The sequence below is a fragment of the Trabulsiella odontotermitis genome, assembly GCF_001188485.1.
In the GTDB taxonomy this organism is placed as follows: Bacteria; Pseudomonadota; Gammaproteobacteria; order Enterobacterales; family Enterobacteriaceae; genus Trabulsiella; species Trabulsiella odontotermitis_A.
The window spans coordinates 1-57,233 of sequence record NZ_JNGH01000122.1 but is presented as its reverse complement, the minus strand read 5'-3'; the positions used below and the strand labels follow the sequence as shown (position 1 = coordinate 57,233).

The window sequence follows — 57,233 nt, the reverse complement described above, 5'->3', positions numbered from 1 at the left end:
TAAAAGATGCCAGCAAACTGGCTTCGGTCTTCCAGACGCTGCGCGCATATTAAGGAGCAACAATGAGTACGTTACTGAACCCCTACTTTGGCGAATTTGGCGGCATGTACGTGCCACAGATCCTGATGCCTGCCCTGCGCCAGCTTGAAGAAGCGTTTGTCAGCGCGCAGAAAGATCCGGCATTTCAGGCTGAATTTACCGATCTGCTGAAAAACTATGCCGGTCGCCCAACCGCGCTGACCAAATGCCGCAACCTGACGGCGGGCACCAACACCACGCTGTATCTCAAGCGTGAAGATTTGCTCCACGGCGGCGCGCACAAAACCAACCAGGTGCTGGGACAGGCGCTGCTGGCGAAACGAATGGGAAAAACCGAGATCATCGCCGAAACCGGCGCCGGGCAGCACGGCGTGGCGTCAGCGCTGGCCAGCGCCCTGCTCGGCCTGAAGTGCCGCATTTATATGGGTGCCAAGGACGTTGAGCGCCAGTCGCCTAACGTTTTCCGTATGCGTCTGATGGGTGCAGAAGTGATCCCGGTACACAGCGGGTCTGCAACACTGAAAGATGCCTGTAACGAGGCGCTGCGCGACTGGTCCGGCAGTTACGAAACCGCGCACTATATGCTCGGTACCGCGGCTGGCCCGCACCCGTTCCCGACCATCGTGCGTGAATTCCAGCGCATGATTGGCGAAGAAACCAAAGTGCAGGTGAAAGAGAAAGAAGGCCGTCTGCCGGATGCGGTGATCGCCTGCGTGGGTGGCGGTTCAAACGCCATCGGTATGTTCGCTGATTTTATTAACGAACCGTCTGTCGGGCTGATTGGCGTGGAGCCTGCCGGTCACGGTATCGAAACCGGCGAGCATGGCGCACCGCTGAAGCATGGCCGCGTGGGCATCTATTTCGGCATGAAATCGCCGATGATGCAGACCGACGAAGGCCAGATTGAAGAATCGTATTCCATTTCCGCCGGGCTCGATTTCCCGTCCGTCGGGCCGCAACACGCGTACCTTAATAGCATCGGTCGTGCGGAGTACGTCTCCATCACCGATAACGAGGCGCTGGAGGCGTTCAAAGCCCTGAGCCGCCATGAAGGGATCATTCCGGCGCTCGAGTCTTCACACGCGCTGGCGCACGCGCTGAAAATGATGCGCGACAATCCGGAAAAAGAGCAATTGCTGGTGGTCAACCTGTCCGGCCGCGGTGATAAAGACATCTTTACCGTACACGATATTCTGAAAGCGCGAGGGGAAATCTGATGGAACGCTATGAGACTTTGTTTGCACAACTGAAGGCCCGCAAGGAAGGCGCGTTTGTTCCCTTCGTGACGCTTGGCGATCCAGGCCCGGAGCAGTCGCTGAAAATTATTGATACGCTGATTGAAGCCGGGGCCGACGCGCTGGAGCTGGGTATTCCGTTCTCCGATCCGCTGGCTGACGGCCCGACCATTCAGAGCGCTACCCTGCGCGCATTTGCCGCTGGTGTCACACCGACGCAGTGCTTTGAGCTGCTGGCGGCGATTCGCCAGAAATATCCGACGATCCCGATTGGCCTGCTGATGTATGCCAACCTGGTGTTTAACCGTGGTATTGATGCCTTTTATGCCGAGTGCGCCCGCGTGGGCGTCGATTCCGTGCTGGTGGCAGACGTACCGGTGGAAGAGTCTGCTGAGTTCCGCCAGGCGGCGATGCGCCATAACATTGCGCCGATTTTCATCTGCCCGCCGAACGCCGACGATAATTTACTGCGTCAGATAGCCTCTTACGGTCGCGGCTATACCTATCTGCTGTCGCGTGCGGGGGTGACCGGTGCCGAGAACCGGGCGGCGCTTCCGCTGCACCATCTGGTAGAGAAACTGACCGAGTACCATGCGGCACCGCCGTTGCAGGGGTTCGGGATTTCGTCGCCGGATCAGGTCAGCGCGGCCATTGGCGCCGGTGCGGCGGGCGCGATTTCCGGTTCGGCAATCGTAAAAATCATTGAGAAAAACGTCGACAATCACCCGGCGATGCTGGATGAACTGAAAACGTTTGTCAGCAGTATGAAGGCCGCCACCGCGCAGGCGTGATGGCAGAGGGTCGGGCGTGTGAGCACCCGCAATAAAGTTGGGGTTGATATCTTAGATGAGAAATATTATCTTTCTCATTACTGAATAGTTGAGCGAATCACTCAGGTATTCAGTACGACATTGCTCACATTGCTTCCAGTATGACTTGCCCGCACATCGTGCGGGCTTTTTTTTGGTCTCAGTAGCTTTCGAGGTCGATGTAATCTTTTTCGTAATAACTGAGGCTCGCCAGTTCATCGTGTCGCGTGTTCAGGGCAACAATGAATTCGCCTCTGTCTTTGGCAGGGATATTTTTGCAAATCAGGTTATGCAGCAACTCAAGCTTTGCCAGACAATCGCAGGAAGCAATTCTGCTCAATAATTTCATTTCAACCATAGTGATTAATCAAACCCTTTTATTATGTTACTCCGGCTCATCGCCGCCTGGTGTTTCCTTCTGTCAGGAGAGGCTAACGTAGCGCAACACGCAGGGGATCAGTAGTGATTTGATTTTATATCCCGTGAATTTTTCCTGAGTCTGATTGCCGGAGAAAAACAGATAACGTATTGATTCGAAACCGCCTCACCCATTTAAGATAAAATAAGAAAAAGGGGGTTGCGGTCGGGGTGACATCGCGTCACTGATTGAGGTTAACCGGGTGTTGTGTCATTAACATGAACGCAATGACGCAGGCAGCAAAAAGTAACAGAATTGTTCGTGATACATACAAACAACAACTGGCCACAAAGGGCCAGTTGTTCAGATGTTTTTTGCAGGCGTGGATTAGAAACGATAACCCGCAGAGAACATAAATACCCACGGATCCAGACGCGTGCTGACGGTCTGATTCACGCCACCGGCTTTAAATTTCACGTCGGTATCGATATCCATGTACCAGACAGACATGTTCAACAGCCAGTCGCGGTTGATGAGGTAATCAAGCCCCACCTGCCCCGCAGCGCCCCAGGAATCATCGAGGCTCAGATCGCTCAGCCCGGCATCCTTACCCGTGTCGTTGAATTTTTCATCAAAGAACATGGTGTAGTTGATACCCGCGCCAACGTACGGACGCCATTGGCTTTTGGCATCGCCAAAATACCACTGCGCCATTAAGGTTGGCGGCAAATGATGCACCGTTGCGATATTGCCGGTCGGGCCGGTGCCCACTTTATGACGGAACGGCGTTGCAGCCAGCAGCTCAATACCGATGTTTTCCGTTGCCATATACGTAAAGGTTAAACCTAGCTGGGTATTGTTGTTAACGTTGAACCCGCCAAGCGCGCCGAGAACGTTATCCGAACCTTCGGTTGGTCGTACCGTTGCACTACCTGCGCGAATAAAGAATTCCCCTTCCTCATGCGCCCATGCCCCGCCAGTTGAAAGCGTGCCTAAAACCAATGCCGCCACAGCTAATTTCTTCATATCCATACCCTCATTATGGTTTTACCTGCGCGGCAAATATACCCATAATTGGGTAAACACGATCCAACACAGATCACATTAAATGCTTAAATTTAACATTCATTGATCCAGATTAATTTTTTGAAACACTCTTTGAGAGTTGAGATCCTATCTATATCAATTTTAAGATTTTATTGCTTACGCCGATTTTATTTTTTGGTTGACCGCTTGCGGCGACAATCGCCGCGGCATACTTTAGCCAGGACAATCTTTCATATGCGTTTTTTTCAGGTGAGTTATGAGCGAGTTGAATCCGTGCATGACATGCGGTGCCTGTTGTGCGTATTTTCGTGTCTCTTTTTACTGGGCTGAAGCCGACGATGCGGGTGGATGCGTTCCTGCGTCGCAGACCGAGCCCCTTACCCCTTTTCTGCGCTGCATGCGCGGCACCAACAACCGGCAGAGCCGTTGTACCGCGCTGGTGGGCGACATTGGCGATGGCGTTAGCTGTTCGATTTATGAAAACCGGCCATCGCCCTGCCGTGAATTTGCCATGTCCGGTGAGAATGGTGTCGAGAACGACGCCTGTAACCGTGCCCGCGCACATTACGGCTTACCGCCTCTTTACAAAGATATGCCTTTCCATACAGGTCTTGATGCTGCCACGCTGGCCTCTTCTGAGTTACAATCACCGCCTAATTAACACCTGCAATACTCAAGGAGAGTGCATGTCTATCACGGCGAAGTCCGTTTACCGTGACACGGGTAATTTTTTTCGTAATCAGTTCGTTACGATTTTGCTGATTGCATTGTTGTGTGCATTAATCACGGTAGTGCTTGGCCATGCGTTTTCACCCAGCGACGAGCAGCTGGCGGTTCTGCGCGAAGGCGACAACCTTGAGGGCAGCGTCGGCCTGTTCGAGCTGGTGCAAAACATGACGCCAGAGCAGCAGCAAATCCTGCTGCGCGCGTCGGCGGCCTCGACCTTTTCCGGGCTGGTGGGCAATGCGATCCTGGCGGGCGGCGTTATGCTTCTCATCCAGCTTATCACCGCCGGGCATCGCGTCAGCGCCCTTCGCGCCATCGGTGCCAGCGCACCGGTGCTACCGAAACTGTTTCTGCTGATTTTAATCACCACCTTTCTTGTCCAGATGGGCGTGATGCTGGTGGTCGTGCCGGGCGTGCTGATGGCTATCGTACTGGCTTTCGCGCCAGTGATGATGGTGCAGGACAAACAGGGTATCTTCTCGTCGATGCGCAACAGTCTGCGTCTGGCGTGGGGGAATATGCGCCTGGTGGCCCCGGCGGTGATCGCCTGGCTGCTGGCCAAAACGCTGCTGCTGCTTTTTGCCGCAGATTTTGCCGTGCTGACGCCGTACGTCGGCGCCGTGGTGGTGAATACGTTAAGCAACCTGATTTCCGCCGTGTTGCTTGTCTATTTGTTCCGCCTGTATATGCTGATCCGCAACTAAACTTATGGCTGGTCCGGGTTGCCGGGCCATGTCTGAATCACGGAACCAATGAATGAAGCAGTTTCTGGATTTTTTACCGTTAGTCGTATTTTTTGCGTTCTATAAAATCTACGACATCTATGCTGCCACCACAGCGCTGATCATCGCCACTGCCGTGGTGCTGATCTACAGCTGGGTGCGCTTTCGTAAAATCGAAAAAATGGCACTGGTCACATTTGTGCTGGTCGCCGTGTTTGGCGGTCTGACGCTGTTCTTCCATAACGACGAATTTATTAAATGGAAAGTGACGGTGATTTACGCCCTGTTCGCGGGCGCACTGCTCATCAGTCAGTGGGTGATGAAAAAACCGCTGATCCAGCGCATGCTGGGCAAAGAAATCAACCTGCCGGAAACCGTCTGGTCACGGCTGAACATCGCCTGGGCGGTGTTCTTTATTCTTTGTGGGCTGGCGAATATCTACATCGCCTTCTGGCTGCCGCAAAATATCTGGGTGAACTTCAAAGTCTTCGGTCTGACGGCGCTGACGCTGGTGTTTACGCTGTTAAGCGGTGTCTATATCTACCGCCACATGCCGCAGGATGAACAATAATGAGTGAAATCGTTAACGCCCCGCAGGGCGAACTGGTTCTGCGCACCCTGGCGATGCCGTCGGATACCAACGCCAATGGTGATATTTTCGGCGGCTGGTTGATGTCGCAGATGGACATCGGCGGCGCGATCATGGCGAAAGAGATTGCACATGGCCGCGTGGTGACCGTCAGAGTCGACGGCATGACCTTTTTGCGTCCGGTCGCGGTGGGTGATGTGGTGTGCTGTTATGCCCGTTGCGTTAAACGCGGCAATACGTCAATCAACATCAACATTGAAGTGTGGGTGAAGAAGGTCTCGTCCGAACCGATTGGTCAGCGCTATAAAGCCACGGAAGCGTTATTCATCTATGTTGCGGTCGACAACGACGGAAAACCTCGCCCGCTGCCAACCCTGTAAGCCTTCTCCGGCCGCGCTCTGCGGCCGGTTTCTCTTCAGATAAAGCCCAGCAACGAAAAGAAGAAATAGCCGACGACAATACAAATCACCGGCATGATGTACAGGGGGAAGATCTGCAGAAATAGCGTGTGATGTGGCACTACAATGCGGGATTCGATCTGCTCGCGCGATAATCCTTCCGGCCCTTTTGCTTTTTCGAGAATCAGCTGATCTTCAACCCCTTCGCGCAGAAATTTCGCCTGCCGGCTCATACGCGCACCGGACGCCTGCAACGCCAGCCCGACAAACACCAGCGCAAAAATCACCCAGAACAGAATATTCAGGCTGTTCTTAAAATCCGGCACTGGAGAGTTGTACCAGAACACGTTAAGAAACGGGGTGTTAACACGGATCATATCAATCATGACATGGGCGAAATCCAGCATCACGGCGTCAATACCGGTCTGTTTTTCGCTGTGATCGTACATAAATTTTAAAACGGAAATGAGCGTGGAAACCACTGCCGGGATGAAAATCACCCATCCCGCGATGCGTTTGAGTACAGCGATACGTCCAGCTTGTTGATACGTCATGAGTTCCCCTTGTAAAAAATCCTGCTCCAGTCTGGCAAATCGAATCGCCCTCATGTTACAGCTGTTAAGTCTACCTGTAGCTGCAATTTTTCGCCCGATCTTTCCGGGGAAATACGTTACCATGAGGGCAATTTAATCTTCCCGATGACTCTACAGGAGAAGTGGTTATGCCGACCCCGCGTCAAATTCTTGCCGCTATTTTCGATATGGATGGACTGCTGATTGATTCTGAACCCTTATGGGATCGTGCTGAGCTGGAGGTGATGGCAAGTCTGGGTGTGGATATCACGCGTCGCGGCGAGTTGCCGGACACGCTGGGTCTGCGCATCGATATGGTTGTCGATTTATGGTATGCCCATCAGCCGTGGGTAGGCCCTGACCGTGCGGAAGTCACCGACCGCATCATCAACCGCGCCATTTCGCTGGTAGAAGAAGAACGCCCGCTGCTACCAGGCGTGCGTGAAGCCGTAGCGCTGTGTAAAGCGCAGGGGCTGAAAGTGGGTCTTGCGTCCGCGTCGCCGCTGCATATGCTGGAAAAAGTGCTCACCATGTTTGACCTGCGCGACCAGTTTGACGCGCTGGCCTCGGCGGAAGCGCTGCCCTACAGCAAGCCGCACCCACAGGTTTACATCGACTGCGCGGCAAAGCTGGGGGTGGATCCGTTGTACTGCGTGGCGCTGGAAGATTCTGTGAACGGCATGATTGCCAGCAAAGCAGCGCGGATGCGCTCCATTGTCGTGCCGGATAGCGAGCATTTTCAGGACCCTCGCTATGTTCTCGCTGACGTCAAACTGAGCAGCCTGGAGCAGCTGACACCACAGCATCTGGGCGGTTAAACGCCTGCCGGGCAGTGCCTTGCTGCCCGCCTCTCCTTTCTCACGTGGATTGTGACAAAGAGTTACAACGTCACCACTTCCGGATACTGTATAAAAACCCTATACTGGATGAATCGACAGTTTCACCGGGTTTGACCATGACGGCGGAAGGCCACCTGCTATTTTCCATTGCCAGTGCGGTATTTGCCAAAAATGCCGAACTGACGCCTGTGCTGGCGCAGGGTGACTGGTGGCATATCATTCCGTCGGCGGTGCTGACCTGTCTGTTACCGGACATCGACCACCCCAGGTCCTTTCTCGGCCAGCGCCTGCGCTGGATCTCAAAACCCGTCGCCCGTGCCTTTGGCCACCGCGGCTTTACCCACAGTCTGCTGGCAGTGTTTGCCGCGTTAACCCTGTTCTATCTGAAAGTGCCTGAAAGCTGGATTGTGCCTGCGGATGCGCTGCAGGGCATGGTGCTCGGTTACCTGAGCCATATCGTCCCCCCCCTGCCGATACTGGTGCCGCAAAAAGGCAATCAGCTTGAACGCGTGCTCTGTATGGCGCTCTTCGCCTGGGCGGTCTGGATGCCACAGTCGTTGCCGGAGAATAGCGCGGTGCGCTGGTCATCCGGGGTGATTAACTCCCTGCAAATCACCTTTGAGCGATTTATAAACCACCAGAGCGGACAATAAATAGTCAAAAATTTCACTTTTGACATATTCCATTCCATTTGGATATAAGCGCCATATGTCACTTCTGTTACTCTTGCGTTAACTAAGTTGGCAATCCTAAGCCAACCAGAAATGTTACTCAGGAGAACGGGATGAACTTTCCATTAGTCGCGAACATTATCGTGTTCGTGGTTTTGCTGTTTGCGCTGGCGCAAACCCGCCACAAACAGTGGAGTCTGGCAAAAAAAGTCTTGGTCGGTCTGGTGATCGGCGTGGTCTTTGGTCTGGCGCTGCAGCTGATCTACGGTGCCGACAGTGCGGTACTGAAAGACTCTATCCAGTGGTTTAACATCGTCGGCAACGGCTATGTGCAACTGCTGCAAATGATTGTGATGCCACTGGTCTTCGCCTCCATTCTGAGCGCGGTGGCCCGTCTGCATAACGCCTCTCAACTGGGCAAAATCAGTTTTCTGACCATCGGTACGCTGCTGTTTACCACGCTTATCGCCGCGCTGGTCGGTGTGCTGGTGACCAACCTGTTCGGTCTGACCGCTGAAGGTCTGGTGCAGGGCAGCGCGGAAACCGCGCGTCTGAACGCGATTCAGAGCAACTACGTCGGCAAACTGGCCGATCTGACCGTGCCGCAGCTGCTGCTCTCTTTCGTACCGAAAAACCCGTTTGCCGATCTGACCGGTGCCAGCCCGACCTCGATCATCAGTCTGGTGATTTTCGCGGCTTTCCTCGGCGTCGCGGCACTGAAACTGCTGAAAGATGACGAAGCCAAAGGCAAACGCGTCCTGACTGCCATCGACACGCTGCAGAGCTGGGTGATGAAGCTGGTGCGTCTGGTGATGCAACTGACCCCGTACGGCGTACTGGCGCTGATGACCAAGGTCGTCGCAGGCTCTAACCTGCAGGACATCATCAAGCTGGGCAGCTTTGTGGTCGCGTCTTATCTGGGCCTTGGCATCATGTTCGTGATCCATGGCATTCTGCTGGGCGTGAACGGCGTCAGCCCGCTCAAATATTTCCGTAAAGTGTGGCCGGTGCTGACCTTTGCCTTCACCAGCCGCTCCAGCGCCGCGTCTATTCCGCTGAACGTGGAAGCGCAGACCCGTCGTCTGGGCGTGCCGGAATCCATCGCCAGCTTCTCTGCCTCTTTTGGCGCGACCATTGGTCAGAACGGCTGTGCGGGTCTCTACCCGGCCATGCTGGCAGTAATGGTAGCGCCGACGGTGGGTATTAACCCGCTGGATCCGCTGTGGATTGCGACGCTGGTCGGCATTGTCACCGTCAGCTCCGCCGGGGTTGCCGGTGTCNGGGCCGTACCGCGCTGAACGTCAGCGGTTCGATGACCGCAGGCACGCTGACCAGTCAGTGGCTGCGTCAGACGGATAAAGCGATCCTCGACAGTGAAGATGATGCCGAACTGGCTCATCGCTAAAAACAAAAAATCGCCTGCGGGCGATTTTTTTTCATCAGAAATAACCGAAAACGTTTTACGCCTCGCCAATCTCTCCTTCCTGTCGCATCTGCAACGCCCAACGCTGCGCCGCTTCCGGCCCGCTGAATGCCTGCGAACGGCGAAAGCTGTCGCCCATCATCACAAAGGCCACGTATTTCCCCCGCAAAAGCCAGACATCACGGAACCCGTCGACTTTCAGAGCATGATCGGGCGGAGCGGGTTCTACTCGTGGTACGTAGCTGATAATGCGTCGGTTTTGTTGGCGAGTCGGTTTCATAAGAGACGAATTCATAATGCAGAGACGACAAACATAAACCTTTATGATAGCCGATCCTTCCTCGCTTCGTAAGAAGAGGCCGCTCGTTTGTTCTATAGTTAGAAGGGTTTTGGTGCAGCAACGACCAATTTTCAGCAATGAAAACAGGAGACGAGTGCAATGTCACAGAATGACAAGAACCCACATCAACACACTTCACCGGTGCATGATTCCAGTGAATCCCGGCCAGGCCTTGATTCGCTGGCGCCGGAAGACGGATCGCATCGCCCCACCCCGCAACCGAGCGCGCCCGGTGAACAACCCACCACCTCCGGCAGCCTGAAAGCACCGGATACCCGCAACAAGAAACTGGACAGCCTTGAGCCGTTTCGCAAAGGCAGCGAAAACTTTCCGCTGACCACTAATCAGGGCGTACGCATCGCCGACGATCAGAACTCGCTGCGCGCTGGCACCCGCGGCCCGACGCTACTGGAAGACTTTATCCTGCGGGAAAAAATCACCCATTTTGACCACGAACGCATCCCTGAGCGCATCGTGCATGCCCGCGGTTCCGCCGCGCACGGCTACTTCCAGCCTTATAAAAATCTTTCTGACATCACGAAGGCCGATTTCCTTTCCGATCCGGATAAAATCACCCCGGTCTTTGTGCGTTTCTCCACCGTGCAGGGCGGCGCAGGCTCCGCTGATACGGTGCGTGATATTCGCGGTTTTGCCACCAAGTTCTATACCGAAGAGGGTATTTTTGACCTGGTCGGCAACAACACGCCGATTTTCTTTATTCAGGATGCAATGAAGTTTCCTGACTTCGTCCATGCGGTGAAGCCGGAGCCACACTGGCAACTGCCGCAGGGGCAAAGTGCTCACGACACCTTCTGGGATTATGTCTCGCTGCAGCCCGAAACGCTGCATAACGTGATGTGGGCGATGTCTGACCGCGGTATTCCGCGCAGCTACCGCACGATGGAAGGCTTCGGTATCCACACTTTCCGCATGATCAACGCTGCGGGGAAAGCCACCTTTGTCCGTTTCCACTGGAAACCGGTCGCCGGGAAAGCCTCGCTGCTGTGGGATGAGTCGCAAAAACTCACCGGTCGTGATCCGGATTTCCACCGTCGCGAACTGTGGGAATCCATTGAAGCGGGCGATTACCCGGAATACGAACTGGGGCTACAGCTGATCCCGGAAGAGGACGAGTTCAAATTTGACTTCGACTTGCTCGACCCGACCAAGCTGATCCCGGAAGCGCTGGTGCCGGTACAGCTGGTCGGCAAAATGGTGCTCAACCGCAACCCGGACAACTTCTTCTCTGAGAACGAACAGGCGGCGTTCCACCCCGGTCACATCGTTCCCGGGCTGGATTTCACCAACGATCCGCTGCTGCAGGGGCGTCTCTTCTCCTACACCGATACGCAAATCAGCCGTCTCGGTGGGCCGAATTTCCATGAAATCCCCATCAACCGCCCGACCTGCCCGTATCACAATTACCAGCGTGACGGCATGCACCGGATGGATATCGAGACCAATCCCGCGAACTATGAGCCGAACTCGATCAACGATAACTGGCCGCGCGAAACCCCGCCGGGACCAAAACGCGGTGGTTTCGAGACTTTGCAGGAGCGCGTGGATGGCCATAAAATTCGCGAGCGCAGTCCTTCGTTTGGCGAATATTATTCCCACCCGCGCCTGTTCTGGAACAGCCAGACGCCGCAGGAGCAGGAACACATCGTTGGCGCGTTCAGCTTCGAGCTGAGCAAAGTCGGGCGTCCGTATATCCGCGAGCGCGTGGTGGATCAGCTGGCGCATATCGACCTGACGCTGGCGCAGGCGGTAGCGGACAATCTCGGCATCACCCTGACCGACGAGCAGAAGCAGATCATGCCACCACCAGACGTCAGCGGCGTGAATAAAGATCCGACGCTCAGTCTGTACGCCATTCCTGGCGGGAAGATTAAAGGCCGTGTCGTCGCCGTGCTGCTGAACGACCGCGTCGCGTCCGCCGATGTGCTGACGCTGCTGGCCGGGCTGAAAGCCGAAGGCGTTCACGCCAAACTGCTTTACGCCCGAATGGGCGAAGTGACTGCTGATGACGGTTCAATACTGCCGGTTGCGGCCACCTTTGCCGGCGCCCCTTCCCTGACCGTCGATGCGGTGATCGTCCCGGGTGGCGATATCGACAGTATTCGCAACAACGGCGATGCGCAATATTACCTGCTGGAAGCCTACAAGCACCTCAAACCGATTGTGCTGGCAGGCGATGCGCGGCAGTTTAAAGCGATCCTGAACGTCAGTCCGCAGGGTGAAGAAGGGATTGTTGAAGGTGATGCGCTGTCCACGCAGACGGTGGATGACCTGCTGACGCTGCTGGCCGCACATCGCGTGTGGTCGCGCTCAGGCAAAATTCCGTTTATTCCAGCCTGAAAAAAGCCCGGCGCATACAATGCGACCGGGCTTGCCTTTACACGTCCCGGTAGGTGCCGGGGCGATATCCTTTCGCACTGACCGCCTGTTTCAGCGATGGCGATGTCAGCACCTCCAGCTCCGCCAGACGCGGATAGCAGTAGGCGCTGCCCATGATGGTATTGTCGACAAACGCCGGGTGGCACATCACTTCAAGCGAACGCTCACCGCGAGCGATGGAATTGTCCAGCGTTTGCAGGAACAGCGCTTCGCTGATGGCGTCGCCATAGAATTCGCTGGCAAAACCGTCACTACTGCGAATACCGTCGGTGTCGAGCTGATGCAATGCAGCCAGCCCCCGGTCAACGCGCAACGCCACGCCCTTCGCTTTGGCATACGCCGCCACAATCGGGAAAATCTGCGGGATCATATGCACGTGGTGGTGGCTGTCGAGATGCGTCGGCTCGTAACCAAACAGATCGACAAACCGGTGGTACTGACAGTCCAGCTCACGGGCGATTTCTTCAAGCGGTAACGCGTCGGCTTCCGCCATCTCCCAGATCCATTTCCCCAGCAGGCCGTCACGGGTCAGCGACGGCATGGGTGACAGCGGCTGGCCGAGCGTCAAAACAAAGTGCATCCCGACCGCCAGTTCCGGCAGGCTGCGACTCAGCTGTGCGGCATGCTCAATTTCCGCACCATTTACCAGCGCGGTGGTCGAGGTAACAATACCGTGCCTGCAGGCGTCGACGATCCCATAGTTCTGGCCTTTGCTGAGGCCAAAATCATCGGCATTGACGATTAATACAGCGTCCATCTGCACTCCCGTTATTGCTTCAGTTTCTCGATGGTGGACGCAAAGTTCGGCAGCCACTTCTCATGGGCAAGGATCAGTTCGCGCGCCAGGATTTCTGCATCGCGATCGGAATGAATCAGCGGGCTCAGGTTCAATGCCAGCAACACATCATTAAACTCGCCGCTGATCGCCGCCTGGCTTGCCGCCACCTCGAAGCCTTTAATGGTGTAAATCAGGCCCAGCACTTTCTCATCAAAATGGGTGATGCGCGCGTGCGGTTTCGCGCCGTCGCGACCGAGGATCGCCGTCATTTCCACCGCCCAGTCAGCCGGAATATTATCAATATGGCCGTGGTGCGGAATATTAACGTAATGCTCGGTCTGCTTGTCGTTATAAATCGCGTTGATCACTTCACAGGCAGCGTCAGAGTAGTACGCCCCGCCGCGCAGCTCCAGCTCCTTCGGCTTGACGTTAAGATCAGGGTCTTTATACAGCTCGAACAGCTGTTTCTCGACCTTCTTAACGACCTGGGCACGGGCGCCGCCTTTGTAGTATTCGCCCATTTCAATCGCCAGCATCTCTTTCTGCTTGAAGTAATAGAGCAGATACGAACACGGTAGCAGATTCAGGGAACGAATCAGCCCCTCGCTGAACGGTAGGTCAAAAATGTTCTTCACCGAGTTCGCCGTCAGCTTGCCGGAGGCGACGCCGTCCAGCAGTTCGGCAAAACGTGACTGTCCGTTCACCAGCACATCACGCAGGAACACCATGTGATTCAGGCCGAACAGATCAATCGACAGCTCGTCTTTCTCGGTCAGCTTCAGCACGTCGGTGATGAACATCTTCATGCCGACGGGAATGTTGCAGACGCCGATAAAACGTTTGAAGTTGGTATGGCGGTAAACCGCTTCCGTCACCATACCGGCCGGGTTGGTGAAGTTGATCACCCACGCGTCAGGGCAGATTTCCTGTACATCTTTAATGATGTCAAAAATCACCGGAATGGTGCGCAAACCTTTAAATAGGCCTGCCGCGCCGTTGGTTTCCTGCCCAAGATAGCCGTGGCTGAGCGGGATACGCTCATCTTTTTCACGTGCATCAAGTTGGCCGACGCGTAACTGCGTGGTCACGAAATCGGCACCTTGCAGCGCCTGACGGCGATCCAGCGTTTTGAATACCTTCATCGGTACGCCCGCTTTTTCGACCATCCGCTGACAAAGCGCATGAATGATATCAAGTTTTTCCTGTCCGTCCTCAACATCAACCAGCCACAATTCGCTCACCGGCAACTCGTGATAACGCTTCAGGAAACCCTCAAGTAATTCTGGCGTATAGCTGCTGCCACCACCAATCGTAACGACTTTCAATTTCTGACTCATAACTTTCTCCCTAATGATTCCATAAGCTGAGCGTAGCCGACTCTCCACGCTGAGCACGGACAGGTAAATTCAGTAATCTGTTGCGGCGGAAATTGTCCGCAAAGCGTTAATTAATTACGGTAAGCTGCCTGCGGTAATTGCTTGGGGTTAATGACGTCAGTTTCTTGAAGGTCTTAATAAAAAGACTGGGGCTGCTGTAACCTGACTCATAAGCAATATCCGTTACCGAGTAGTTGGTAATCTCAAGTTGCTTTTTGGCGAAGTTAATGCGGATGTCATTAATAATCTGCATCGGCGTTTTGCCATAATAACGCTGGGTTGCCCGGGTTAAATACTCCTGCGATTTTCCCGACAGACTCACCATCATTTCCAGCGCGTTTTCGCCAAACTTAAGTTTATCGTGCATCTCTTCGACGGTGGTTTTTAACCACTGCGGCGTAACGTCCTGAACCGGCTCTTCGCGATAATGCCGTAAACGGTTAATCACATAAAACGAGACCAGTTCAATAAACTCATCAAATTCCGTTTCGCGGAAATTTAACGAGGCGACCACTGATTCGATATAGCTGAGAAAGGTATTTTTAACAGAATACAACTGCGATGCGACCAGCACAGAAGGCAACAGGGGCTGATAATGCGTTTCAAAGAAACGTTTGCTGATCCCGACATTCAGAATGCGCGTGGCACCAAATTCATAAAAACTCTGGTGGTGCGAGCCCATCGGGATAAAAACAAAATCACCGCGCTCCAGCAGGACCCGTTTGCCATTGATCTCCTGATAATAGCGACCGGTTAATACTATGGTGAATTCATAGTAGTCATGCTGATGCAAACCGCCGGCACTCTCCGTCTTGTTGTAGATAACGACGTGAAAATTCTTACCATTGAAAAGCTGCTGTTCTCTGGCGGTGCTGATTTCCATGGTCATCATCTTCGGTTGCCTCATCGTCGTTGATTGCCTGTTATTGTACCTTCTCGTGCAGTTCAATCAATTCAGCCACCAGCTCACGCGCCAGCATTGACGTCATAAGATGATCCTGCGCATGAACCAGCACCAGGCTGACTTTCATTTTGCCTTCGCCTTCGTCGCTTTCGATAAGCTGCGTCTGCACGCGGTGGGCTTCACTGAGCGCCACGCGGGACTGCTCCATCGTCGCTTTCGCGCCGGCAAAATCACCCTGCTTTGCCTGCTTCAGCGCGGTATACGCAAGGCTGCGCGCCTGGCCTGAGTTAATAATCAGCCCCATCACCACCTCTTCGAGGTCATTTTCCGGGGTGTCTGCGTCCATGATGTGATCCAAGTCCAGCATATCTTTTCCCTCTTTGACTGGCGGTGTGGGAGACCTTCCCCCACACCGCGCGACATCAGAATTTCAGTGCTTCAGCGATATCTTCTTCGCTCTCTTCTTCGTTAATCACGGTCTGCGCTTTGTTAGAGATCGTCACGAACGGAAGGTAAACCAGAACCGAGACACCCAGGTTAAACAGCGCCACCAGCAGTGCGGCAATGCTGCCGTTACTGTTGAAGAACGCCCCGAGGCCGGTTGGCATGGTCCACGGTGCCAGGTTGGTGACCGGTGGAATAATGCCCATTGAATAAGCCGCCAGCGTAATCGCTGCCAGAATCGGCTGAATCAGCACGAACGGAATGAACATCACCGGGTTCATGATGATCGGCAGNNTCGTTAATCTGGAAGATGCCTGATGGCAGCGCCAGCTTAGCCACCTGACGATGATCCGCACGGCGGGAGCCAATGAAGATGGCGATAATCAGACCGAGCGTTGCCCCGGAACCCCCCAGCAGGATGTAGGAGTCGAGCATCGGTTTCGCCCAGAAGTGGAACTGTTTACCGGCAGCAATCGCCGCGTCGACAGAGCCATACTGGTTGTACAGCGCGATGTTTTCCAGCGCCCACGGGGTCATGATGCCGTTGTCCAGCGCGGTCAACGCCAGCGAGCCATGCACGCCGAAGAACCACAGCAGCGAGTTGAACACCACGTAAGCCCAGCCCACCACGCTACCCATCGACGCCAGCGGCGTAGAGATGGAATCCATGATGATCTGGTGGAAGTTAGTCTGCCAGTGGGTCAGTGCCCAGGAGATGATCCCGAAAACAGAGAGGATCAGGAAGCCAGGGATTAACGCCGAGAAAGAACGCGACACCGACGACGGCACGCTGTCCGGCAGCGTTATTACCCAGTTGCGGCGGATAACAAAGGTGAACAGCTCCGCAACGACCAGGCCGATAATCATGCCGGAAATAATATTTTGCCCGCCCAGCCAGTTAGCGCCTACCGCATAGGCTTCGCCCACGCTGTACGGCGTTACCGTCATAAAAGCGGCAACGGATAATAACCCTGCGGCTAACGGGTCAACCTTTCGCTCTTCCGCCAACGCCATGCCAATAAAAAAAGGCGCCATCAACGACATAATACCCAGTGTACCGTTGTATACATTGCCGCCGATGGCTTTAAAACTATTTAAAGTTTCAATGGTTGAGGGATCTAAGCGAACACCCAGGGAGAAAAAAAACGAACCTTCGCCAAAACTCAGAAAGACGTTGTTAATAAGAACGAACATTGCCCCTGCGAGGGTTAACGGCATTAACTTAATAAAGCCGTTTTTAATCGCATTAACGTGAGGCTGCTTTCCAATTTTGACTGCAAAAGGAAGGAGTACCTTTTCAAGCGAACCGATGACTCTACTCATAGAAAAATACCCTTAAAAGCCGCAATGAATATTACGGCGCATGTGTGTGAAATTACTCTTTGACGGGAAAAATAATAAAATTATTGCGCTGCGGCTTTTTTAATTGCGGCGACAGCGGCTTTAAGTACACCTAAACCATCTACTTTGCCGTACAGAATTGAATCAATCACCTCAACCGGTTTATTTGGCAGCAGGCGTTGAATTTCGGGCAACATATAAGCAATCTGGGGGCCTAATAATACGACGTCGGCCTGTGGTCCTTTTTCCCCTGCGAGTGTTTCAGGGTATGCATCGATAATGACGGGAACTTCATACTTTTCTGCCTGAGCACGCATTTTAGAGACCAGTAACGATGTCGACATGCCCGCAGAGCAAAACAGATAAATGTGTTTCTTTTCCATAGACGCCTCCTCAACTTATTTTTTATCTTCTTTCTGCTTCCGACAGCCAGGACGGTTTCCATTCCCCTGCCTGTTGGTGATTTTGTAACCTTTTGGTTACTGCTGTTGATGGGTTGAGTATACGTCAACGTACCGGGGGTGGATAATCCCTGTTTAGTAAAAATTGTCTCTGGTTGACCTTGGGTTATGACTACCCTCACACTTCAGTCAAATAATTCGCGGAAAGAATTAAGATTAGGCGATCAAAAAAGCCCGTCCGGGAGGACAGGCTTTCGTAGAGCTCAGGCAAACTACGGATAGCTACTTATTGACCTGCGGATCGGTGTCATACTCAGCACAGGTCTGATAGCCAGAGTTAATCACGCGTCCGGTGTCATCCAGCGCCACAAAATAGGTTTCGGCCTTACCATCACGTTGACCCAGGATGTAGGTCTGGCAAGTCCCGCGCGCATGGATCATGGAGACTTCGGATGATGGTTGACCCGCGATCTGCTGAACCTGTGCACGTGTCATCCCTTTCTTCACATCTTTGACCACGGGCTGTGTGAACTGGTCTTTGGTTCGATCATAGGCAGTACAACCTGCCAGCATCGTGAATACTGCCGCTGCACCTAACATTCCTGCGATTTTCGTGTTCATATTCCGTCCTCTTGTTTATCAGCGTGTTATAAGCCTGGAATAGATCAGACGATTTTTCAACTTAGCATGCTTATTGAAATAACTTTCGGAACATTCTAGTGAAAAAACGATAAGCTGCTGAATCGCGCTCTTTTGCAGCAATCAAAACTGTGATCCTTGTCGTTTTCCTGGCAACGCGTTAGCTTTAACACATCACGCTTATTTATTTATGGAGGTGTTGCATGACGTTACAACACGAGATTATTCGCACACTTGGCGCTAAGCCACAGATTGACCCTGACGCCGAAATCCGCCGCAGCGTGGATTTTCTCAAAGCCTACCTGAAAACGTATCCGTTCCTTCACTCGCTGGTGCTGGGGATCAGCGGCGGTCAGGATTCCACCCTCACTGGCAAGCTCTGCCAGATGGCGATCACGGAACTGCGCGACGAAACGGGGAACAGCGATCTGCAGTTTATCGCCGTGCGCCTGCCCTTTGGCGTTCAGGCCGATGAGCAGGATTGTCAGGATGCGATTGACTTCATTCAGCCAGATCGCGTGCTGACCGTGAACATCAAAGGCGCGGTGCTGGCGAGCGAACAGGCGCTTCGTGAAGCCGGAATTGAGCTGAGCGATTTTGTGCGCGGCAACGAGAAGGCCCGTGAACGTATGAAAGCGCAGTACAGCATTGCGGGTATGACCAAAGGGGTGGTGGTGGGCACCGACCATGCCGCCGAAGCGGTGACGGGCTTTTTCACAAAATATGGCGATGGCGGCACCGATATTAATCCGATTTACCGCCTCAACAAACGCCAGGGAAAACAACTGCTGGCCGCGCTGGGCTGCCCGGAGCATCTCTACAAGAAAGCGCCAACCGCTGACCTTGAAGACGACCGCCCTTCTCTGCCTGACGAAGCGGCACTGGGCGTCACCTACGAGAACATTGACGATTATCTCGAGGGCAAAAACATCGACGACGGCGTCGCGAAAATTATTGAAGGCTGGTACACCCGCACNNTGTGCGGCCCACCCTGCCAGTACGCGCCCTGATCGGCTGTCAGCAGTTTGTCGCCCAGTTGCCACGCACCACTGAGGACAAACACCACGCCGCCGTTAGGCGCAAACGTGGTAAAGGTTCGGTCAGCGACCCGCAGCTGCGCCTGACAGCAGTCCCGCCGGGTCATGATATTGAAATCCATCGACATCTTGCCGTCTGTGATCTGCGCATAGACCGGCTGTTCACCGGCAAAATAGAACGGTTCAAGATGGGTCAGGGTATGCTGAAACGCCGCGCCGCCGTCGAGTCTCACTTCGCCACCTTCCAGTAACGTGATGACCCGATCGACGCCGGGGAAAAGAGAAAAATCGCCGTTACTGGCGATAGAGGCAATGCTGGCACGCCAGCTAAAATCGCGAGTGCCGGGCGGGAAGCAACACAGTTCACGGGTCTCACCGCCGCCGTTTCGCCACAGGCTGACGGGCATTTTGCGAATATCAAAGTATTCCATTGCGACTCCTGAACGACGCAGAGGCGTCGGAAGGCTCAAGAAAAGCAGCCGTTTTATCGTTATTTTTTCTGTCCGAAAATCTACTATCGGCACACCGGAGGTATACCTTAACGTCGCGCTGAAAAAAAGAAAATCGCCGGGCCTGCCCACCGCCCCCGAAGGCGCAGAATGGGCAAGACCGGCGGTCTTGAGTCCGGATGCTGAGTTATTCAGCAGGTACTGGCATTTTACCGTCTGGCGCATGACGTTCTGTCAGACGCTTCTCAAAATTGGCATTAAATTGCTTTTTCTGATCCGGGGTCAGAATGTTGTAGATCTTGTTCTGCGTTTCCATGCGGGAGAGCATCATCGCTTTGTGCTGCTCAGCCATTTTGTCGATCTGCGCCTCGGCTTTGGCTTTATCAAAGCTGTCGCTGGCGATCAGGTTATGCATGTCGCGACGTTCGTCGAGGGACGGACGCTTCATATTCTCGCGCTGGCTTTTCATGATGTCGCGGATCTGCTGTTTCTGCGCATCAGTCAGGTTCAGCCCCTGGAACATCATGTCATGATGCATTCCTGGCTTACCTTTATGGTGCATCATCATTTTGCCGTCCGGCTGTGCGGCCGGTGCGGTGGTGGTATCGGCGGCGTGAGCCAGGTTAGCCGCGCCCAGAGCCAGCGTAGAGGTAACAAACAGAGCAATCATCTTCTTCATAGGTTATTCCTTACTTTCAGTTATTCTGACGGCGCGTTGCCGTGTTGACGTGATTAACTTTACGACCTTTAACGTCAATTAGTCAGAGCCTGCGTAAAAAAATGAAAGTGTAAAAAACAACTTTTCGCCAATTATGAAGGAAATAAGGAAGAATGATGGAGAATGGAAATAAATTATTATATCAACATGATTTTAAAGAAATTATGGAGAAAGCATACCTGCATACTGAATAAAAGAAAAGCAGTTCTCCAGGATAATTCTGTTTTCTTACTCTGGCAAAAGCATCAACCTCCTTTATAATTACGTACATTCGTATTTGTTTGGTTAATGCATGAAGCCCTCCGACCATATTCAGCGGCTGACCGACGCGTTATCCCGCCCGGAAAATATCCGTACCGCCCGGCCGCGCCAGCTGATCTCCTTGCGCCATATTCCTGAACCGATGGTCTGCGTTCTGCATGAGGGGATCGTCGGGATTTTTCGCGAAAGCGATCACCTGCTGGTCGCCCATCTGTATGCCCCGTTTGTATTAGGCTTTGCCTTAACGGAAAGCCCCCAGCAACCGCACATCTACCTGAAAACGCGTAATACCGTGCGCTATGAAATGGTTCCCCGCCAGCAGGCGCTGTCGATGTTCGATCAACAACAGCTGTGGAAGAGCGTGGCCTGGGTGCAGGGTTTTATGGCGACAGAATTATTCCGCCAGCCGGCCAGCTACGTCGGCCAGTCCAGCTATCAGCTGATTCGCCAGACGCTGCTGGCGTTTATGCAGGAAGAGGAGCTCCTGCGCCAAAATATGACCGCGCTGGAATACCTTCAGGAACGCACCCTCTTGTCGCGCAGTGGTATTCAACGGATCCTCAGCGAACTGAAAAAAGGCGATTATATTTCGCTGGAAAACGGCAAATTGCTCGCGGTTCGCCACCTTCCAGAACGCTTTTAAGTTACTGGTACTCGATGGAAAAATTAACCAGCGCGTTCGCGGCACCGCTTTTCACCGGCGTCCGCGTCACCACATAGCTGGCGGTCCACGCCAGTGAAATCACTCCGTCGGCAGGTGAAATGGCAAAATCATGACTCGCCGCCTCGGTGCTTTTCGGTTTCTGCACCCTGCCGTTGGCGTCAACGATTTTCAGCCCCACACCTTCAGCGCCGCCCTCGTCAAGGGCAAAGAGATCCGGATTATTTGCATCCGCCGCGCCGTCCATCGTCACCCGCGCGGTCACCACATCGCCGCAATGTTCCAGCCCGAGTGTAAACGGGACGCTGTTCAGCGCATCACCGACGCTCTGCTTACGATTAAGCGTCACCTCGCCCATCTCGACGCTAAAATCGCGCTGCACCAGTTCGCAGGTGCCCTGACGAATCGACAGCGAGAACTGAATATCCCCCGGCGAACCAATATCGGTTTTCGCTTGTGCCAACAGCGGCAGGCAGCACAGCGCAGTCAAAAACAGACGTTTCATGATTATTCAATCTCCACCCGCATCGTGGCGATGCCCTGATAATTGCCCGACGCCGGGCGTTTGCCGGTGGTACTGATTGGCCAGGCGTGCATGTTGAACACCGCGCTGCGGCTACCGTCGCTGTTCTGAAACCCCAGCGCAATCGGCTCTTCGCTGTTGGTATCGTTCGGCACCAGCACTTTATCGCTCTCATTACCGGCGATTTGCACGCCAATATCGGGGTTACCCATGTCGATCGCCGTGGCGTTGTGAGGATTGACGGTGCCTTCGATGTGCACCCACCCGCGAACACCGTCGGAAATGTTGTGGCAGCGGAGCACCAGCTTTTCATTAACCACCTGCACGTTTTTCGGCGGACTGCCTGCAGGCACTTCAAAATCACGAGCGTCATACTCGCCCAGCGAAATGTTCACCACCGATCCGGCATCCATCTCGCAGCCCTGCTCCACCTCAATGGTGCCGCTGAGCATAATCCGCACCAGCGGCGTCGTGGAATAAACCCCCGCTTTTTTGCTCACATACAGCGCGGCAATTTCGGTTTGCGGGATCGTTGATGTGCCAACAAACGGATGGGCAATATACAGCGAGACGCTGCCGGTGGTGCCGGTCTGTGCGTCGTGAACGCCGCCCTTCGAGGCGCACTCTTTCGACGTTGGATTGTTATTCGAGAGATCCACAAACGGCGCGTTGATATTGCCTTCGTTGGAAACGCTGATCGTGGTGCGAACTTCAAGGCTGTCGTTGACCTTATACCAGTTGGTGGCATGCCCGGCAGGCAGATTCACCTCGGCTTTGTAGTAACCTGGCGGCGGGTTCGACATATCGTCCGGGCACTGGCAGGTGACGGAATAGCTCTGCCCGTTATTCCAACGATAAAAATTGTCAAATTCATGGCCGGAATAGTTCTGCGATGGATCGGTAATTTTCTCGTCGAACGAGGACACAAACTGATGCACAGTATCGGACTGACACGGCCCCCAGTCGCCAGCAGCGTGAGCCGGTGTGCCGCTCAGGACCAGCCATACTCCGCTGATCAGTAATCCCATGATGATTTTCATATTATTCACTCTGACAGGTTGCAGGCAGCGAAATCACCGCGCTGCTCAGTTGCGATTGCGGAAGCTGATAGTCAGCCACGCAGCGTTCATCACTCCCTTTGCCCCAGCTCACGTTGATGCGGCCTTTTTCCGGCAGGCCGCTGATGTACAGCTCGCCGTCTTCTGCCACCATGCCGGTGGTCGGGGTTTTCGCCTGGTCATCCACCAGCGATGCCGTCGCGCCAAACGGCACCGTGCCTTTTCCTGGTCGAGTTAAGGTCAGCAGCGCGCGATAGCCGACGCGAGTATCAAAACCGGCCCGCACTACCGCACCGCGCGTCGGCACCACTTGCTGGAAGGCGTCATTCAGATCCACCTGGTTATTGAGCGTCTCGCTGCGCAGCGACACGTCCGTTTCCCGGTATGGCGTCAGCTGCGGTACCACCGCGTTGCCGAAACGGTCAACGGTTACGCCGCTGTTATTAGTGACGCTGCTGCCCTGCGCGCCCGGCGCGTTAACCAGCGCCATGGTTTCGCCGAGCGGTTGTGACAACGTCACACCTCCGCTGTGCACGATCACCCCGCCACGCAGGCTGTAGTTGAGCTGGCGCGAATCGGTGTCGTAGTTGTAACCGACGTCCACATTGCCGCGTCCGCCCTGGTAGTTCAGCGAGGCACTGCCGCTGTTGCCCTGTCCGTCGCTGCCGTAGCCCTCGGTCACGCTGTAATCGAGATTATGCTCGTCGAGCAGCGTGCCGTTGAGGCTCAGCTGCGACACGCTGCGTTTGTCCTGATCGCGGGTGGTGTGAAAACTGGTCCATGCCGAACCGATGGGCAGGCTGACGTTCAGCGACCACAGGCGATCGGTCGTGTCGTCGTCGGGATTGCGGTNCGTTGACGTACCATGAGCCCCATGTGCCCAGCTGCTGCGTCAGATTGACCTGCAGCTGACTGCGGCGGTGGTAATGGCCGTAATCGCTGTCGGCATCGCTGCGGCTGTCCGTCGCTTCCTGAAAGGTGTAGAACCCGGGCGTGGAATAGCGATAGCCGGAGAGGTTAAAACTGGTGCCGGTAGCGGCAAAACTTTTTGCNGCCCGCCCAGCATGCCGCCATAGGCGGTAAACCCGGCGGGCAGGCCGTAAATCGCCGTCGCTTCCATGAGTTGTGGCGAGGCGCTCTGATAGTTGCCCGCCTGATAACGCCCGGCGGCGAGGCTGTATTTAAGCTGGCCTTCGCGCTGCATAATCGCCACCGCCGCGTACGGCTGAATGAATTTCTGCTCGCTGCCGTCGCTCTCTTTGACGGTGACCGTCAGATCGCCGCTGTTCGAGGTGGGATAGAGATCGTTAATCTCAAACTGCCCCGGCGACACGAAACGGCGGTAAATCACGTAGCCGTTCTGCTCCACCACTACTTCGGCGTTGGTTTTGGCAATGCCGCGGATGACCGGCGCGAAACCGCGCTGGCTGTCCGGCAGCATTTGATCGTCCGAGGCAACCACCACGCCGCGCACCGGCAGGCTGTCGAAAATATCCCCTGAGGTGGAGGTATCCCCCAGCGTCAGCTGCGATTTCAGCGGGATCAGCGCCCGGGTCAGGTACGTTCCCATGTTGTCCCAACGGTTTTCGCCGTCGCCGTGCTGCCAGACGCTGTTATTGCGCAGGCGCCACGGCCCGAGGTTAACACCGCTGCGCAGGTTGAGGTAATCACTGCGCTCGCTGCTGCTCTCGTCACCGTCCGTCGACGCCACCTGATAATGGCTCTGACTGCCGCTGTAGCTGTAATCAAACAGCAGCGCCGGAATGCCGTTATCCCAGCGGTTTTCCGGCACCGTGCCGCGCGCCGTTTGCTGCATCGCCGCCTGAGGGAAACTCAGTGACAGCTTCAGCGCGTTAAAATCAAGCTCGCTTTTTGCACCGGGGATGAGCTCCCGGAACGGTACGCAGGCGTCGTCGGGCAATTTTACGATGTCGGCAAACGCCGCCGTCTGCACGCCCCATTTTTCCAGTTGGGCTTTGGTCAGACAGGGCAACAGCGTCTGCGGCCCATCCTTCGCGGCGGTAAATTCCAGCGTGCGGGTTTCCTGTTTTTGATCGTTAACGTAGATATCGACCTGATATTTCCCTGGCCGCTGCGCATCGCTCTGCTCATAAACGGAGAGATNGAAATTTCGGGTTAAACTTCGCGGCGGCTGCCGGCAACACGCAGAGCGCACTGCTGCCGAACAGCGTAATCATCACCACCACGGTGAGTGAATGTCGCGACGTCTCCATAACGGCAATCCGCAGGCGCGACTCAGCGCACCGGCTGCGTCAGTTGCGCACCGGCTGCGCCAAAATCGTTGATGATGCTGTACTGCACCTGGCTGAATGCTCCGGTGCTGGCCGGTAATTTGACCGACAGATGCCCTTTCGCCGGCACCATGACCGGATCTTTAATCAGCTTGCCGCCAACGTTGAGCTCGTGGAAGGTCATCACATAGGCCGACGGGTTATCAATAGCCAGCTGATTTCCGGTATGGGTAAAGGTCAGCGTCTNGGGATCGCCAGGTAAATCTTTGGGGCGATAGAACAGTTTCAGCCGCGTACGTACCGCAATCTGCAGCAGGTTTTTCCCGGCGCTGTCTTCACTCGCGGCCGGGATGGCTTTGACGTTAATCCAGTACACCGATTCGCGATCAGCAGGCAGCTGATTATTAATATTCACAATACGCAGCGCGTTATTTTTATTCGGCTGCATCTGAAACAGCGGCGGCGTAATAATAAAAGGTGTTTTTTTATTGCCGTTAATATCGTCAATCCATGACTGCACCAGAAAAACATCTTTCTGACTATGATTCTGTACCGTCAGCGAGGCTTCTTTTTGGCCTTCCTGATAAATAATACGGGTGGCATTTAAGGAAATACCGCCGGCAAAACACGTGGGCGCAAAAAGGCACACTGCGGCAAGAGCAGTTGATATACGTAACATATTAACCTCAATGAAAGGCTGGCAGACGAACGTCTGCTAGGGGACCCGATAATTACTCGTAGGTCAGACTAAAATCGACCTGACCATTAGCGCTACCGATGGTCACGGCATCTTTGGTGCTGACGTAGCGGGCATCATAATTGAGTGTGGTGTTTCCCTCGGTCAGGTCTTCAAGCGACGCGCCTTCGTTCAGGGAAATGGCCTGGCCTTTGGCATCAAAAATGCCGATCCCGACGCCGGTTGCACTGCCAGCGCCATTATCCACTGACAGCAGAGAGGTATCGTCGTCATCGCCAATGCCGTTAAACACCACGTTAACTTTGGTTTTCCCGGCAGTCAGATCGCACTCTTCGAGTTTAATCTGGAATGGCGCGGCGGTAGATTTATCACCCGTCGCCGCAAACGTTGAGCTTTTTACCGCCCCCATATCCACTTCCTGATTCTTCGATTCAGACGAAATAACGCAGGGAGAATCGACAATCGAACCATTAAACTGAATCGTCCCGTCGCTGGCATTAGCCGTCTGCAGTGTGGCAATAACGGACAGGGGAAGCAGTGCAGCGCCCAATAATACTTTTTTCATTTTACATTCCTGATATTAATAAAATCCTGTTATCAGCGTTAATACTGATAAACCCGTTCACCGGCAATCGCTAAAAAAAGCAACGAGTGTGCTAAAAAAGAGCCACAATTTTTCTTTTTTTATGATTCACGCTGGTGATGGGATAAACGATATAAAGATTCGTCAGGGTTAACAAATTGATTCTTACCCAAAGCTAAGTCCATTATGAGACCCAGTATTTCCGCAACATTCATTGGGGAAATGTCCGTATCCAGGCTAAGGTTCAGGTATCCTTTACGACTGACCGACTGACGAACAGACATCACCACCATGAATATAAAACCCATTGCCGCCCTGGATCGGCTGCTGACCGCCCTGCACCATCAAGGCGTTGATTACACGCTGGAACACGGGCAGATCTTTACCCTTAGTGCTGGCGAAGACGCTGATGTGTTGTTGATTCGCGAAGGGCTGGTAGCGTTGCAGAGAAGTTCCGACGAGCGGCTGATTTACTGCCTGTCGGCACCCGGCATGCTGGGCTTTAATACGGTACTGGAGAACCGCGCTGATTATTATATTCAGGTGTACGACACGGCAGCGCTGACGGTGGTCCCGCTGCGCCAGGTGAAAGCGATCGTCGAAGAACAACAGTTATGGCGGGAAATGTTTGAGGTCAGCAACGCCATCGCCACTGCCATGCATGGCATTCTGCTGAATACTTCAGGCAAAAGCTCGCTGGCGGTGATCCGCTATTTCCTGCAGGCGCTGGAGCGCGAACCGTCATTAATTCGCCAGCGCATACCGGCGGCTGAATATGTGCGGACACGGTCCGGCCTCTCACGCAGCTATGTGATGAAGTGCCTCGCCCTGTTGCGCAGCAATGGCGAAATTACCATGCATCAGGGCGCGCTGGTCTCCTGCCAGCTTCAGCACGACAGCGATGTGCTGTGATCACGGCTCCCGCACCAGCATCAGTCCGGCCCGCAACCCCAGCGCCACGGTCGGATTAGGAAATAACACAAACTCTCTCTCATGCTCAACCTGGTAACAGGTTTCGCCGTCTTCCGCCAGCAAGGTTCCCTGGGTGAACGGAGTAAAGTTGAGCGTGTCGTCAGACATATACAGCTCAAAGGCTTCGCTGCTGCGGGTGATCTGCTGCGACACGCGATAGCGTACCGGGGCAACGTTCACCTTTTCCTGTCGATCGCCCGCTATCCACGCTGCCAGCGCCTGCTGGGTTTGCGTGAATAATGTCAGATCGTTTTTGCCGAACGGCAGCGCTTTCCCCAGTTCCAGCGTGCAGGAGAGCGCGTTAAACCGTTCACANCCGGGCGTTGCGGAGCCAGTCAAGAAACTCAGGATCCCATGGCGTGGCGCGGTCCGGCAGCACGCCGAAGCGCACGTGGTGCGAACCGCGGATCGCCGTATGCAGATCCAGATGCCAGCGCCCGGTCTCTTTGGCTTCCGCCGACAGCACCAGCGAACGCTCGACCGGCTGATGCGGCGTCAGTTGAAGAATGCCGCACTCCAGCCAGTGCCAGCGGAAAAATGCCGTGTCGCCGTGAAAAGTGCGGGGCAATCTCCCCGCCAGCGTTAACTCGAGAAAATCCTTCATTGTGTCCTCTCAGCGCTGGAACGGATAAACCGATCCCAGNCGGCAAGGTCTGCCTGGGTCAGCCTGTCGCGATAGTAGCGGTCCACCCAGTTGTTGAGGGTGACAAACAGCGTCTCGTTCATCAGCACCGCCGGATTCACCGCTGCCAGCTCAGGCTCGTTGAGCACCACCCGCAGGCGCAGACAGGCCGGGCCGCCGCCATTGGCCATGCTTTCGCGCAGGTCAAAGACCTTCAGTTCGCTGATCGGGTTGTCCTGTGCCAGCAGATCGTTGAGGTAACCCCAGACGCCTTCGTGCGACTGCGACTCTTTCGGTAACACCAGCATCATGCTGCCGTCCGCTTTGCTGAGCAGCTGGCTGTTAAACAGATAAGTGGTAACCGCATCTTCCACCGATACCCGCGATGCAGGCACTTCAATAGGGGTGAAACCCGGCACGCGCGCCGCCAGTTGTGACAGCAGCGCGCCCTGATCGACAAACGCCTGCTGATGACAGAACAGTACCTGACGGTTGCTTACCGCAATCACGTCGTTATGAAAAACGCCTTTGTCGATCACGTCCGGGTTTTGCTGGGCGAAAATCACCTGCNAAACATCTGCACGCCCGTCTGACCGTATGCGCCGCCGAAACGGTTATGGTTGGCAGCCCCTTCGTCACCGAACATCGCCACCTGCGGCAGTGCGCTGTGAATGCCGAAATAGTGCTCATCGGGGAAAATCGCCCGCAGCACCGCTTCGGTAGTGGGCGCTTCGCTGGCGCGGNCACCGCCTGCTTATAGCCCGCGTCCGCCAGCGCTTTCATTTTCAGCAGCCCCTGCTTCGCCGCCAGTTGCGGGTTCGAGACCTGAAAGCGATGCTTCGTGGAGGCTTCATTACCAAATGACAGCCCGGCGTAGTGGTGCGTTAAGCCGACCAGACCGTCAAAATTCACTTCCCAGGCGTTCATAACGAGCCCTCCGCGCCGGTGCCGCCGAACGGTGCGGTGCTGGCGGCGCCGGTCAGCGGTTTGTTCCAGTTGACGATACCCGCGCGCGCTTCCAGCAGCAGTTGGTCAAATTTCTCGCGATCCGGGGAAATCAGCCCGCATGCCAGCCCGTAGCGGGTGGCGTTGGCCTGGGCGATGGCGTCATCAAAGGTGTCATAACGCCAGACGCACAACAGCGGGCCAAACACTTCTTCATCCGCGACGTTGCTCACGCCCGTCAGNCAATGCCCGGCGTCAGCAGCGAAGTATCGGTCTCCAGCAGACGCGGTTCGAGCAGCGTTTTGCCGCCGTTCGCTACGTGCGTCAGCCACGCCTTATGCACGTGCTGCGCGGCCTGCGGGGAAATCAGCCCGCCCATAAACGGCTGCGGTTCGGCATCCCAGCGCCCCGGCGTAATACGACGGCTGACATCCACCAGACGGGCCAGAAACGCGTCGCCACGTTCACCGCGCTTCACCAGCAAACGGCGGGCGCAGGTGCAGCGCTGCCCGGCGGTAATAAAGGCAGACTGAATGGTCAGATGCACCGCGGCGTCGATGTCCGCCGGANATGCACCCCCCCCGCCGGCAGCCCGGCCTGCTCCCACAGTTTGACCACGACTTCACCGCTCTTCGGCGTCAGCTCGCTTGGTTTGAATACCACGGCATTGCCCGCCAGCAGCGCCGGAACGATATGCCCGTTCGGCAGATGACCGGGGAAGTTATACGGGCCAAACACCGCCAGCACGCCGTGCGGACGATGGCGCAGCGTCGCCGCCCCGTCCGCCATGGCGGTTTCTTGCTCGCCAGTACGGCTATGGTATGACTTCACCGAAATGGCGATTTTGTTGATCATCGCCGCCACTTCCGTTGCCGCTTCCCAGCGCGGTTTGCCGGTTTCGCTGGCGATGGTTTCAGTCAGCAGCGTTTTGTTGGCCTCCAGCAGCCCGGCGAATTTTTCTGCGAATGCCTGACGCACGCTAAACGGTTGTTTTGCCCATTGCGGGAAAGCGTTGCGCGCGGCATTCACCGCCTGCGCCACCTGTTCGGCATCAGCATCGCTGCCGTTCCACAGTGATTCGTGCGTCACCGGGTTGGTCTTGTTGCGCGACGGTCCGCGTCCGGTTTCCCAGTCACCGTTAATCCATAAGCTCATTATTTTTTCTCCTCAGGGCACAGGCGGACGAGACGAATTTTGTCGCCTGCGCGGCATTTCAGGGCGTCCAGTTGTTTGCCGGTCAGCACCAGTCGGTCGGTGTGCGGATCGGCGTTGATGAGCATCGCGCGGAACTGCTGATACTGTTCATTCGACACCAGACAGGCAGGCCACTCGCCCGGCGCAGGTTGCCCTTCAACCACCTCCACCAGCCGACTTTTGCGGATCGCCCGGACACGGTCGATATCGCACTCCAGCGTCGGGCCGCCGTCGAAAATGTCGATGTAGTTGCGATAGCGGAATCCCTCTTTTTCCAGTACCGCCCGAGCAGGAGCGGTTTGCGGATGGACATGTCCAATGACCGCGCGCGCCTCTTCGCTCAGGAAATCGGTGTAAATGGGATGTTTGGGCATCAGTTCAGCGATAAACGCTTTCTGCCCGGTGCCGCACAGGTAGTCGGCGCGGGAGAACGCCATCGAAAAGAAACGCTGCCCGAGGCTTTCCCAGAAGGGCGAATAGCCGTTCTCGTCGATCACGCCACGCATTTCGGCGACCACTTTTTCGTTAAAACGCTCGCGGAAGGCGGCCATAAACATAAAGCGGGATTTTGACAGCAGATAGCCGTTGCCCTCTTTGCGCCATTGCGGATCGAGAAACAACGTGCACAGCTCGCTGCTGCCGGTGTGATCGTTACTGAGAAACAGCGTCGGCAGTGCGTTATAGACGTTCAGCTCTTTGGAGGCGTGAACCAGTGTGCCGACGCGATAGTTGTACCAGGGATCGTTCAGCCCGACGGCGACTTCAATGGCGCAAATTCCCGCCACCGCGCCGCTGTCGGTCTCTTCCAGCACAAACACATAGCCCTGTTCGCTCTTCGGCAGTGCGCCTTCCCAGGTTTTCTGTGAACGTTCGATACGCGCGCTGAGCGTATTTTCATCCGCCGGCAGCGAGGTCAATCCGCCGCCCGTTTTCCCTGCCAGCGCCATCAGTCCCGGCAAATCCTCTCGCCCGACCGGACGAATAACCATCATGATGCCACCCCTTTCAGGAAGCGTTCGCAGGCACGTTCAAAACGATCGAGACCACTGTTGACCTCTTCTTCGCTGATGATCAGCGCAGGCGCGAAACGCACCACGTTGGCACCGGCAATCAGGATCATCAGCCCTTCTTCCGCCGCCTGCTGGCTGATGGCTTTTGCTTTACCGGCGTACTGTTCTTTCAGCACGCAGCCAATCAGTAGCCCCATGCCACGCACTTCACTGAACAGACCGAAACGGGCGTTGATCGCCTGCAGCCGCTCGGTAAACCACTGGTGGCGCTGTTTCACGCCGTTCAGGACTTCACGGGTATTAATAATAGAGAAGACTTCACCAGCCACCGCGCTCGCCAGCGGGTTACCGCCGTAGGTGGTGCCGTGGGTGCCGACGGTCATCACGCTGGCGCATTTTTCGGTGGCCAGCACCGCGCCTACCGGGAAGCCGCCACCCAGCGCTTTGGCGGTGGACAGCACATCCGGCGTCACGCCGTAGTGCATGTAGGCATAAAGCTCGCCGGTACGGCCGACGCCGGTCTGGACTTCATCAAAAATCAGCAGCGCGTTGTGCTGGTCGCACAGTTCACGCAGCCCTTTGAGGAACGCCGGATCTGCAGGCACCACGCCACCTTCGCCCTGCATCGGCTCAACAATGACCGCGCAGGTGGTGTCATTAATAAGCTCACGGGCCGACGCCAGGTCGTTGTAAATGGCATGGCTGATGTCCGGCGGCAGCGGGGAAAAATCCTGTGAATAGGACGGCTGACCGCCGGCCGAGACGGTAAACAGCGTGCGACCGTGGAACGCGTTTTTGAACGCCACGATGCCGCTTTTCTGCTTACCGTAATGGTCATGCGCGTATTTACGCGCCAGCTTCAGTGCCGCTTCGTTGGTTTCCGCGCCGGAGTTACAGAAGAACACGCGTTCGGCAAACGTCGCGTCAATCAGCTGTTTTGCCAGCCGCAGCGCAGGCTCGTTGGTGTAGCCGTTGCCGGTGTGCCAGAACTTATTCGCTTGCTCGGTCAGCGCCTTGACCATTGCCGGATGCGCATGGCCAAGGGCGTTAACCGCAATCCCACCGGCAAAATCAATGTACTCTTTACCCTGCTGGTCCCACAGGCGGGAACCCTCTCCGCGTACCGGTATAAAGGCCGCCGGGGCGTAAACCGGCATCATCCATTCATCAAAATTATTACGCGTAATTGACTGAGACATAGTGACCTCTTCCGGTAAATTAAAAGTTTAAATTTTGTTAAATATTATGGTGTGTTTGCGCTGTAAATGTAGATTGCACGGTTCGTGCCAGCCAGCGATAAAAGTGCATAACCGGAAGGGGACAACCAAAAATCAAGGAGTTACAACCCGTCTCTATTCATATAAACTGCATAAAAAGTGAATAAAACGGTAAAGGAATGCATTAGCAGCACTAATAATCGCAACATTATGCATTAGTAAAACTTAATTCGTGATTTGTGATCGTCTGCGAAATTTGACGTCGATAATTGCCCCAAAGTGGGGCGTAATGCTTCAGAAAAGGGCAAGAACGGCATTCTGTCACCACCGCTTAACGGCTTTCGGCAGAAACTCTGTTGGCAATGAAGTCAGACGGTAGAAATTCTGCTACCATCCCAGCACTATTCACCTTGCACAGTGGCAGCGACTATGAAATTTGTCTCTTTTAATATCAACGGCCTGCGCGCCCGCCCTCATCAACTGGAAGCCATCGTCGACAAGCATCAGCCGGACGTGATCGGCCTGCAGGAGACAAAGGTTCACGACGACATGTTCCCTCTCGAAGAGGTGGCGAAGCTCGGCTATAACGTCTTTTATCATGGTCAGAAAGGTCATTACGGCGTCGCGCTGTTGACCAAAGAGACACCCATTTCCGTACGCCGTGGTTTTCCTGGTGATGGTGAAGAGGCGCAGCGCCGCATCATCATGGCGGAAGTGCCGTCGCCGCTGGGTAACGTTACGGTGATTAACGGCTATTTCCCGCAGGGCGAGAGCCGCGACCATCCGATCAAGTTCCCGGCCAAACAGGCGTTCTACCAGAACCTGCAGAACTATCTCGACGGTGAGCTGAAGCGCGAAAACCCGGTGCTTATCATGGGCGATATGAATATCAGCCCGACGGATCTGGATATCGGCATTGGCGATGAGAACCGCAAACGCTGGCTGCGTACCGGCAAATGTTCGTTCCTGCCGGAAGAGCGCGAATGGATGGAACGCCTGCTGGGCTGGGGTCTGGTGGATACCTTCCGCCACGCGCACCCGGAGACCCAGGATCGCTTTTCGTGGTTTGATTACCGCTCGAAAGGGTTTGATGACAACCGCGGTCTGCGCATCGACCTGCTGCTGGCAAGCTCGCCACTGGCGCAGCACTGCGTCGAAACTGGCATCGATTACGAAATTCGTAGTATGGAAAAACCGTCAGACCATGCGCCGGTGTGGGCGACCTTTAAAGGAAAATAAACGCGTTGGATCAGCGGAACATGCAAACGATTGATGTGGTCGCGGCGATCATTGAACGTGACGGAAAAATTCTGCTGGCCCAGCGCCCGCCCCATGCCGATCAGCCTGGGCTGTGGGAATTTGCCGGGGGAAAAGTGGAAGCCGGGGAAACACAGCCGGCGGCGCTGATCCGCGAGTTGCGTGAAGAGCTGGGTATTGAGGCACAGCCGGGGGCATACGTTGCCAGCCATCAGCGGGAAGTCTCCGGGCGACGTATTCATCTGCACGCCTGGCACGTCCCGGCGTTTCGCGGTGAGATAACAGCGCTTGACCACAGCCAGTTGGTGTGGTGCTCGCCGCAGGCGGCGTTTGATTACCCGCTGGCGCCTGCGGACATCCCCTTGCTGGAGGCGTTTATGGTTTTACTCGCCGCCAGACCAGCGGATTCGTGCTGAGGGTTTTCTCATCACGCTGACACTGCAGCATCACCCCTTCCGCTTTGATCACCGCGCCTTCAGAGTAGTTTTGATCCTGATAAATGCAGCACTGTGCGCAGGGCTGCGCACGTTGTCCGCCTGAGCTGAACACCTCGGGCGGCACATTCACTTCCACCTCCGGGCGGTAACGTTCCCCGGCCTGCGCCCCCAGCGCGACAACGGCCAGTAACGCGATCATCACATTTCGTCTCATCGTTTTTCGTCCTGATAACAACTCATCATCAGATTATCGGCACAAATTCTGACTTCCTTAAATTTGACTCACCATCGCATTTAGTTATGACCTGCCGCAAATTATGAATTTTACCGTCGGGCAGAATTTTCCTTGTCAGCCGCCGCATCGCCAGTGGTATAGTCGAAAATCGCTGTCCTGATAATTATAAGTAAAGCAAATACAACACAACGATACGTTTCACAATCATAAGAGGTTTATTCGTCTATGGAACAGATAGCATCTCTGGAGACTTTTCTCTCACACGTTCAACAGCGCGATCCGCAGCAACACGAGTTCGCGCAAGCGGTAAGAGAAGTCATGTCAACAATTTGGCCCTTTCTTGAGCAAAACCCGCGCTATCGCCAGCTGTCGCTGCTTGAGCGACTGATCGAGCCGGAACGCGTGATCCAGTTCCGCGTCGTGTGGGTTGATGACCGCAATCAGGTGCAGGTCAACCGCGCATGGCGTGTGCAGTTCAGTTCCGCTATCGGTCCGTTTAAAGGCGGCATGCGTTTTCACCCGTCGGTGAACCTGTCGATCCTGAAATTCCTTGGCTTTGAGCAAACCTTTAAGAACGCCCTGACCACACTGCCGATGGGCGGGGGTAAAGGCGGTAGCGATTTCGATCCGAAAGGCAAAAGCGAAGGCGAAATTATGCGTTTCTGCCAGGCCCTGATGACCGAGCTGTATCGTCATCTGGGTGCAGATACCGACGTTCCGGCCGGCGACATCGGCGTGGGCGCGCGCGAAGTCGGCTTTATGGCTGGCATGATGAAAAAGCTGTCGAACAACACCGCCTGTGTGTTTACCGGCAAAGGATTGTCGTTCGGCGGCAGCCTGATCCGCCCGGAAGCCACGGGCTACGGCCTGATTTACTTTGTCGACGCGATGCTGAAACGCCACGGGCTCGGACTGGAAGGCATGCGCGTGGCGGTGTCCGGTTCCGGTAACGTCGCCCAGTACGCCATCGAAAAAGCCATGGCCTTTGGCGCCCGCGTGGTGACCGCCTCAGATTCCAGTGGTACCGTGGTCGATGAAGCCGGGTTTACAGCGGAAAAACTGGCGCGCCTGTGCGAAATCAAAACCAGCCGCGACGGCCGCGTTGCCGATTACGCCCGCGAGTTTGGCCTCACCTATCTGGAAGGCAAACAGCCGTGGTCAGTGCCGGTGGATATCGCCCTGCCATGCGCCACCCAGAACGAACTGGACGTGGACGCCGCGCGCCAGCTGATTGCCAACGGCGTGAAAGTGGTGGCGGAAGGGGCAAACATGCCGACGACCATCGCCGCGACCGATCTGTTCCTTGAAGCGGGCGTGCTGTTCGCGCCAGGAAAAGCGGCCAACGCCGGTGGCGTGGCAACGTCCGGCCTGGAAATGGCGCAGAACGCCGCGCGTCTGAGCTGGAAATCTGAGAAAGTCGACGCACGTCTGCACCACATCATGCTGGATATTCACCAGGCCTGCGTGGAGTATGGCGGTGAAGGCAAGCAGACCCACTACGTGCGCGGCGCAAACATCGCGGGCTTTGTCAAAGTGGCCGACGCGATGCTGGCGCAGGGTGTGATTTAAGCGCTTTTCTGCCCGGCAGCGCTACGCTTGCCGGGCTTCTTCGCTGGCCCTTTCTTCTTTTCGCCCCCCGGCGCCACCAGCCCACGAAACTGACTGACACGCGTGTTGCGCGCCATCTGTATCAGCTCATTGAGCGTCCCCACCAGCGGGTGCATGAAATCCTGATAACGACACTGTTTTTCGCTGATTTGCGTCAGCACCGATTCCCAGTGGGCGGTCATGTCCGGGCGCGAAGCCAGCTCCGGCAGCGAGTGGATCAGCGCCCTGCCCGGATCCGTCGAATGGATATAGCGCCCTTTTTTGATTAAAAAGCCGCGTTTGAACAGCAGCTCGATGATCCCAGCGCGGGTGGCTTCGGTACCGAGGCCGTCAGTAGCGCGGAGGATTTTTTTCAGGTCTTTATCCTGCACAAAACGGGCGATACCGGTCATCGCGGAGAGCAGCGTGGCGTCGGTGAAATGGCGCGGCGGCTGAGTCTGACGCTCCACCACTTCCCCTTTTTCGCACAGCAGTTCATCGCCTTTGGCGACCACCGGCAGCGGGGTGCCGTCATTCTCTTCATCACGCTCTTTCGCGCCCAGTAGCGTCCGCCAGCCGGCTTCGGCGAGGAAACGCGCTTTGGCAATGAATTTGCCGTTGGCGATGTCCAGATCGATCTGGCATTTACGGTAGACCGCGTCGGCACAGAACTGCATCAGGTACTGGCGCGCAATCAGTTCGTAGACTTTGGCTTCGTTGTCGCTGAGGTGTACCGACGTGCTGCGCGCGGTGGGGATAATCGCATGGTGGGCATCGACTTTTTTGTCGTCCCAGCAGCGGTTGCGGGTATCGGGATCGACCGCTGGCTGTGGCAGCAAACCGGGCGCATGAACGCCAATCGCGTTCATCACCGCCTGACGACCGGCAAAATGCTCTTCCGGCAGATAGCGGCTGTCGGAACGCGGATAGGTAATCAGCTTGTGGGTTTCGTACAGTTTCTGGCAGATATCAAGCACGTTCTGTGCGCTGAGGGCAAAGCGCTTTGCCGCTTCAATCTGCAGCGCGGAGAGCGAAAACGGCAGCGGCGCCGGTTCGGATTCGCGCTTGTCATTGTATGCGGTAACCATCGCCGGTTGCCCGGTGATGCGCGCCACCACGTGATCCGCCAGCGGACGGTGCAGCAGACGCCCCTCTTCATCCTGATACGGTTCGCAGGCTTCGCTCGGTTGCCAGGTGGCGATAAAACGCTCGTCCTTTGGCGTGACAATATGCGCTTTCACTTCGAAAAAATCTTTGGCGACAAAGTTTNNATCTCTTCGTCGCGCCTGACCACCAGCCCCAGCACCGGCGTCTGGACGCGCCCTACCGACAGCACGCCCTGATAGCCTGCGTTACGCCCGAGCAGCGTATACGCCCGCGTCATGTTGATGCCGTACAGCCAGTCGGCACGGGCACGGGCCAGCGCCGAGACGCACAGCGGAATAAACTCGCTGTTGGCGCGCAGACGCGAAATCGCCCGCTCAACCGCCTGCGGATTAAGGTCGTTAATCAGGCAGCGCTGCACCTGCTGACGTTTTTCCGCCGACAGTTGCAGGTAATCCAGGACTTCATCGACCAGCAGTTGCCCTTCGCGATCCGGGTCTCCGGCGTGAATGATTTCGCTGGCCTCATGAAGTTGACCCTGCCACTTTTCCGGCACAATCGGTAGATCCATCAGGTTCCAGCGCGCATAACGGCTGTCATAGACATCCGGCTGCGCCTGCTCCAGCAGGTGACCAATACACCAGGTGACCACCTGCCCGTTGCCGCACTCAATAAAGCCGTCGCCTTTGCGGTGCGGCTTTGGCAGCACGTCCGCAATGGCGCGACCCAGACTCGGCTTTTCCGCGATGAACAGACGCATCGACTTAACGGATCTCGACCATTGGCCGGCCGCCGCGCGCCGTTACCANGCCTCGGCTTCCGCTTCCGGCAACACCGCCAGCAGCAGACCGCCAGAGGTTTGCGGATCGCACAGCAGCGAACGCCATTCGTCCGGCATTTCGCCCATCAGATGACCGTAGCTGGCAAAGTTGCGCCCGGTGCCGCCCGGCACCGCGCCCTGGGCGATGTAGTCTTCCACACCCGGCAGTTTTGGCACATCGGCGAAGCGGATCTGCGCCTGCACGCCTGCGCCCTGGCACATTTCGCTGAGGTGGCCGAGCAGGCCAAAACCGGTGACATCGGTCATTGCCTTCACGCCGTCGATGTTGGCAAACGCCGCTCCGGCGAGGTTCATCTGACACATCACTTCCGTCGCCAGCCCCTGATGCTCTGGTTTAAGGAGGGATTTTTTCTCGGCGGTGGTCAGCACGCCAATCCCCAGCGGCTTGGTGAGGAACAGTTTGCAGCCCGCCTGCGCAGTGCTGTTTTTCTTCACCCGTTCGGTGGGTACGATGCCGGTGACCGCCAGACCAAAAATCGGCTCCGGCGCGTCGATGGAATGGCCGCCCGCCAGCGCGATGCCCGCCTGCTGACAGGCAAAACGCCCGCCTTCAATCACATCACGGGCGATTTCCGGCGCCAGCTTGTCGATCGGCCAGCCCAGAATGGCGATAGCCATGATCGGCTTACCGCCCATCGCAAAGATATCGCTGATGGCGTTGGTTGCCGCGATGCGGCCAAAATCGAACGGATTATCGACAATCGGCATGAAGAAATCGGTGGTGCTGATCACCGACGTGCCGTTGCCCAGATCATAGACCGCCGCATCGTCGCGGGTCTCGTTACCAACAAGCAGGTTCGGGTCGACAAACTTCGCCTGCTCGCTATGGAGGATGGTTTCCAGCACTTTGGGGGAAATTTTACAACCGCAACCGGCTCCGTGGCTGTATTGCGTTAAACGAATGGCTTGCTCGCTCATGGACATCTCCTGTCATTGCAATCCGGCTATGGTACCGCTCAAACCGTGACGTGATAAGTGCCGCAATCTGATTTCGCGCACTGTTGCTCATTAAGCGTGCAGTAATGGCGGGATAAATGAAGTGTACTGCCCGGTAGCGCTGCGCCTACCGGGCAGTAATAATCAGAAGCGCACCACAAATGGCGCGGTGTCCGGCACCGTTACGGTGGTAGACGCTTTGAGCTGCGGCGTGCCGAGATAGAGGAAGCCGACAATTTTGTCCTGCACACGGCAGTTAAACCCAGCGCGAACCACCGGGCTATCGGTCAACGCGCCGCTGCGCCAGATACCATTGAATCCCTGAGCGACCGCCGCCATCTGCATCGCCATCACCGCGCATCCGGCGGACATCTCCTGTTCCCATTGCGGCACCTTGTGGTGCTCCTGACATTTCGCCACCACGGCAATAATCAGCGGTGCGCGGAACGGCGCATTTCGGGCTTTGTCGATCGCTTTTTCGTCTTCACCGGCCTGAATCGCGCCATCGACTAAAAGCTGGCTGAAACGCTCGCGGCCTTCCCCTTCAATGATGAAGAACTGCCAGGGTTGTAACGTCCCGTGATCCGGCGCGCGCATGNTTTTCCAGTGCCCCCCCCGCCGGTGCAGGCTCGGCCAGGCGAGAGGCGCTGCGACGGTTTACCAGTAGTTCAAGTGCATCCATTTGGCGTGCTCCTGTGGGATAATATTTCACAAAATTAACATGATTAGCGATTTAGTTACAGCGCGGGCGCCGATTCCTGCTGACAACCGGCGGCGGTAACTTTAGGATACCCGTACGTTACGCCTGAAGTAGCGCACTCTTTATCTGTCTGGTCAGGGAGAATACATGCGAACCCTTTGGCGAATAATTGCCGGTTTCTTTAAATGGACATGGCGATTGCTCAATTTCATTCGTGAGCTGGTGCTGAATTTATTTTTCATCCTGCTGGTGCTGGTGGCGGTCGGTATCTGGTCACAGTTCAGTAACACCACCACTGAACATGCCTCACGCGGCGCACTGCTGCTGGATCTCACCGGCGTGGTGGTGGATAAGCCCTCCACCAGCAGCAAGTTCGGGGCTCTCAGCCGTCAGTTACTGGGCTCAAACTCCGATCGCCTGCAGGAAAACTCGCTGTTTGACATCGTCCAGACCATTCGTCAGGCGAAAGATGACCGCAATATCACCGGCATCGTGCTGGATCTGAAAGATTTTGCCGGGGGCGATCAGCCGTCGATGCAGTACATCGGTAAGGCGCTGCGTGAATTCCGCGACAGTGGCAAGCCGGTTTACGCCGTGGGCGACAATTACAGTCAGGGTCAGTACTACCTGGCAAGCTTTGCCAACAAAATTTACCTCTCGCCGCAGGGACTTGTTGATCTGCACGGTTTTGCCACCAACGGTCTTTACTACAAATCGCTGCTCGACAAGCTGAAAGTTTCCACCCATGTATTCCGCGTCGGGACCTATAAATCCGCCGTCGAACCGTTCATCCGCGATGATATGTCGCCTGCTGCCCGTGAAGCGGACAGCCGCTGGATTGGCGAACTGTGGCAGAACTACCTGAATACCATCGCCGCTAACCGTGAAATCACCCCACAACAGGTCTTCCCTGGCGCGCAGGGGCTGTTAGACGGTCTGCGTAAGACCAACGGTGATACGGCGCAGTATGCGCTGGATAACAAACTGGTCGATCAGCTGGCCTCCAGCGCCGAAGTGGAAAAAGTGCTGTCAAAACAGTTTGGCTGGAGTTCGGAAGATAAAAACTACCGCGCGGTCAGCTATTACGACTACTCGCTGAACACCCCGTCTGATAAGGGCGACAGCATTGCGGTCGTCTTTGCGAACGGCGCGATTATGGATGGTCAGGAGACGCCGGGGAACGTTGGCGGTGATACCACTGCCTCGCAAATCCGCGACGCGCGTCTCGATCCTAAAGTGAAAGCGATTGTGCTGCGGGTGAACAGCCCTGGCGGCAGCGTGACGGCGTCGGAAGTCATTCGTTCAGAACTGGCGGCGGCGAAAGCAGCCGGGAAACCGGTAGTGGTGTCAATGGGCGGCATGGCGGCGTCCGGCGGGTACTGGATTTCCACCCCGGCGAATTACATCGTAGCGAACGCCAGCACGCTGACCGGCTCTATCGGCATCTTTGGCGTCATCAATACGGTGGAAAACTCGCTGGATTCGATTGGCGTTCACACCGATGGCGTGGCGACGTCGCCGCTGGCGGACGTGTCGCTGACTAAAGCGTTGCCGCCTGAAGTGCAGCAGATGATGCAGCTCAGCATCGAAAACGGCTATCAACGCTTTATCACGCTGGTGGCGCAGGCGCGTAAGAGTACGCCGGAGCAGATCGATAAAATCGCGCAGGGTCACGTCTGGACCGGTCAGGATGCGAAAGCCAACGGTCTGGTCGACAGCCTCGGTGATTTCGACGATGCGGTGGCGAAAGCGGCGTCGCTGGCCAAACTGAAACAGTGGCACATCGATTATTATCAGGAAGAGCCGGGTCTGTTCAGCCGGTTAATGGACAGCCTGGGCGGTTCAGTTCGCGCCGCGCTGCCGCAGGTGCTGCAGGCCTATTTCCCTGCCCCCGTCGTGGCCGCGGCCAGCACCGTGAAGGCGGAGACCGACAAGCTCGCCGCCTTTAACGATCCGCAAAACCGCTATGCATTTTGCCTTACCTGCGCCAATATTAAGTAACTGGTATCCCCTCCTTATGGAGGGGATTTTCTTTACGTAATAGCCTGATACCATGCAAAAAAAATCAATTTACGTTGCCTATACCGGCGGTACCATCGGTATGCAACGCTCCGAGCAGGGTTACATTCCCGTTTCCGGTCATCTGCAGCGTCAGCTGGCGCTGATGCCAGAATTCCACCGGCCTGAGATGCCGGATTTCACTATTCACGAATACGCTCCGCTGATGGATTCGTCAGACATGACGCCGCAGGACTGGCAGCATATCGCCGAGGACATCAGACAGCATTACGACGAGTACGATGGCTTTGTGATCCTGCATGGCACCGACACCATGGCGTTCACCGCCTCGGCGCTGTCGTTCATGCTGGAGAATCTGGGCAAACCGGTAATTGTGACAGGGTCACAAATTCCCCTTGCCGAGCTGCGCTCCGACGGACAAATCAATCTGTTGAATGCGCTGTATGTGGCGGCGAATTATCCGATCAACGAAGTGACGCTGTTCTTCAACAACTGCCTCTATCGCGGCAACCGCACCACTAAAGCGCATGCGGACGGCTTTAACGCTTTCGCCTCGCCTAACCTGCCAGCGCTGCTGGAAGCCGGTATCCATATCCGTCGTCTGGGCACGCCGCCTGCGCCGCACGGCAACGGACCGCTGATCGTTCATCCGATTACGCCGCAGCCAATTGGCGTGGTGACCATCTATCCGGGCATTTCGGCCGATGTGGTGCGCAACTTCCTTCTCCAGCCGGTCAAAGCGCTGATCCTGCGCTCTTACGGCGTCGGCAATGCGCCGCAAAACAGCGAGTTTCTGCAGGCGCTGGCGCAGGCCAGCCAGCGTGGCATTGTGGTGGTCAACCTGACCCAGTGCATGTCCGGGAAAGTGAATATGGGCGGTTACGCCACCGGCAATGCGCTGGCACAGGCGGGCGTGATCAGCGGCTTTGATATGACCGTTGAGGCGACGCTGACTAAACTTCACTATCTGTTGAGTCAACCTCTGGCGGCACCGGCCATCCGTAGCGCCATGCAGCAGAATCTGCGTGGCGAACTGACGCCGGACGAGTAAGGAAAAATTATGAACCGGGCACTCCTCCTTGTCGATTTACAAAATGATTTCTGCGCCGGTNGCGCGCGGTGATGCGATTGTCGCCAGCCAGGACTGGCATCCGGCAAATCACGGAAGCTTCGCCAGCCAGCATAACGCAGAGCCCTATACTCAGGGCGAGCTGGACAGTTTACCGCAAACCTGGTGGCCTGATCACTGCGTGCAGAACAGCGAAGGCGCCGCGCTGCACCCGCTGCTAAAACAGAAGGCGGTCGACGCCGTGTTTCATAAAGGCGAAAACCCGCAGACCGATAGCTACAGCGCCTTTTTTGATAACGGCCACCGGCATAAAACGGGCCTGGACGTCTGGCTCCGTCATCATGAAATCACGGAGCTTATCGTGATGGGACTGGCGACCGACTACTGCGTGAAATTTACCGTGCTGGACGCACTGCAACTGGGTTACACCGTCAACGTGATCACCGACGGCTGCCGTGGTGTGAACATTCAGCCACAGGACAGCGCCCAGGCCTTTATGACCATGGCGGCAGAAGGCGCCACGCTGTATACGCTGGCGGACTGGCAGGAAACTCACGCCTGATCCCTGCCCGGCGCGTCACAGCCGGGCAACACTTTTCTCACAATTGAAGCTGAGTCGCATTTTCAGCGAAGCGACGATGCTAATCTCAAATGGCTGTTTTTTCGTCAGATTTCTGACGTTTATTTTTTACCGTCAATATGAGAGGAATTGTGATGAGATATTTGCCCATTCTGGCTGCATTACCCCTGCTCTGCGCTTCCCATGCCTTTGCCAATTCGTTGATTTCCGTCGGTTATTTTAACGGCGGCGGTGACGTGACTGCCGGTCCCGGCGGTGATATCGATAAGCTGGATGTCCGACAGATCACCCATCTGAACTATTCGTTCGGCCTGATTTACAACAATGAAAAAGACGAAACCAACGAGGCGCTGAAAGATCCGGGCAAGCTGCATCAGCTCTGGCTGTCGCCGAAAGTGCAGGCTGACCTGCAAAAAATCCCTGAATTACGTAAGCAGAATCCGGATCTGAAAGTCCTGCTGTCAGTGGGCGGTTGGGGGGCGCGCGGATTCTCCGGCGCGGCAGATAACAAAGAGAGCCGGGCCACCTTCATTCGCTCCGTTCAGGAGGTGATGGATCGCTACGGCCTCGACGGCATTGACCTTGACTGGGAATATCCGGTGAACGGCGCCTGGGGACTGGTGGATAAGCAACCTGCGGATCGCGATAACTTCACTGCCCTGCTGAAAGAGCTGCGTCAGGCGCTGGGTGATAAAAAGCTGGTGACTATCGCGGTTGGTGCGAATGCGGAAAGTCCGAAAAGCTGGGTTGACGTGAAGGCCATTGCGCCGGTGCTGAACTATATCAACCTGATGACCTACGACATGGCGTACGGCACGCAATACTTCAACTCGAATCTGTATGACTCCAGCCACTGGCCGACGGTCGCTGCGGCGGACAAATACAGCGCCGATTTTGTAGTGAACAACTATCTGGCCGCTGGCCTCAAACCGGAACAGATGAACCTGGGGATCGGTTTTTATGGCCGCGTACCGAAACGCGCCGTCGAGCCGGGCATCGACTGGACGAAAGCAGACGCCCAGAATAACCCGGTGACCAAACCCTATTTTGGCGAGGCAGAAAAAACGCTGTTCAGTTCGCTCGGTTATCATCTCGATAAAGACACCTACGTGAAGTACAACGACATCGTCAGCAAGCTGCTGAACGATCCGCAGAAGCGCTTTACCGAGCACTGGGACGATCAGGCTAAAGTGCCATGGCTGTCGGTGAAATCCGCCAGCGGTGAACCGCTGTTTGCGCTGTCCTATGAAAACCCACGCTCCGTGGATCTCAAGGCGCAGTACATCAAAGAGAAAGGTCTGGGTGGTGCGATGTTCTGGGAGTATGGCGCGGATGACAACAACCAACTGGCGAAACAGCTGGCGACGTCGCTTGGGATTAAACACTAACTGAAGGGGTGTCGGGTAAGCACGATGCCTGCCCGACACAGCAACACATTACTGCATTTTCAGCGTTGCGATGGACCTGGGCGCGATGCCAAAATCTTCCTTCAACTGCTGCTTGCTCTTCATCACCATCTGACCCTGCGTGTCGATGGTCATGTGCTGCGCTTCGGTGTTATGCCGCGCCTGCCACAGCATCACCAACTGCATGCTGTTCTCTTTTTGCTCCGGCGTCAGCGCCACGCCGTCCGGCCATTTTCCGAGCTCTACCGCCGTCACCAGCCGCTGATAAATCTCCGGCGTCATTGCGCTGATCATGTCATCAACATTCATTACGATTTCCGCTCCTGTGGAATAATTTGCTGAATCGTTTTTTCAGCCCTTCGTTTGGTCACCGTTTTCGTCGTCGGTGAAGCTCAGCGAGGCCGAATTAACACAATAACGTTCGCCAGTGGGTTGCGGGCCATCCGGGAAAACATGACCGAGATGGGCATCACAGTTGCCGCAACGANGAAAAGGCGGGCCCAGCCGCAACCCGAGTCATACTTGCTTTGCGAGGTAAACAGCGGCGCATCGCAGACCAGGCAATGGTAAACGCCGTCGCGTTTGTTATGCAGAAGTTGCCCGGTGAAAGGCGGTTCTGTGCCATGATTCTGTGTCACGTAGAACTGCATTTCAGTCAGGTTTTTTTTCAGTTCTTCCGGGTTTTTTTGATTCGCCATGGGCTCACATCTCACGGTTGGAACAGACAGTATCTGTGATCGATTCTAACAAAACATTAACACTGAGGCGTAGACTTTTGTTCTAAACTTAGACGGGACAAATGCGCAGCCAGGTAATTGTGATGCAACTCACATTTTTATCTCTCTGGCCCTTTAAAATTCCGGGCGCAGCCCCCATGTGGTTGCTAGCCCATAGGAAGAGTGAGGCGAGTCAGTCGTTCAAAGGTTATTCAGAGGATTGATTTGTCGCAATGATTGACACGATTCCGCTTGACGCTGCGTAAGGTTTTTGTAATTTTACAGGCAACCTTTTATTCACTAACAAATAGCTGGTGGAATATATGACTATCAAAGTAGGTATCAACGGTTTTGGCCGTATCGGTCGCATTGTTTTCCGTGCTGCTCAGAAACGTTCTGACATCGAGATCGTAGCAATCAACGACCTGTTAGACGCTGACTACATGGCTTACATGCTGAAATATGACTCCACTCACGGCCGTTTTGACGGTACCGTTGAAGTGAAAGACGGTCATCTGATCGTAAACGGTAAAAAAATCCGTGTTACCGCTGAACGCGATCCGGCTAACCTGAAGTGGAACGAAGTCGGTGTTGACGTTGTTGCTGAAGCAACCGGTATCTTCCTGACCGACGAAACCGCGCGTAAACACATCACTGCTGGCGCGAAAAAAGTCGTTCTGACTGGCCCGTCCAAAGACAACACCCCGATGTTCGTTAAAGGGGCTAACTTTGACAAATATGCTGGCCAGGACATCGTTTCCAACGCATCCTGCACCACCAACTGCCTGGCACCGCTGGCTAAAGTTATCAACGACAACTTCGGCATCATCGAAGGTCTGATGACCACCGTTCACGCTACCACCGCTACCCAGAAAACCGTTGACGGCCCGTCTCACAAAGACTGGCGCGGCGGCCGTGGCGCGGCTCAGAACATCATCCCGTCCTCTACCGGTGCTGCTAAAGCGGTAGGTAAAGTACTGCCGGAACTGAACGGCAAACTGACCGGTATGGCGTTCCGCGTTCCGACGCCGAACGTATCCGTTGTTGACCTGACTGTACGTCTGGAAAAAGCGGCTTCCTACGAAGACATCAAGAAAGCCATCAAAGCTGCTTCTGAAGGCCCGATGAAAGGCGTTCTGGGTTACACCGAAGACGACGTGGTTTCCACCGATTTCAACGGCGAAGTTTGCACTTCCGTGTTCGATGCCAAAGCAGGTATCGCTCTGAACGACAACTTTGTGAAACTGGTTTCCTGGTACGACAACGAAACCGGCTACTCCAACAAAGTTCTGGATCTGATCGCTCACATCTCCAAATAAGTTGAGATGAGAACCTGATCTATAAAGGCGACTTCGGTCGCCTTTTTCTTTTTATGGCTTAACGAAGGATTGCACCATGATTAACAAAATTTTTGCTCTCCCGGTTGTTGAACAGCTTACCCCTGTGCTTTCGCGTCGCCAGCTTGATGAGCTGGAGCTTATCGTTGTTGATCACCCGCAGGTGAAAGCCTCGCTGGCATTGCAAGGCGCGCACCTGCTCTCCTGGAAACCGGCCGGTGAACAGGACGTGCTATGGCTCAGCAACAATACGCCGTTTAAAGATGGCGTCGCACTGCGTGGCGGCGTACCGATTTGCTGGCCGTGGTTTGGTCCGGCAGCGCAGCAGGGTCTGCCTGCGCACGGTTTTGCCCGCAATCTGCCGTGGACGCTGAAAGCCCATAATGAAGACGACAACGGCGTGGTGCTGACGTTTGAACTTCAAAGCAGCGACGCCACCCGCAAATTCTGGCCGAACGACTTCACCCTCTACGCGCGCTTCAAGCTGGGTAAAACCTGCGAGATTGAGCTGGAAGCCCACGGCGATTTCGAAACCACCTCTGCCCTGCACACCTATTTCAACGTTGGTGACATCGCTGCGGTTAAAGTGACCGGGCTTGGCGATCGCTTTATCGACAAAGTTAACAACGCGCAGGAAGACACGCTGGCCGACGGCGTACAGACCTTCCCGGATCGCACCGACCGTGTGTATATGAATGCCGAAGGCTGCAGCGTTATCCACGACAGCGCGCTCCAGCGCCGCATCAACGTCATCCACAGCCACAACAGCGACGTTGTTGGCTGGAACCCGGGGCCAGCGCTCTCCGTCAGCATGGGCGATATGCCGGACGACGGTTACAAAACCTTCGTCTGCGTGGAAACCGCCTGCGCAAGCAAAACCCAGAAAGCTCAGGAAGACAAACCGGCTCGTCTGGCACAAACTATTCGCGTAAATCACTAACCGAACAGCATGGCCGGATAAATTCTCCTTCCGGCCATTTTAAATTAAGCCATTTCTCAAACGCGTTATGTCTTTTTAAAACAGTGTATGAATATTCCTGCAATAACGTAAAACTGCGAGCCTTTTTCCAGTTCGGAAATATAAACCGCCCTCTCCTCAGTTTTCCCCGCCTTCGTGCTTTCTAAAGACGAACATTTATGTATTATTCCCTCGACATGCTGTTATTCGGCATCGCTTATTACAGCTTTATGAGTAGTAATAGTAATTAAACGGGAGCTAACAACTCTCCCTTCTGTCCTGTCCGCAGCAATGTCTTGTCTGTTTTTCACTGCGTTGTGCAGCAACAGATAACGTAGACTTACAAAGGAGTGGGTATGAATTCAATTCGATTATTTGTTGTCTCGCTACTTATCGGTGCAATGTCGCTGACCTCAGCGGCGCGGGCGCAGGCGCCTGCTGACGAGAGCCAGCTCTATAATGCGTGGAGCTATTTACTCGGACGCGCGCTGGTTGTCCGCCAGGAAAATACCGATATGCGCGAACCGGGAATGAATTATAACGTAATTAAATATTATAATTCTGCCAGCAGTACCGCATTCGTTAATCCAAATTTTGATGTCACTTATCTTGAGTCCTGGATCGCTATTGACGATAATTCTGCAGCAATACTCTCTGTGCCGGAAGTGAAAGACCGCTATTACACCATTCAGTTATTAAATGAATGGGGTGACAACATTACCAATATAAATAGTAGAACTTATCCGAATCATCCGTCGGGTAAATTCGCGCTCATTACTGTTAACAGCAAAGTCAAATTACCCGACGGCGTTGTTCCGGTTATTTTACCCTCCAGCAAGGCTAAACTGCTGGGGCGTTTTGAACTCAAAAACTCTCCCGAAGAAGCGAATAAGCTGCAGCAGGCCGTTACGCTGACCATGACCGGGGCTCCTCATATCGCGCCACCGCCAGCGATCCCCGCGTTTACCAACGACAAACTGCCGGGCGTAGCGCTGTTCGACAACGCCGATGAGATTCTGCGAAGCGCAGCGGATTACACGCCCGTCGCGGCAGAAATTCAGCAGAGCGTGCGAGATATCGCGCAGAAAGTGCGTACCAACAGCCAGTTCCGTCAGCAGACGGACGACGCCATTACCCAACACGTGATCCCGGCGTTCATGCTGGAGGCGCATACCGGCATCGCCACCTGGAAAAACAACTGGCTTGGCGGTCACAGAGAAGGTCGCGGCTTTAACGGTCATTATGGCACTGACTACCGTATGCGCACTGCCATCAACCTGCTGGGGATCTGGGCCAACAGCCCCGGAGAAGCCGTCTATTTCCTGACGACCAAAGACAGCAGCGGCCAGTCGCTGAATGGCAAAGGCTTCTATCGCCTCCATTTCCCGGCGAATGCATTGCCGGAAACGATGGCAAAAGCGTTCTGGTCGATCATTCTGGTCAGCGTACCGGACTACCAGGTCGTGCCGAACCCGCTTAAACGCTACAACTTCAACAATTATTCCGGGCTGAAAAAGAACAGCGATGGCTCGCTGGATATCGTCATCGGCCCTCGCCCGCCGAAGCACTTTCCTGAAAGTAACTGGCTGCCTTCGGCAACCGACAGGGACTTTGCATTCACCTTCCGGGTATATGTGCCTGAAAACGACGTCGTGGCTGGCGATCGCTTNNCCCCCCCCCCCCGCCGCTGCCGCGACGGTGGAAAGCATGAACGTCAGCGATGCCTGGCTTAACCTGGCGGTAAAAGATACCTGGGTATGGGCGTGGCCGATGATCAACATTTACCAGCGCCGTCTGGCCTTCAGTCATTTGCCTGAGGCGGGATTGCTTGGCAATACGGTACCGGTCGGCCCACCGAATACACTGTCGATGCTCGATGATTACATCAAGCCTGATGAGCGCCAGGTCGCCTGTCCGAATCAGGATGTGGTGTACGGTTTTGCTTCACTGGCGCTGGATAAATCTCCGGTGGTGGTGCAGATCCCTGATTTTGGCAGCCGGTTCTGGGTCTTCCAGGCTGTTGACCTGCGTACCGACAGCTTTGCCAGCCTCGGCAGACAATATGGTACCGAGCCTGGATTCTATTTGCTGGCAGGCCCGGACTGGCAAGGCACCGTTCCGCCAGGCATCAAAAAAGTCTTTCGCAGCACCAGTAATACCAGCGTGCTGATCCCACGAGTCTTCCAGGCCGANATCAATCTCTCCCCGCTCGCGGACTTTAACGGCAAGCCGCAGCCGCGCGACTGGAGCACACTGAAACAGTACCCCGCCGAGCATAAAACCGAAGGTGAAACCCGTTGGGTAACGCCGGAAAACTTCTGGAAACTGCTGCCAGAGGTGCTCAATGATGCACGCCCGCTGTCCGGTGAAGAGGCGCAGTACGCCAAAGCGAANNGCTGCCCCAGCCGCTGCTGGCGTTTCATTTAGCCGGAAAACCGGTGGGCAATTACTGGAGCGCCAACATTAACGGCGCGAAGTTTGGTCTCGATTTCTTCACCCGTACCGCCACCGCCCGGTCGTTTATTTTCGTAAATAAACCCGAGGAGACGCAGTATTTCGTGCAGGACTTCGACAAAAACGGCACGCTGCTCGACGGAAAAACGCGCTATACCCTGACCTTCCCCGCCGGTCAAACGCCGCCGGTTGCCGGGTTCTGGTCTCTGACGGTCTATAACCCCCAGCATTTCTTTGTGGAAAACACCATCAACCGCTACGCGCTGGGAACGCGCAACAAAGACCTTCGCTATAACGACGACGGCTCGCTGACCCTCTATCTGCAATCTGACGCTCCGGATAAAGACAGGCAAGCCAACTGGCTGCCCACGCCGTCTGAGGGCGCGTTCTCGTTAATGATCCGCGCCTATGGCCCTGAGCAGGACATCCTGCAGCATCGCTGGCAACCACCTGCTGTGGTGCCAAAACCATAACCTATCCGCTCTGGCAATCTTCCTGCCAGAGCGCTATCACTTTTCTGACACTGGGGTGTACACATCATGACCCGTAAACGGACTGCCCTTCGTTGGCTAACGCTTTCTGCTGCTCTGTTTTCGCCGCTGGCGCTTGCCGATAACGCACGTGACTGGCAGGCGCTGCCTACCGATCTCGACATGGTTTTTGCCTATTACAGCAACATTAACGCCTCAACTTCAGTGAATACCGCGTTGCCCTTTGACGGCGTGAATACCGACGCCGACCTGTTCGTCCTGCGCTATGCGCATACGTTCGCCATTGACGGGCGCTTGTCAGCAATCCAGATTATCCAGCCGTACGCCAATATTTCCGCATCGCTGAACGATGCCGACTGGCTGACCGGCTCAAAGGGCGCCAGCAATCTCGGCGACACACAAATTGTCTTCGTGCATAACCTGACCGGCGGCCCGGCGCTGAGCAAAGAAGAATTTCGCCAGTGGACACCGGAGCCGTTTGTCANTGACCGCGCCTACCGGCAGCTATGACAAAAACAGAAACATAAATATTGGCGCTAACCGCTGGGCGTTTCGCCCGGAACTGGCGAGCGGTTATCCCGTCGGCCCTTTCTGGTTCGAGTTGAACACCTGGGCGACGTTCTATACCGATAACAATGTTTACCACGGCGATGACACCCTGTCGCAACGCCCGCAGTATGCCGCAGAGGGGCATATCAGCTATACCTTTTCCCCGGCACTGTGGGCTTCGGTCGATGGCACCTGGGCGGGAGGTGGCGAAACGACCATCAACAGCGATGTGCAGAATAACCAGCAACAAAGTACATCGCTGGGTGCCACGCTTGGCTTTATGCTGACGCCCCATTTTGGTGGCATGGTGTCGTGGTACCGGACCGTTGATCACCGTACCTATACCACACCCGACGTGGATAACTGGACGTTCCGGGTGCAGTACGCCTGGTAGTCTGCACCCTAATAAAGCAAACAGGGCGCAAGCGCCCTGTTTTGATCCCTGTTATGCACACATATCGTGCAACATCAGAAGGAATAGGTGATCCCGGTGGAGATGAGCCCGCTCCAGGATTTATCAACCATCGGGCTGTCGGTGATTTCATCTGACAGGCGCGTATAACGTGCGAGGCCGTAAACGCTCCAGTCGCCGAGGAAATTGTAGTTTGCCGAGAGTTCCAGATACGGGTTCCAGCTGCTGTCCGGATCGTAGCTACGCATGCCGCTCTTACGCGACTCACGTTGCGAAACGCCGTAGTAGTATTCGTTCTGGTTATCGCTCGCCCACTCCACGCCGATACCCGGTGTCAGCGTAAACGCGCCGTTGGTGTAGCGGTACAACCACGCCAGATCCCAGGTGATGCCGTTGCTCTTGTCCAGCGTATCGCCAGACAGCGTGGTGCGCAGGAAGCCGTATTCGGTGTTATGAACGTAGGAAAGACCCGCCATCATGGTGGATTTACGGCGATCCAGCTTACGCATCTGGTTATTGTCGCTATCACCCGGTTTGAAGTATTGCGGGGACCAGTACGCGGTGACGGACAGTTTGTCGTTGGTGTCATTCCACAGGTAGTAACCCCCACCCAGGCCACGGAACCAGAAGTTATCGCCTTCATAGGTAACAACCGGAACCGGGTAGACATCGGCATCATATTGTTTGTAGGGGTGCTCAACGACACCTACCCCGGCGCCCAGCGTGAATTTGCTTTCGGCTTGCGCAGCGGTGGCAGAGGTCGCGATGAGAACGCCCAGCGCTAAAAGTTTTAGTTTAGTCACAATCCATTATCCTGTTGTCTAATTCTAAGCGGCAAAAAAGTGTAACCGTCTGGCCTTCTGACCTCAATTCTTTTACTTTCATTTATATCAATAAACCGCATAAGGTGGCATTTTCAGGTGACACTCTTTTGACAGTTCAATGAACCACAGATGAAAGCTGACCATATCGTGTTAATAACCAGTAACTATTTTCGGATGAGTCATTGATATGTCATTGAAATTAATTTTTGGCACCATGCAAGTTTCGCAAATGCCATCTACGCTTAAATTCAGAAGGTGTAATTGCCGGGCACGTTAAGCTGGGCGTACCAGCAACCTGGCACAAGGGTTGCTGGATCATCAGTGAACGGCGTTGTGCTTACCTCTTCCGGGAGCCTCCATTATTCATACGAACGGCTCTTAACCTGTGCTAAAAAACGAAAGGACGGCATGCCATGAATATATTCGATCACTATCGCCAGCGCTATGAAGCTGCCAAGGACGAAGAGTTCACACTGCAGGAATTTCTTACCATTTGCCGGCAAGATCGCAGTGCCTATGCCAATGCGGCAGAACGGCTATTGATGGCTATCGGTGAGCCCGTCATGGTCGATACTGCTCAGGAACCACGGCTATCCCGTCTCTTTTCGAACCGGGTCATCGCACGCTACCCGGCGTTTGAAGAGTTCTATGGTATGGAAGAAGCCATCGAACAAATTGTTTCTTACCTGAAGCACGCGGCTCAGGGGCTGGAGGAGAAGAAACAGATCCTCTACCTGCTGGGGCCGGTGGGTGGCGGTAAATCCTCGCTGGCCGAGCGATTGAAATCGCTGATGCAGCGTGTGCCTATCTATGTACTGAGCGCCAACGGTGAACGCAGCCCGGTTAACGACCATCCGTTCTGTCTGTTTAACCCGCAGGAAGATGCGCAGATCCTGGATAAAGAGTACGGCATCCCGGGCCGCTACCTCGGCACCATTATGTCGCCGTGGGCGGCGAAACGGCTGCATGAGTTCGGTGGCGACATCACTAAATTCCGCGTGGTGAAAGTCAGACCGTCCATTCTTGAACAGATTGCCATCGCCAAAACAGAACCGGGCGATGAGAACAACCAGGATATCTCGGCGCTGGTCGGTAAAGTCGACATCCGTAAACTGGAGCACTACGCGCAGAACGACCCGGATGCCTACGGCTATTCCGGCGCCCTGTGCCGTGCCAACCAGGGGATAATGGAATTCGTCGAGATGTTTAAAGCGCCGATCAAGGTGCTCCACCCGTTGCTGACCGCCACTCAGGAAGGTAACTACAACGGGACAGAGGGTATCTCGGCCCTGCCGTTTAACGGCATTATTCTCGCGCACTCGAACGAATCCGAGTGGGTGACCTTCCGTAACAACAAAAACAACGAGGCATTCCTTGACCGTGTGTACATCGTCAAGGTGCCTTACTGCCTGCGGATTTCCGAAGAGATCAAAATCTACGAGAAATTGCTTAATCACAGTGAGCTGACCCATGCGCCGTGTGCGCCGGGCACGCTGGAAACCCTGTCGCGCTTCTCGATCCTGTCGCGTCTGAAAGAGCCGGAAAACTCGAGCATCTACTCGAAGATGCGCGTTTACGACGGTGAAAGCCTGAAAGACACCGACCCGAAAGCCAAGTCGTATCAGGAGTATCGCGACTACGCCGGGGTGGATGAAGGCATGAACGGGCTGTCGACACGCTTCGCCTTTAAAATCCTCTCCCGCGTGTTCAACTTCGATCACGCAGAAGTGGCGGCGAACCCGGTTCATCTGTTCTACGTACTGGAGCAGCAGATTGAGCGCGAGCAGTTCCCGCAGGAGCAGGCAGAACGTTATCTCGAGTTCCTGAAAGGCTATCTGATCCCGAAATATGCTGAATTTATTGGTAAAGAGATCCAGACCGCTTATCTGGAATCCTATTCGGAATACGGACAGAACATTTTTGATCGCTATGTCACGTACGCCGACTTCTGGATCCAGGATCAGGAATACCGCGATCCGGATACCGGCCAGCTGTTTGACCGTGAATCCCTGAACGCGGAACTGGAAAAAATTGAGAAGCCTGCCGGGATCAGCAACCCGAAAGACTTCCGTAATGAAATCGTCAACTTTGTACTGCGTGCCAGAGCGAACAACAACGGACGTAATCCGAACTGGACCAGCTACGAGAAGCTGCGCACGGTCATTGAGAAGAAAATGTTCTCGAATACCGAAGAGCTGTTGCCGGTGATTTCGTTCAACGCCAAAACCTCAACCGACGAGCAGAAAAAACACGATGATTTCGTCGACCGGATGATGGAGAAAGGCTATACCCGTAAGCAGGTGCGTCTGCTGTGCGAATGGTATCTCCGCGTACGTAAATCGTCATAACAGTAATGCCGGTGGCGCTTGCGCTGCCCAGGCTTACAAAATTACAACCACTGGTAGGCCGGATAAGCAGAACGCCATCCGGCATTACCTGGCTGCGTAAGGTTGGCAAAAGCAGTACGGGGGGCCTATGACCTGGTTTATTGACCGGCGCCTGAACGGTAAGAACAAAAGCGCGGTGAACCGCCAGCGTTTCCTGCGCCGTTACAAAGCGCAAATCAAGCAGTCGATCTCGGAGGCCATCAACAAGCGGTCAGTGACCGACATCGACAGCGGCGAGTCCGTTTCCATTCCAACGGATGATATCAACGAGCCCATGTTTCATCAGGGTCGCGGCGGGTTGCGCCATCGCGTGCATCCCGGCAACGACCATTTTGTGCAGAACGATCGGATCGAACGCCCCCAGGGCGGCGGCGGTGGTTCCGGTAGCGGGCAAGGCCAGGCCAGCCCTGACGGCGAAGGTCAGGACGAGTTTGTCTTTCAGATTTCTAAAGACGAATACCTGGATTTGCTGTTTGAAGATCTGGCACTGCCGAACCTGAAGAAAAATCAGCAGCAACAGCTGAACGAGTTTAAAACGCATCGGGCCGGGTTTACCGCTAACGGGGTTCCCGCCAACATCAGCGTGGTGCGCTCGTTGCAGAACTCGCTGGCGCGTCGTACCGCAATGACCGCCGGTAAGCGTCGTGAGCTGCGCGAGCTGGAAGCGAGCCTCGATGTGGTCAGCCACAGTGAACCGGCGCAACTGCTTGAGGAGGAGCGACTGCGCAAAGAGATCGCCGAGCTACGGGAGAAAATCGAACGCGTGCCGTTTATCGACACCTTCGACCTGCGTTACAAGAACTATGAGAAACGTCCGGAACCGTCGAGCCAGGCGGTTATGTTTTGTCTGATGGACGTCTCCGGCTCGATGGATCAGGCCACCAAGGATATGGCGAAACGGTTTTATATCCTGCTCTATCTGTTCCTGAGCCGGACCTATAAAAACGTTGACGTTGTTTATATCCGCCACCACACCCAGGCCAAAGAGGTGGACGAGCATGAGTTCTTCTACTCGCAGGAAACCGGCGGGACGATTGTCTCCAGCGCCCTGAAGCTGATGGATGACGTGGTGAAAGAACGCTACGATCCAGCGCAATGGAACATCTATGCGGCACAGGCCTCGGATGGCGACAACTGGGCGGATGACTCCCCGCTGTGTCATGAGATTCTGGCGAAAAAGCTGCTGCCAGTGGTGCGGTATTACAGCTACATCGAAATCACCCGTCGGGCGCATCAGACGCTGTGGCGGGAATATGAACACCTGCAGGCAACATTCGACAACTTTGCCATGCAGCACATCCGCGATCAGGAAGATATCTACCCCGTATTCCGGGAACTGTTTCAGAAGCAAAGTGCTGAAAAATAACGCCCTCATCGCTGCCTTCCCGCAAGGCAGCGATGTTGTTCCCTCTCCCCACCTGCAGTAAAGTATTCTGGTGATGTCCTTATCACACGTCAATGAAAAGGAGAAACCGGTGACAGGGCTTGAAGATCGTAATATCCACCAGCAAATCCTCGATTTACTGCAAAACGAAAACGCGCAGTTTCGCGTGGTGTCGCATGAGGCCGTCGGGAAGTGTGAAGCCGTGTCGGAGATCCGCGGTACCGCGTTGGGCCAGGGAGCAAAGGCACTGGTGTGTAAGGTGAAAGGCAATGGCGTGAATCAACATGTGCTGGCTATTCTGGCAGCGGATCAGCAGGCTGACCTGGCACGGCTGGCGCATCATTTGGGTGGGTTGAAAGCGTCGCTGGCGAGCCCGGTGGAAGTGGATGCCCTGACGGCGTGCGAGTTCGGTGCCATCCCGCCGTTCAGCTTTCATCCTTCGCTGAAGCTGGTGGCCGATCCGCTGCTGTTTTCACGTTTCGGTGAAATCGCGTTTAACGCGGGTCTGCTGGAAAAATCGATTATTCTGAACACGCAGGACTACCTGCGGATCGCCCGCCCGGAACTGGTGGATTTTCGTCGCGACAGCCACTAGCCTTCAAATCGTTCCAGCCACAGAACAGATATGACGAGGGTCATCATGATTGCCAGAAAACTGGCGGTGATGGCCATCGTTTCAACCCACATCGGATCGTTCACAGTACACCTCGACCTGTCTGCCATTTCAGATATCCTTACACAATATAATGTCAATCATGTGACAGCCAAACAGTTTTTGCCCGCGTTGTGACTTCACGTGCATTTGCCCAAAACGCCGCAACGCTGCGAAAAATCACTGTGTGGCAGCCCGTTTGCGCGTAAAGTAAGCAGGCTAATTTTTTGATTGCAGGGATTTTCGCATGTTCGACGCCACGCTATTGATTCTTCTGGGACTGGCCGCGCTGGGATTTATCAGCCACAACACTACCGTTGCCGTCTCCATTCTGGTTCTGATCATTGTTCGGGTAACGCCCCTCAGCACGTTTTTTCCATGGATTGAGAAACAGGGACTCTCCCTTGGGATTATCATTCTGACTATCGGCGTCATGGCGCCCATCGCCAGCGGCTCGCTGCCGCCCTCCACGCTACTGCATTCGTTTGTGAACTGGAAATCGCTGGTGGCGATTGCTATCGGCGTGCTGGTCTCCTGGCTCGGCGGCCGCGGCGTCACGCTGATGAGCGCGCAGCCTCAGCTGGTGGCGGGCCTGCTGGTGGGAACAGTGCTCGGCGTCGCCCTCTTCCGTGGCGTGCCCGTCGGGCCGCT

General features: G+C 55.2%; 51 protein-coding genes and 11 pseudogenes (1 of these 62 running past the window's edge). 31 read left to right on the top strand and 31 right to left on the bottom strand.

Annotated elements, in window-relative coordinates:
* The 3 genes in view from trpCF to trpA are tightly spaced (at most 9 nt apart) and all read left to right on the top strand, a layout consistent with a single transcriptional unit that may run on beyond the window.
* Positions 1-53, top strand: partial view of a bifunctional indole-3-glycerol-phosphate synthase TrpC/phosphoribosylanthranilate isomerase TrpF gene (gene trpCF, locus GM30_RS22320; RefSeq protein WP_049850385.1) — the 3' portion only. It extends 1,306 nt beyond the left edge of the window; 53 of the gene's 1,359 nt are visible here — the last part of the coding sequence; the start codon falls outside the window, past its left edge; it ends in the stop codon at positions 51-53.
* Positions 54-62: 9 nt separating this feature from the next.
* Positions 63-1,256: a tryptophan synthase subunit beta gene (trpB, locus tag GM30_RS22315; RefSeq protein WP_049850383.1), complete on the top strand. Its 1,194-nt coding sequence runs from the start codon at positions 63-65 to the stop codon at positions 1,254-1,256.
* Positions 1,256-2,065: a tryptophan synthase subunit alpha gene (gene trpA / locus GM30_RS22310; protein WP_049850382.1), complete on the top strand. Its 810-nt coding sequence runs from the start codon at positions 1,256-1,258 to the stop codon at positions 2,063-2,065. The genes trpB and trpA overlap by 1 nt, the downstream gene beginning before the upstream one ends.
* A 178-nt stretch (positions 2,066-2,243) precedes the next feature.
* On the opposite strand, the gene GM30_RS26475 is transcribed toward trpA, so the two are convergent.
* Both GM30_RS26475 and ompW read right to left on the bottom strand, forming a co-directional pair.
* On the bottom strand, positions 2,244-2,423 hold the full coding sequence (locus tag GM30_RS26475) for a hypothetical protein (protein ID WP_155484035.1): 180 nt from the start codon (positions 2,421-2,423) through the stop codon (positions 2,244-2,246).
* A gap of 405 nt (positions 2,424-2,828) precedes the next feature.
* Entirely contained in the window at positions 2,829-3,467 is a 639-nt protein-coding gene (gene ompW / locus GM30_RS22300) for an outer membrane protein OmpW (protein ID WP_049850384.1), read from the bottom strand.
* A 277-nt stretch (positions 3,468-3,744) separates the two neighbouring features.
* Between ompW and GM30_RS22295 the strand changes: the two genes are divergently transcribed.
* Genes GM30_RS22295 through yciA form a run of 4 tightly spaced genes read left to right on the top strand, consistent with a single transcriptional unit; the run spans position 3,745 to position 5,905 of the window.
* Positions 3,745-4,149 (top strand): YkgJ family cysteine cluster protein, encoded by a 405-nt coding sequence (locus tag GM30_RS22295; RefSeq protein WP_049850380.1) that lies wholly within the window; start codon positions 3,745-3,747, stop codon positions 4,147-4,149.
* Positions 4,150-4,174: 25 nt separating this feature from the next.
* Positions 4,175-4,918 carry a YciC family protein gene (locus GM30_RS22290; RefSeq protein ID WP_049850379.1) on the top strand — a complete coding sequence of 248 codons (744 nt, stop codon included), beginning with the start codon at positions 4,175-4,177 and terminating at the stop codon, positions 4,916-4,918.
* Positions 4,919-4,970: 52 nt separating this feature from the next.
* The gene (locus GM30_RS22285; protein ID WP_049850378.1) at positions 4,971-5,507 is read left to right on the top strand and encodes a septation protein A; all 537 of its coding nucleotides are present in this window, start codon (positions 4,971-4,973) and stop codon (positions 5,505-5,507) included.
* Positions 5,507-5,905, top strand: coding sequence for an acyl-CoA thioester hydrolase YciA (gene yciA / locus GM30_RS22280; RefSeq protein ID WP_049850377.1), 399 nt, complete (start codon positions 5,507-5,509; stop codon positions 5,903-5,905). The genes GM30_RS22285 and yciA overlap by 1 nt, the downstream gene beginning before the upstream one ends.
* Positions 5,906-5,940: 35 nt before the next feature.
* On the opposite strand, the gene GM30_RS22275 is transcribed toward yciA, so the two are convergent.
* Positions 5,941-6,477, bottom strand: coding sequence for a YniB family protein (locus GM30_RS22275; protein ID WP_049850376.1), 537 nt, complete (start codon positions 6,475-6,477; stop codon positions 5,941-5,943).
* 167 nt (positions 6,478-6,644) lie between these two features.
* On the opposite strand from GM30_RS22275, the gene hxpB reads away from it, so the two are divergent.
* From hxpB to GM30_RS22260, 3 genes and pseudogenes are all read left to right on the top strand, one after another.
* On the top strand, positions 6,645-7,313 hold the full coding sequence (hxpB, locus tag GM30_RS22270; protein WP_049850375.1) for a hexitol phosphatase HxpB: 669 nt from the start codon (positions 6,645-6,647) through the stop codon (positions 7,311-7,313).
* Between the two features lie 137 nt (positions 7,314-7,450).
* A complete protein-coding gene (locus GM30_RS22265) occupies positions 7,451-7,987 on the top strand; it encodes a metal-dependent hydrolase (RefSeq protein ID WP_049850374.1) in 537 nt (178 codons plus the stop codon).
* A 131-nt stretch (positions 7,988-8,118) separates the two neighbouring features.
* A pseudogene (locus tag GM30_RS22260) lies at positions 8,119-9,410 on the top strand (L-cystine transporter).
* A gap of 55 nt (positions 9,411-9,465) precedes the next feature.
* Here the strand turns inward: GM30_RS22260 and cedA are convergent.
* Positions 9,466-9,723, bottom strand: a complete 258-nt coding sequence (gene cedA, locus GM30_RS22255; protein WP_072094217.1) for a cell division activator CedA — start codon at positions 9,721-9,723, stop codon at positions 9,466-9,468.
* 144 nt (positions 9,724-9,867) lie between these two features.
* Here cedA and katE point away from each other — a divergent pair, with 144 nt between their 5' ends.
* Positions 9,868-12,126, top strand: coding sequence for a catalase HPII (katE, locus tag GM30_RS22250; protein WP_049850372.1), 2,259 nt, complete (start codon positions 9,868-9,870; stop codon positions 12,124-12,126).
* 37 nt (positions 12,127-12,163) lie between these two features.
* Here the strand turns inward: katE and chbG are convergent, their stop codons facing one another.
* The 7 genes and pseudogenes from chbG to osmE form a co-directional block, all read right to left on the bottom strand.
* Positions 12,164-12,922: a chitin disaccharide deacetylase gene (gene chbG, locus GM30_RS22245; RefSeq protein WP_049850371.1), complete on the bottom strand. Its 759-nt coding sequence runs from the start codon at positions 12,920-12,922 to the stop codon at positions 12,164-12,166.
* A gap of 11 nt (positions 12,923-12,933) precedes the next feature.
* The gene (locus GM30_RS22240) at positions 12,934-14,280 is read right to left on the bottom strand and encodes a 6-phospho-beta-glucosidase (RefSeq protein ID WP_049850370.1); all 1,347 of its coding nucleotides are present in this window, start codon (positions 14,278-14,280) and stop codon (positions 12,934-12,936) included.
* A gap of 106 nt (positions 14,281-14,386) precedes the next feature.
* Complete coding sequence (gene chbR, locus GM30_RS22235; protein ID WP_049850369.1) at positions 14,387-15,226, bottom strand: transcriptional regulator ChbR; 840 nt, start codon at positions 15,224-15,226, stop codon at positions 14,387-14,389.
* 16 nt (positions 15,227-15,242) lie between these two features.
* The gene (chbA, locus tag GM30_RS22230) at positions 15,243-15,590 is read right to left on the bottom strand and encodes a PTS N,N'-diacetylchitobiose transporter subunit IIA (RefSeq protein WP_049850368.1); all 348 of its coding nucleotides are present in this window, start codon (positions 15,588-15,590) and stop codon (positions 15,243-15,245) included.
* A gap of 55 nt (positions 15,591-15,645) precedes the next feature.
* Positions 15,646-16,990: pseudogene (gene chbC, locus GM30_RS25225) on the bottom strand (PTS N,N'-diacetylchitobiose transporter subunit IIC).
* 80 nt (positions 16,991-17,070) lie between these two features.
* Positions 17,071-17,391, bottom strand: coding sequence for a PTS N,N'-diacetylchitobiose transporter subunit IIB (gene chbB, locus GM30_RS22220; RefSeq protein WP_049850366.1), 321 nt, complete (start codon positions 17,389-17,391; stop codon positions 17,071-17,073).
* A 300-nt stretch (positions 17,392-17,691) separates the two neighbouring features.
* Positions 17,692-18,030 (bottom strand): osmotically-inducible lipoprotein OsmE, encoded by a 339-nt coding sequence (gene osmE, locus GM30_RS22215; protein WP_049850365.1) that lies wholly within the window; start codon positions 18,028-18,030, stop codon positions 17,692-17,694.
* A gap of 221 nt (positions 18,031-18,251) precedes the next feature.
* Between osmE and nadE the strand changes: the two genes are divergently transcribed.
* The gene (gene nadE / locus GM30_RS22210) at positions 18,252-19,058 is read left to right on the top strand and encodes an ammonia-dependent NAD(+) synthetase (protein ID WP_049850364.1); all 807 of its coding nucleotides are present in this window, start codon (positions 18,252-18,254) and stop codon (positions 19,056-19,058) included.
* Here nadE and ves read toward each other — a convergent pair.
* Positions 18,959-19,516 (bottom strand): environmental stress-induced protein Ves, encoded by a 558-nt coding sequence (gene ves, locus GM30_RS22205; RefSeq protein ID WP_049850363.1) that lies wholly within the window; start codon positions 19,514-19,516, stop codon positions 18,959-18,961. The two genes, nadE and ves, sit on opposite strands and share 100 nt — an antisense overlap.
* Before the next feature lie 205 nt (positions 19,517-19,721).
* Positions 19,722-20,213 carry an ATP-independent periplasmic protein-refolding chaperone Spy gene (gene spy, locus GM30_RS22200; protein WP_049850362.1) on the bottom strand — a complete coding sequence of 164 codons (492 nt, stop codon included), beginning with the start codon at positions 20,211-20,213 and terminating at the stop codon, positions 19,722-19,724.
* Between the two features lie 331 nt (positions 20,214-20,544).
* Between spy and GM30_RS22195 the strand changes: the two genes are divergently transcribed.
* Positions 20,545-21,156 (top strand): winged helix-turn-helix transcriptional regulator, encoded by a 612-nt coding sequence (locus GM30_RS22195; protein WP_049850361.1) that lies wholly within the window; start codon positions 20,545-20,547, stop codon positions 21,154-21,156.
* 1 nt (position 21,157) lies between these two features.
* On the opposite strand, the gene lpfE is transcribed toward GM30_RS22195, so the two are convergent.
* The 5 genes and pseudogenes from lpfE to GM30_RS22170 all read right to left on the bottom strand — a co-directional run bounded on the left by lpfE (position 21,158) and on the right by GM30_RS22170 (position 26,269).
* Entirely contained in the window at positions 21,158-21,679 is a 522-nt protein-coding gene (gene lpfE / locus GM30_RS22190; RefSeq protein WP_049850360.1) for a long polar fimbrial protein LpfE, read from the bottom strand.
* A 2-nt stretch (positions 21,680-21,681) separates the two neighbouring features.
* The gene (locus tag GM30_RS22185) at positions 21,682-22,725 is read right to left on the bottom strand and encodes a fimbrial protein (RefSeq protein WP_158674500.1); all 1,044 of its coding nucleotides are present in this window, start codon (positions 22,723-22,725) and stop codon (positions 21,682-21,684) included.
* 13 nt (positions 22,726-22,738) lie between these two features.
* Positions 22,739-24,895: pseudogene (locus tag GM30_RS22180) on the bottom strand (fimbria/pilus outer membrane usher protein); the annotation flags it as partial.
* A 116-nt stretch (positions 24,896-25,011) separates the two neighbouring features.
* Positions 25,012-25,686 carry a fimbria/pilus periplasmic chaperone gene (locus GM30_RS22175; protein WP_049850358.1) on the bottom strand — a complete coding sequence of 225 codons (675 nt, stop codon included), beginning with the start codon at positions 25,684-25,686 and terminating at the stop codon, positions 25,012-25,014.
* 52 nt (positions 25,687-25,738) lie between these two features.
* Positions 25,739-26,269, bottom strand: coding sequence for a fimbrial protein (locus tag GM30_RS22170; RefSeq protein ID WP_049850357.1), 531 nt, complete (start codon positions 26,267-26,269; stop codon positions 25,739-25,741).
* A 309-nt stretch (positions 26,270-26,578) separates the two neighbouring features.
* Between GM30_RS22170 and GM30_RS22165 the strand changes: the two genes are divergently transcribed.
* Positions 26,579-27,199 (top strand): helix-turn-helix domain-containing protein, encoded by a 621-nt coding sequence (locus GM30_RS22165; protein ID WP_049850356.1) that lies wholly within the window; start codon positions 26,579-26,581, stop codon positions 27,197-27,199.
* On the opposite strand, the pseudogene GM30_RS25220 reads toward GM30_RS22165, so the two are convergent.
* The 5 genes and pseudogenes from GM30_RS25220 to astC form a co-directional block, all read right to left on the bottom strand.
* Positions 27,200-27,863 (bottom strand): annotated as a pseudogene (locus GM30_RS25220) (succinylglutamate desuccinylase).
* 41 nt (positions 27,864-27,904) lie between these two features.
* Positions 27,905-28,808: pseudogene (locus GM30_RS25790) on the bottom strand (N-succinylarginine dihydrolase); the annotation flags it as partial.
* A gap of 2 nt (positions 28,809-28,810) precedes the next feature.
* A pseudogene (locus tag GM30_RS22145) lies at positions 28,811-29,981 on the bottom strand (aldehyde dehydrogenase family protein); the annotation flags it as partial.
* Positions 29,981-31,012 (bottom strand): arginine N-succinyltransferase, encoded by a 1,032-nt coding sequence (astA, locus tag GM30_RS22140; RefSeq protein ID WP_049850352.1) that lies wholly within the window; start codon positions 31,010-31,012, stop codon positions 29,981-29,983. The pseudogene GM30_RS22145 and the gene astA, both read right to left, overlap by 1 nt.
* Entirely contained in the window at positions 31,009-32,229 is a 1,221-nt protein-coding gene (gene astC, locus GM30_RS22135; protein ID WP_049850351.1) for a succinylornithine/acetylornithine transaminase, read from the bottom strand. The genes astA and astC overlap by 4 nt, the downstream gene beginning before the upstream one ends.
* Positions 32,230-32,676: 447 nt before the next feature.
* Here astC and xthA point away from each other — a divergent pair, with 447 nt between their 5' ends.
* Complete coding sequence (gene xthA, locus GM30_RS22130) at positions 32,677-33,486, top strand: exodeoxyribonuclease III (protein ID WP_049850350.1); 810 nt, start codon at positions 32,677-32,679, stop codon at positions 33,484-33,486.
* Positions 33,487-33,506: 20 nt separating this feature from the next.
* Complete coding sequence (locus GM30_RS22125; RefSeq protein WP_049850349.1) at positions 33,507-33,920, top strand: pyrimidine (deoxy)nucleoside triphosphate diphosphatase; 414 nt, start codon at positions 33,507-33,509, stop codon at positions 33,918-33,920.
* Here the strand turns inward: GM30_RS22125 and GM30_RS22120 are convergent.
* The gene (locus GM30_RS22120) at positions 33,880-34,140 is read right to left on the bottom strand and encodes a YnjH family protein (RefSeq protein WP_193391797.1); all 261 of its coding nucleotides are present in this window, start codon (positions 34,138-34,140) and stop codon (positions 33,880-33,882) included. The two genes, GM30_RS22125 and GM30_RS22120, sit on opposite strands and share 41 nt — an antisense overlap.
* Before the next feature lie 261 nt (positions 34,141-34,401).
* On the opposite strand from GM30_RS22120, the gene gdhA reads away from it, so the two are divergent.
* Complete coding sequence (gdhA, locus tag GM30_RS22115) at positions 34,402-35,745, top strand: NADP-specific glutamate dehydrogenase (protein ID WP_049850347.1); 1,344 nt, start codon at positions 34,402-34,404, stop codon at positions 35,743-35,745.
* On the opposite strand, the pseudogene GM30_RS22110 reads toward gdhA, so the two are convergent.
* The 3 pseudogenes from GM30_RS22110 to GM30_RS22100 all read right to left on the bottom strand — a co-directional run bounded on the left by GM30_RS22110 (position 35,742) and on the right by GM30_RS22100 (position 39,326).
* A pseudogene (locus tag GM30_RS22110) lies at positions 35,742-37,627 on the bottom strand (DNA topoisomerase III). The gene gdhA and the pseudogene GM30_RS22110 sit on opposite strands and share 4 nt — an antisense overlap.
* 4 nt (positions 37,628-37,631) lie before the next feature.
* Positions 37,632-38,626, bottom strand: a pseudogene (gene selD / locus GM30_RS22105) (selenide, water dikinase SelD).
* A gap of 162 nt (positions 38,627-38,788) precedes the next feature.
* A pseudogene (locus GM30_RS22100) lies at positions 38,789-39,326 on the bottom strand (NAD(P)H nitroreductase).
* A 165-nt stretch (positions 39,327-39,491) separates the two neighbouring features.
* On the opposite strand from GM30_RS22100, the gene sppA reads away from it, so the two are divergent.
* The 4 genes and pseudogenes from sppA (at position 39,492) to chiD (ending at position 44,400) form a co-directional block, all read left to right on the top strand.
* Positions 39,492-41,345: a signal peptide peptidase SppA gene (gene sppA / locus GM30_RS22095; RefSeq protein ID WP_049850346.1), complete on the top strand. Its 1,854-nt coding sequence runs from the start codon at positions 39,492-39,494 to the stop codon at positions 41,343-41,345.
* A gap of 52 nt (positions 41,346-41,397) precedes the next feature.
* The gene (gene ansA / locus GM30_RS22090; RefSeq protein ID WP_049850345.1) at positions 41,398-42,414 is read left to right on the top strand and encodes an asparaginase; all 1,017 of its coding nucleotides are present in this window, start codon (positions 41,398-41,400) and stop codon (positions 42,412-42,414) included.
* A gap of 6 nt (positions 42,415-42,420) precedes the next feature.
* A pseudogene (pncA, locus tag GM30_RS22085) lies at positions 42,421-42,994 on the top strand (bifunctional nicotinamidase/pyrazinamidase).
* A 152-nt stretch (positions 42,995-43,146) separates the two neighbouring features.
* Complete coding sequence (gene chiD / locus GM30_RS22080) at positions 43,147-44,400, top strand: chitinase ChiD (RefSeq protein WP_049850343.1); 1,254 nt, start codon at positions 43,147-43,149, stop codon at positions 44,398-44,400.
* 48 nt (positions 44,401-44,448) lie between these two features.
* Here the strand turns inward: chiD and GM30_RS22075 are convergent, their stop codons facing one another.
* Positions 44,449-44,727, bottom strand: a complete 279-nt coding sequence (locus tag GM30_RS22075) for a YeaC family protein (protein ID WP_049850342.1) — start codon at positions 44,725-44,727, stop codon at positions 44,449-44,451.
* Between the two features lie 42 nt (positions 44,728-44,769).
* A pseudogene (msrB, locus tag GM30_RS22070) lies at positions 44,770-45,116 on the bottom strand (peptide-methionine (R)-S-oxide reductase).
* A 341-nt stretch (positions 45,117-45,457) separates the two neighbouring features.
* Between msrB and gapA the strand changes: the two are divergent.
* The 6 genes from gapA to GM30_RS26890 all read left to right on the top strand — a co-directional run bounded on the left by gapA (position 45,458) and on the right by GM30_RS26890 (position 51,317).
* The gene (gapA, locus tag GM30_RS22065) at positions 45,458-46,453 is read left to right on the top strand and encodes a glyceraldehyde-3-phosphate dehydrogenase (RefSeq protein ID WP_049850341.1); all 996 of its coding nucleotides are present in this window, start codon (positions 45,458-45,460) and stop codon (positions 46,451-46,453) included.
* Positions 46,454-46,529: 76 nt separating this feature from the next.
* Positions 46,530-47,411: a D-hexose-6-phosphate mutarotase gene (locus GM30_RS22060; protein ID WP_049850340.1), complete on the top strand. Its 882-nt coding sequence runs from the start codon at positions 46,530-46,532 to the stop codon at positions 47,409-47,411.
* A 374-nt stretch (positions 47,412-47,785) separates the two neighbouring features.
* A complete protein-coding gene (locus tag GM30_RS22055) occupies positions 47,786-49,162 on the top strand; it encodes a DUF1214 domain-containing protein (RefSeq protein WP_049850339.1) in 1,377 nt (458 codons plus the stop codon).
* Positions 49,062-49,856 (top strand): DUF1254 domain-containing protein, encoded by a 795-nt coding sequence (locus GM30_RS26470; RefSeq protein WP_476691232.1) that lies wholly within the window; start codon positions 49,062-49,064, stop codon positions 49,854-49,856. Before GM30_RS22055 ends, GM30_RS26470 begins: the two co-directional genes overlap by 101 nt.
* Before the next feature lie 11 nt (positions 49,857-49,867).
* Positions 49,868-50,356 carry a DUF1214 domain-containing protein gene (locus GM30_RS26465; RefSeq protein ID WP_049850337.1) on the top strand — a complete coding sequence of 163 codons (489 nt, stop codon included), beginning with the start codon at positions 49,868-49,870 and terminating at the stop codon, positions 50,354-50,356.
* Positions 50,357-50,852: 496 nt separating this feature from the next.
* Positions 50,853-51,317, top strand: a complete 465-nt coding sequence (locus GM30_RS26890) for a transporter (RefSeq protein WP_202967014.1) — start codon at positions 50,853-50,855, stop codon at positions 51,315-51,317.
* Between the two features lie 74 nt (positions 51,318-51,391).
* Here GM30_RS26890 and GM30_RS22035 read toward each other — a convergent pair whose 3' ends face one another.
* Entirely contained in the window at positions 51,392-52,138 is a 747-nt protein-coding gene (locus GM30_RS22035) for a MipA/OmpV family protein (protein ID WP_049850336.1), read from the bottom strand.
* 434 nt (positions 52,139-52,572) lie between these two features.
* On the opposite strand from GM30_RS22035, the gene yeaG reads away from it, so the two are divergent.
* From yeaG to GM30_RS22020, 3 genes are all read left to right on the top strand, one after another.
* On the top strand, positions 52,573-54,507 hold the full coding sequence (gene yeaG / locus GM30_RS22030; RefSeq protein ID WP_049850335.1) for a protein kinase YeaG: 1,935 nt from the start codon (positions 52,573-52,575) through the stop codon (positions 54,505-54,507).
* A gap of 127 nt (positions 54,508-54,634) precedes the next feature.
* On the top strand, positions 54,635-55,912 hold the full coding sequence (locus GM30_RS22025; RefSeq protein WP_049850334.1) for a YeaH/YhbH family protein: 1,278 nt from the start codon (positions 54,635-54,637) through the stop codon (positions 55,910-55,912).
* Between the two features lie 73 nt (positions 55,913-55,985).
* Positions 55,986-56,525, top strand: a complete 540-nt coding sequence (locus tag GM30_RS22020) for a YbaK/prolyl-tRNA synthetase associated domain-containing protein (RefSeq protein WP_080993485.1) — start codon at positions 55,986-55,988, stop codon at positions 56,523-56,525.
* Here GM30_RS22020 and yoaI read toward each other — a convergent pair.
* Entirely contained in the window at positions 56,522-56,653 is a 132-nt protein-coding gene (gene yoaI, locus GM30_RS27650; RefSeq protein ID WP_272948244.1) for a small membrane protein YoaI, read from the bottom strand. The two genes, GM30_RS22020 and yoaI, sit on opposite strands and share 4 nt — an antisense overlap.
* A gap of 176 nt (positions 56,654-56,829) precedes the next feature.
* On the opposite strand from yoaI, the gene GM30_RS22015 reads away from it, so the two are divergent.
* Positions 56,830-57,233: DUF441 domain-containing protein (locus GM30_RS22015; protein ID WP_049850332.1), on the top strand; the 404-nt coding region annotated here is incomplete at its 3' end.

What these genes read in the sequence shown, in the direction of transcription:
- trpB (WP_049850383.1), top strand. Translation starts at nt 63, where the DNA reads ATGAGTACGTTACTGAACCCCTACTTTGGCGAATTTGGCGGCATGTAC.
- trpA (WP_049850382.1), top strand. Translation starts at nt 1,256, where the DNA reads ATGGAACGCTATGAGACTTTGTTTGCACAACTGAAGGCCCGCAAGGAA.
- ompW (WP_049850384.1), bottom strand. Translation starts at nt 3,467, where the DNA reads ATGAAGAAATTAGCTGTGGCGGCATTGGTTTTAGGCACGCTTTCAACT.
- GM30_RS22295 (WP_049850380.1), top strand. Translation starts at nt 3,745, where the DNA reads ATGAGCGAGTTGAATCCGTGCATGACATGCGGTGCCTGTTGTGCGTAT.
- GM30_RS22290 (WP_049850379.1), top strand. Translation starts at nt 4,175, where the DNA reads ATGTCTATCACGGCGAAGTCCGTTTACCGTGACACGGGTAATTTTTTT.
- GM30_RS22285 (WP_049850378.1), top strand. Translation starts at nt 4,971, where the DNA reads ATGAAGCAGTTTCTGGATTTTTTACCGTTAGTCGTATTTTTTGCGTTC.
- yciA (WP_049850377.1), top strand. Translation starts at nt 5,507, where the DNA reads ATGAGTGAAATCGTTAACGCCCCGCAGGGCGAACTGGTTCTGCGCACC.
- GM30_RS22275 (WP_049850376.1), bottom strand. Translation starts at nt 6,477, where the DNA reads ATGACGTATCAACAAGCTGGACGTATCGCTGTACTCAAACGCATCGCG.
- hxpB (WP_049850375.1), top strand. Translation starts at nt 6,645, where the DNA reads ATGCCGACCCCGCGTCAAATTCTTGCCGCTATTTTCGATATGGATGGA.
- GM30_RS22265 (WP_049850374.1), top strand. Translation starts at nt 7,451, where the DNA reads ATGACGGCGGAAGGCCACCTGCTATTTTCCATTGCCAGTGCGGTATTT.
- cedA (WP_072094217.1), bottom strand. Translation starts at nt 9,723, where the DNA reads ATGAATTCGTCTCTTATGAAACCGACTCGCCAACAAAACCGACGCATT.
- katE (WP_049850372.1), top strand. Translation starts at nt 9,868, where the DNA reads ATGTCACAGAATGACAAGAACCCACATCAACACACTTCACCGGTGCAT.
- chbG (WP_049850371.1), bottom strand. Translation starts at nt 12,922, where the DNA reads ATGGACGCTGTATTAATCGTCAATGCCGATGATTTTGGCCTCAGCAAA.
- GM30_RS22240 (WP_049850370.1), bottom strand. Translation starts at nt 14,280, where the DNA reads ATGAGTCAGAAATTGAAAGTCGTTACGATTGGTGGTGGCAGCAGCTAT.
- chbR (WP_049850369.1), bottom strand. Translation starts at nt 15,226, where the DNA reads ATGAGGCAACCGAAGATGATGACCATGGAAATCAGCACCGCCAGAGAA.
- chbA (WP_049850368.1), bottom strand. Translation starts at nt 15,590, where the DNA reads ATGCTGGACTTGGATCACATCATGGACGCAGACACCCCGGAAAATGAC.
- chbB (WP_049850366.1), bottom strand. Translation starts at nt 17,391, where the DNA reads ATGGAAAAGAAACACATTTATCTGTTTTGCTCTGCGGGCATGTCGACA.
- osmE (WP_049850365.1), bottom strand. Translation starts at nt 18,030, where the DNA reads ATGAACACGAAAATCGCAGGAATGTTAGGTGCAGCGGCAGTATTCACG.
- spy (WP_049850362.1), bottom strand. Translation starts at nt 20,213, where the DNA reads ATGAAGAAGATGATTGCTCTGTTTGTTACCTCTACGCTGGCTCTGGGC.
- GM30_RS22195 (WP_049850361.1), top strand. Translation starts at nt 20,545, where the DNA reads ATGAAGCCCTCCGACCATATTCAGCGGCTGACCGACGCGTTATCCCGC.
- lpfE (WP_049850360.1), bottom strand. Translation starts at nt 21,679, where the DNA reads ATGAAACGTCTGTTTTTGACTGCGCTGTGCTGCCTGCCGCTGTTGGCA.
- GM30_RS22185 (WP_158674500.1), bottom strand. Translation starts at nt 22,725, where the DNA reads ATGGGATTACTGATCAGCGGAGTATGGCTGGTCCTGAGCGGCACACCG.
- GM30_RS22170 (WP_049850357.1), bottom strand. Translation starts at nt 26,269, where the DNA reads ATGAAAAAAGTATTATTGGGCGCTGCACTGCTTCCCCTGTCCGTTATT.
- GM30_RS22165 (WP_049850356.1), top strand. Translation starts at nt 26,579, where the DNA reads ATGAATATAAAACCCATTGCCGCCCTGGATCGGCTGCTGACCGCCCTG.
- astA (WP_049850352.1), bottom strand. Translation starts at nt 31,012, where the DNA reads ATGATGGTTATTCGTCCGGTCGGGCGAGAGGATTTGCCGGGACTGATG.
- astC (WP_049850351.1), bottom strand. Translation starts at nt 32,229, where the DNA reads ATGTCTCAGTCAATTACGCGTAATAATTTTGATGAATGGATGATGCCG.
- xthA (WP_049850350.1), top strand. Translation starts at nt 32,677, where the DNA reads ATGAAATTTGTCTCTTTTAATATCAACGGCCTGCGCGCCCGCCCTCAT.
- GM30_RS22125 (WP_049850349.1), top strand. Translation starts at nt 33,507, where the DNA reads ATGCAAACGATTGATGTGGTCGCGGCGATCATTGAACGTGACGGAAAA.
- GM30_RS22120 (WP_193391797.1), bottom strand. Translation starts at nt 34,140, where the DNA reads ATGATCGCGTTACTGGCCGTTGTCGCGCTGGGGGCGCAGGCCGGGGAA.
- gdhA (WP_049850347.1), top strand. Translation starts at nt 34,402, where the DNA reads ATGGAACAGATAGCATCTCTGGAGACTTTTCTCTCACACGTTCAACAG.
- sppA (WP_049850346.1), top strand. Translation starts at nt 39,492, where the DNA reads ATGCGAACCCTTTGGCGAATAATTGCCGGTTTCTTTAAATGGACATGG.
- ansA (WP_049850345.1), top strand. Translation starts at nt 41,398, where the DNA reads ATGCAAAAAAAATCAATTTACGTTGCCTATACCGGCGGTACCATCGGT.
- chiD (WP_049850343.1), top strand. Translation starts at nt 43,147, where the DNA reads ATGAGATATTTGCCCATTCTGGCTGCATTACCCCTGCTCTGCGCTTCC.
- GM30_RS22075 (WP_049850342.1), bottom strand. Translation starts at nt 44,727, where the DNA reads ATGAATGTTGATGACATGATCAGCGCAATGACGCCGGAGATTTATCAG.
- gapA (WP_049850341.1), top strand. Translation starts at nt 45,458, where the DNA reads ATGACTATCAAAGTAGGTATCAACGGTTTTGGCCGTATCGGTCGCATT.
- GM30_RS22060 (WP_049850340.1), top strand. Translation starts at nt 46,530, where the DNA reads ATGATTAACAAAATTTTTGCTCTCCCGGTTGTTGAACAGCTTACCCCT.
- yeaG (WP_049850335.1), top strand. Translation starts at nt 52,573, where the DNA reads ATGAATATATTCGATCACTATCGCCAGCGCTATGAAGCTGCCAAGGAC.
- GM30_RS22025 (WP_049850334.1), top strand. Translation starts at nt 54,635, where the DNA reads ATGACCTGGTTTATTGACCGGCGCCTGAACGGTAAGAACAAAAGCGCG.
- GM30_RS22020 (WP_080993485.1), top strand. Translation starts at nt 55,986, where the DNA reads ATGTCCTTATCACACGTCAATGAAAAGGAGAAACCGGTGACAGGGCTT.
- yoaI (WP_272948244.1), bottom strand. Translation starts at nt 56,653, where the DNA reads ATGGCAGACAGGTCGAGGTGTACTGTGAACGATCCGATGTGGGTTGAA.